Source organism: Kineococcus terrestris (assembly GCF_041020755.1).
Classification (GTDB): domain Bacteria; phylum Actinomycetota; class Actinomycetes; order Actinomycetales; family Kineococcaceae; genus Kineococcus; species Kineococcus terrestris.
This window is the reverse complement of record NZ_JBEUEI010000009.1, coordinates 57,672-115,342: the sequence shown is the minus strand read 5'-3', so window position 1 is coordinate 115,342 and position 57,671 is coordinate 57,672. Positions and strand designations below refer to the sequence as shown.

Annotated in this window: 51 protein-coding genes, 1 tRNA gene, 1 pseudogene and 1 riboswitch (2 of these 54 cut by a window edge); of the genes and pseudogenes, 26 read left to right on the top strand and 27 right to left on the bottom strand. The window is 76.8% G+C overall.

Going from position 1 to position 57,671, the window contains the following annotated elements; genetic code table 11:
• The 7 genes from flgN to AB8M62_RS07795 form a co-directional block, all read left to right on the top strand.
• Positions 1-336, top strand: partial view of a flagellar export chaperone FlgN gene (gene flgN / locus AB8M62_RS07825; RefSeq protein ID WP_369069148.1) — the 3' portion only. 156 nt of this gene lie to the left of the window's left edge; 336 of the gene's 492 nt are visible here — the last part of the coding sequence; its start codon lies beyond the left edge, outside the window; it ends in the stop codon at positions 334-336.
• 14 nt (positions 337-350) lie between these two features.
• Complete coding sequence (gene flgK, locus AB8M62_RS07820) at positions 351-1,697, top strand: flagellar hook-associated protein FlgK (RefSeq protein WP_369069147.1); 1,347 nt, start codon at positions 351-353, stop codon at positions 1,695-1,697.
• A 28-nt stretch (positions 1,698-1,725) separates the two neighbouring features.
• Entirely contained in the window at positions 1,726-2,607 is an 882-nt protein-coding gene (flgL, locus tag AB8M62_RS07815) for a flagellar hook-associated protein FlgL (protein ID WP_369069146.1), read from the top strand.
• A 23-nt stretch (positions 2,608-2,630) separates the two neighbouring features.
• Complete coding sequence (gene fliW, locus AB8M62_RS07810) at positions 2,631-3,032, top strand: flagellar assembly protein FliW (RefSeq protein WP_369069145.1); 402 nt, start codon at positions 2,631-2,633, stop codon at positions 3,030-3,032.
• A gap of 136 nt (positions 3,033-3,168) precedes the next feature.
• On the top strand, positions 3,169-3,675 hold the full coding sequence (locus tag AB8M62_RS07805; RefSeq protein ID WP_369069144.1) for a YbhB/YbcL family Raf kinase inhibitor-like protein: 507 nt from the start codon (positions 3,169-3,171) through the stop codon (positions 3,673-3,675).
• Positions 3,672-4,211: a YbaK/EbsC family protein gene (locus tag AB8M62_RS07800; RefSeq protein ID WP_369054133.1), complete on the top strand. Its 540-nt coding sequence runs from the start codon at positions 3,672-3,674 to the stop codon at positions 4,209-4,211. The genes AB8M62_RS07805 and AB8M62_RS07800 overlap by 4 nt, the downstream gene beginning before the upstream one ends.
• Positions 4,212-4,217: 6 nt before the next feature.
• Complete coding sequence (locus tag AB8M62_RS07795; protein ID WP_369054132.1) at positions 4,218-4,595, top strand: SRPBCC family protein; 378 nt, start codon at positions 4,218-4,220, stop codon at positions 4,593-4,595.
• Positions 4,596-4,607: 12 nt separating this feature from the next.
• Here the strand turns inward: AB8M62_RS07795 and AB8M62_RS07790 are convergent, their stop codons facing one another.
• From AB8M62_RS07790 to AB8M62_RS07770, 5 genes are all read right to left on the bottom strand, one after another.
• Entirely contained in the window at positions 4,608-5,438 is an 831-nt protein-coding gene (locus tag AB8M62_RS07790) for a TrmH family RNA methyltransferase (protein ID WP_369069143.1), read from the bottom strand.
• Positions 5,439-5,463: 25 nt separating this feature from the next.
• Positions 5,464-7,065, bottom strand: a complete 1,602-nt coding sequence (locus tag AB8M62_RS07785; protein WP_369054129.1) for a putative bifunctional diguanylate cyclase/phosphodiesterase — start codon at positions 7,063-7,065, stop codon at positions 5,464-5,466.
• A 440-nt stretch (positions 7,066-7,505) separates the two neighbouring features.
• Positions 7,506-9,305 (bottom strand): selenocysteine-specific translation elongation factor, encoded by a 1,800-nt coding sequence (selB, locus tag AB8M62_RS07780; protein ID WP_369069142.1) that lies wholly within the window; start codon positions 9,303-9,305, stop codon positions 7,506-7,508.
• Between the two features lies 1 nt (position 9,306).
• Complete coding sequence (selA, locus tag AB8M62_RS07775) at positions 9,307-10,671, bottom strand: L-seryl-tRNA(Sec) selenium transferase (protein WP_369069140.1); 1,365 nt, start codon at positions 10,669-10,671, stop codon at positions 9,307-9,309.
• Positions 10,672-10,709: 38 nt separating this feature from the next.
• A tRNA-Sec gene (locus tag AB8M62_RS07770) sits at positions 10,710-10,805 on the bottom strand.
• 89 nt (positions 10,806-10,894) lie between these two features.
• On the opposite strand from AB8M62_RS07770, the gene selD reads away from it, so the two are divergent.
• The 3 genes from selD (at position 10,895) to AB8M62_RS07755 (ending at position 13,700) form a co-directional block, all read left to right on the top strand.
• Positions 10,895-11,935, top strand: coding sequence for a selenide, water dikinase SelD (gene selD / locus AB8M62_RS07765; RefSeq protein WP_369069139.1), 1,041 nt, complete (start codon positions 10,895-10,897; stop codon positions 11,933-11,935).
• Between the two features lie 132 nt (positions 11,936-12,067).
• Entirely contained in the window at positions 12,068-13,114 is a 1,047-nt protein-coding gene (locus AB8M62_RS07760) for a diguanylate cyclase (protein WP_369069138.1), read from the top strand.
• Positions 13,115-13,295: 181 nt separating this feature from the next.
• Complete coding sequence (locus AB8M62_RS07755) at positions 13,296-13,700, top strand: hypothetical protein (protein WP_369054121.1); 405 nt, start codon at positions 13,296-13,298, stop codon at positions 13,698-13,700.
• A 105-nt stretch (positions 13,701-13,805) separates the two neighbouring features.
• Here the strand turns inward: AB8M62_RS07755 and AB8M62_RS07750 are convergent, their stop codons facing one another.
• A complete protein-coding gene (locus tag AB8M62_RS07750; protein WP_369069137.1) occupies positions 13,806-15,803 on the bottom strand; it encodes a GGDEF domain-containing protein in 1,998 nt (665 codons plus the stop codon).
• Between the two features lie 300 nt (positions 15,804-16,103).
• Between AB8M62_RS07750 and AB8M62_RS07745 the strand changes: the two genes are divergently transcribed.
• The 7 genes from AB8M62_RS07745 to AB8M62_RS07715 all read left to right on the top strand — a co-directional run bounded on the left by AB8M62_RS07745 (position 16,104) and on the right by AB8M62_RS07715 (position 24,691).
• Positions 16,104-16,490, top strand: a complete 387-nt coding sequence (locus AB8M62_RS07745) for a response regulator (protein ID WP_369054118.1) — start codon at positions 16,104-16,106, stop codon at positions 16,488-16,490.
• Positions 16,487-19,465, top strand: coding sequence for a hybrid sensor histidine kinase/response regulator (locus AB8M62_RS07740; protein WP_369069136.1), 2,979 nt, complete (start codon positions 16,487-16,489; stop codon positions 19,463-19,465). The genes AB8M62_RS07745 and AB8M62_RS07740 overlap by 4 nt, the downstream gene beginning before the upstream one ends.
• Positions 19,462-21,672 carry a sensor histidine kinase gene (locus AB8M62_RS07735; protein WP_369069135.1) on the top strand — a complete coding sequence of 737 codons (2,211 nt, stop codon included), beginning with the start codon at positions 19,462-19,464 and terminating at the stop codon, positions 21,670-21,672. Before AB8M62_RS07740 ends, AB8M62_RS07735 begins: the two co-directional genes overlap by 4 nt.
• Positions 21,673-21,701: 29 nt before the next feature.
• Entirely contained in the window at positions 21,702-22,913 is a 1,212-nt protein-coding gene (locus AB8M62_RS07730) for a pyridoxal phosphate-dependent aminotransferase (RefSeq protein ID WP_369054114.1), read from the top strand.
• Between the two features lie 122 nt (positions 22,914-23,035).
• The gene (locus AB8M62_RS07725) at positions 23,036-23,656 is read left to right on the top strand and encodes a hypothetical protein (protein ID WP_369069134.1); all 621 of its coding nucleotides are present in this window, start codon (positions 23,036-23,038) and stop codon (positions 23,654-23,656) included.
• A 46-nt stretch (positions 23,657-23,702) separates the two neighbouring features.
• On the top strand, positions 23,703-24,182 hold the full coding sequence (locus tag AB8M62_RS07720; RefSeq protein ID WP_369069133.1) for a hypothetical protein: 480 nt from the start codon (positions 23,703-23,705) through the stop codon (positions 24,180-24,182).
• A complete protein-coding gene (locus tag AB8M62_RS07715) occupies positions 24,179-24,691 on the top strand; it encodes a signal peptidase I (RefSeq protein WP_369069132.1) in 513 nt (170 codons plus the stop codon). Before AB8M62_RS07720 ends, AB8M62_RS07715 begins: the two co-directional genes overlap by 4 nt.
• A gap of 16 nt (positions 24,692-24,707) precedes the next feature.
• Here the strand turns inward: AB8M62_RS07715 and AB8M62_RS07710 are convergent, their stop codons facing one another.
• The 4 genes and pseudogenes from AB8M62_RS07710 to fdh all read right to left on the bottom strand — a co-directional run.
• Positions 24,708-25,544 (bottom strand): formate/nitrite transporter family protein, encoded by an 837-nt coding sequence (locus AB8M62_RS07710; protein WP_369069131.1) that lies wholly within the window; start codon positions 25,542-25,544, stop codon positions 24,708-24,710.
• A gap of 39 nt (positions 25,545-25,583) precedes the next feature.
• Positions 25,584-26,642, bottom strand: coding sequence for an NrfD/PsrC family molybdoenzyme membrane anchor subunit (gene nrfD, locus AB8M62_RS07705; protein ID WP_369054107.1), 1,059 nt, complete (start codon positions 26,640-26,642; stop codon positions 25,584-25,586).
• Positions 26,639-27,724, bottom strand: a complete 1,086-nt coding sequence (locus AB8M62_RS07700; protein ID WP_369069130.1) for a 4Fe-4S dicluster domain-containing protein — start codon at positions 27,722-27,724, stop codon at positions 26,639-26,641. Before AB8M62_RS07700 ends, nrfD begins: the two co-directional genes overlap by 4 nt.
• A 269-nt stretch (positions 27,725-27,993) precedes the next feature.
• A pseudogene (gene fdh / locus AB8M62_RS07695) lies at positions 27,994-31,239 on the bottom strand (formate dehydrogenase); the annotation flags it as partial.
• A gap of 167 nt (positions 31,240-31,406) precedes the next feature.
• On the opposite strand from fdh, the gene AB8M62_RS07690 reads away from it, so the two are divergent.
• Positions 31,407-32,555 carry a DNA glycosylase AlkZ-like family protein gene (locus AB8M62_RS07690; protein ID WP_369069129.1) on the top strand — a complete coding sequence of 383 codons (1,149 nt, stop codon included), beginning with the start codon at positions 31,407-31,409 and terminating at the stop codon, positions 32,553-32,555.
• Between the two features lie 10 nt (positions 32,556-32,565).
• Here the strand turns inward: AB8M62_RS07690 and AB8M62_RS07685 are convergent, their stop codons facing one another.
• Together AB8M62_RS07685 and AB8M62_RS07680 are read right to left on the bottom strand one after the other, a co-directional pair.
• A complete protein-coding gene (locus AB8M62_RS07685; RefSeq protein ID WP_373694884.1) occupies positions 32,566-32,952 on the bottom strand; it encodes a PPOX class F420-dependent oxidoreductase in 387 nt (128 codons plus the stop codon).
• A gap of 49 nt (positions 32,953-33,001) precedes the next feature.
• Positions 33,002-34,507, bottom strand: coding sequence for a cryptochrome/photolyase family protein (locus AB8M62_RS07680; protein WP_369069160.1), 1,506 nt, complete (start codon positions 34,505-34,507; stop codon positions 33,002-33,004).
• Between the two features lie 224 nt (positions 34,508-34,731).
• Here AB8M62_RS07680 and AB8M62_RS07675 point away from each other — a divergent pair, with 224 nt between their 5' ends.
• A complete protein-coding gene (locus AB8M62_RS07675; protein WP_369069127.1) occupies positions 34,732-35,346 on the top strand; it encodes a hypothetical protein in 615 nt (204 codons plus the stop codon).
• Here AB8M62_RS07675 and AB8M62_RS07670 read toward each other — a convergent pair.
• The 3 genes from AB8M62_RS07670 to AB8M62_RS07660 are packed head-to-tail and all read right to left on the bottom strand — an operon-like array spanning position 35,304 to position 37,745.
• A complete protein-coding gene (locus tag AB8M62_RS07670; RefSeq protein WP_369069126.1) occupies positions 35,304-36,137 on the bottom strand; it encodes an MBL fold metallo-hydrolase in 834 nt (277 codons plus the stop codon). The genes AB8M62_RS07675 and AB8M62_RS07670 overlap by 43 nt on opposite strands.
• Positions 36,138-36,165: 28 nt before the next feature.
• A complete protein-coding gene (locus AB8M62_RS07665) occupies positions 36,166-37,248 on the bottom strand; it encodes an SPFH domain-containing protein (protein ID WP_369054099.1) in 1,083 nt (360 codons plus the stop codon).
• Complete coding sequence (locus AB8M62_RS07660; RefSeq protein WP_369054097.1) at positions 37,248-37,745, bottom strand: NfeD family protein; 498 nt, start codon at positions 37,743-37,745, stop codon at positions 37,248-37,250. Before AB8M62_RS07660 ends, AB8M62_RS07665 begins: the two co-directional genes overlap by 1 nt.
• Positions 37,746-37,934: 189 nt before the next feature.
• Here AB8M62_RS07660 and AB8M62_RS07655 point away from each other — a divergent pair, with 189 nt between their 5' ends.
• The 3 genes from AB8M62_RS07655 to AB8M62_RS07645 all read left to right on the top strand — a co-directional run bounded on the left by AB8M62_RS07655 (position 37,935) and on the right by AB8M62_RS07645 (position 43,623).
• Positions 37,935-39,755, top strand: coding sequence for a glycoside hydrolase family 15 protein (locus tag AB8M62_RS07655; protein ID WP_369069125.1), 1,821 nt, complete (start codon positions 37,935-37,937; stop codon positions 39,753-39,755).
• The gene (locus tag AB8M62_RS07650) at positions 39,752-41,122 is read left to right on the top strand and encodes a glucose-6-phosphate dehydrogenase (RefSeq protein ID WP_369069124.1); all 1,371 of its coding nucleotides are present in this window, start codon (positions 39,752-39,754) and stop codon (positions 41,120-41,122) included. Before AB8M62_RS07655 ends, AB8M62_RS07650 begins: the two co-directional genes overlap by 4 nt.
• Before the next feature lie 176 nt (positions 41,123-41,298).
• Positions 41,299-43,623, top strand: coding sequence for an endo-1,4-beta-xylanase (locus AB8M62_RS07645; protein ID WP_369069123.1), 2,325 nt, complete (start codon positions 41,299-41,301; stop codon positions 43,621-43,623).
• Positions 43,624-43,689: 66 nt separating this feature from the next.
• Here the strand turns inward: AB8M62_RS07645 and AB8M62_RS07640 are convergent, their stop codons facing one another.
• Genes AB8M62_RS07640 through gcvP form a run of 3 tightly spaced genes read right to left on the bottom strand, consistent with a single transcriptional unit; the run spans position 43,690 to position 47,433 of the window.
• Complete coding sequence (locus AB8M62_RS07640; protein ID WP_369054093.1) at positions 43,690-44,115, bottom strand: nitroreductase family deazaflavin-dependent oxidoreductase; 426 nt, start codon at positions 44,113-44,115, stop codon at positions 43,690-43,692.
• Positions 44,112-44,567 carry a hypothetical protein gene (locus AB8M62_RS07635; RefSeq protein WP_369069122.1) on the bottom strand — a complete coding sequence of 152 codons (456 nt, stop codon included), beginning with the start codon at positions 44,565-44,567 and terminating at the stop codon, positions 44,112-44,114. Before AB8M62_RS07635 ends, AB8M62_RS07640 begins: the two co-directional genes overlap by 4 nt.
• A gap of 4 nt (positions 44,568-44,571) precedes the next feature.
• A complete protein-coding gene (gene gcvP, locus AB8M62_RS07630) occupies positions 44,572-47,433 on the bottom strand; it encodes an aminomethyl-transferring glycine dehydrogenase (protein WP_369069159.1) in 2,862 nt (953 codons plus the stop codon).
• Between the two features lie 151 nt (positions 47,434-47,584).
• Positions 47,585-47,685, bottom strand: a riboswitch (glycine riboswitch).
• A gap of 97 nt (positions 47,686-47,782) precedes the next feature.
• Here gcvP and AB8M62_RS07625 point away from each other — a divergent pair.
• Together AB8M62_RS07625 and AB8M62_RS07620 are read left to right on the top strand one after the other, a co-directional pair.
• Positions 47,783-48,544 carry a ParA family protein gene (locus AB8M62_RS07625; RefSeq protein ID WP_369054091.1) on the top strand — a complete coding sequence of 254 codons (762 nt, stop codon included), beginning with the start codon at positions 47,783-47,785 and terminating at the stop codon, positions 48,542-48,544.
• A 144-nt stretch (positions 48,545-48,688) separates the two neighbouring features.
• Positions 48,689-49,348 (top strand): SMI1/KNR4 family protein, encoded by a 660-nt coding sequence (locus tag AB8M62_RS07620; protein WP_369069121.1) that lies wholly within the window; start codon positions 48,689-48,691, stop codon positions 49,346-49,348.
• A gap of 115 nt (positions 49,349-49,463) precedes the next feature.
• Here the strand turns inward: AB8M62_RS07620 and AB8M62_RS07615 are convergent, their stop codons facing one another.
• From AB8M62_RS07615 to clsA, 9 genes are all read right to left on the bottom strand, one after another.
• Positions 49,464-50,066, bottom strand: coding sequence for a MerR family transcriptional regulator (locus tag AB8M62_RS07615; RefSeq protein ID WP_369054087.1), 603 nt, complete (start codon positions 50,064-50,066; stop codon positions 49,464-49,466).
• Positions 50,067-50,142: 76 nt separating this feature from the next.
• Positions 50,143-50,622 (bottom strand): bifunctional nuclease family protein, encoded by a 480-nt coding sequence (locus AB8M62_RS07610; protein ID WP_369054086.1) that lies wholly within the window; start codon positions 50,620-50,622, stop codon positions 50,143-50,145.
• Between the two features lie 21 nt (positions 50,623-50,643).
• Positions 50,644-51,351, bottom strand: a complete 708-nt coding sequence (gene ftsR / locus AB8M62_RS07605) for a transcriptional regulator FtsR (RefSeq protein WP_369054172.1) — start codon at positions 51,349-51,351, stop codon at positions 50,644-50,646.
• 47 nt (positions 51,352-51,398) lie between these two features.
• On the bottom strand, positions 51,399-51,935 hold the full coding sequence (locus AB8M62_RS07600) for an FHA domain-containing protein (protein WP_369054084.1): 537 nt from the start codon (positions 51,933-51,935) through the stop codon (positions 51,399-51,401).
• A gap of 77 nt (positions 51,936-52,012) precedes the next feature.
• Positions 52,013-52,399, bottom strand: a complete 387-nt coding sequence (gene gcvH / locus AB8M62_RS07595) for a glycine cleavage system protein GcvH (protein ID WP_369054083.1) — start codon at positions 52,397-52,399, stop codon at positions 52,013-52,015.
• A 59-nt stretch (positions 52,400-52,458) separates the two neighbouring features.
• On the bottom strand, positions 52,459-53,211 hold the full coding sequence (locus tag AB8M62_RS07590) for a DUF881 domain-containing protein (protein WP_369054082.1): 753 nt from the start codon (positions 53,209-53,211) through the stop codon (positions 52,459-52,461).
• Positions 53,208-53,540 (bottom strand): small basic family protein, encoded by a 333-nt coding sequence (locus AB8M62_RS07585; RefSeq protein WP_369054081.1) that lies wholly within the window; start codon positions 53,538-53,540, stop codon positions 53,208-53,210. Before AB8M62_RS07585 ends, AB8M62_RS07590 begins: the two co-directional genes overlap by 4 nt.
• On the bottom strand, positions 53,537-54,307 hold the full coding sequence (locus AB8M62_RS07580) for a DUF881 domain-containing protein (protein WP_369054080.1): 771 nt from the start codon (positions 54,305-54,307) through the stop codon (positions 53,537-53,539). The genes AB8M62_RS07585 and AB8M62_RS07580 overlap by 4 nt, the downstream gene beginning before the upstream one ends.
• 62 nt (positions 54,308-54,369) lie before the next feature.
• Positions 54,370-54,933 carry a cardiolipin synthase ClsA gene (clsA, locus tag AB8M62_RS07575; RefSeq protein WP_369054079.1) on the bottom strand — a complete coding sequence of 188 codons (564 nt, stop codon included), beginning with the start codon at positions 54,931-54,933 and terminating at the stop codon, positions 54,370-54,372.
• A gap of 228 nt (positions 54,934-55,161) precedes the next feature.
• Here clsA and AB8M62_RS07570 point away from each other — a divergent pair, with 228 nt between their 5' ends.
• The gene (locus tag AB8M62_RS07570; protein WP_369054078.1) at positions 55,162-56,823 is read left to right on the top strand and encodes a carbamoyltransferase family protein; all 1,662 of its coding nucleotides are present in this window, start codon (positions 55,162-55,164) and stop codon (positions 56,821-56,823) included.
• Positions 56,820-57,671, top strand: partial view of an HAD-IIIA family hydrolase gene (locus AB8M62_RS07565; protein ID WP_369054076.1) — the 5' portion only. The gene runs 687 nt beyond the window's last position; only the first 852 of its 1,539 coding nucleotides appear in the window; the start codon lies at positions 56,820-56,822; its stop codon lies off the right edge, out of view. The genes AB8M62_RS07570 and AB8M62_RS07565 overlap by 4 nt, the downstream gene beginning before the upstream one ends.

Sequence of the window (57,671 nt, the reverse complement as noted above, 5' to 3'; positions counted from 1 at the left end):
ATCCGCTCCACGGAGGTCCTGCGCGCCACCGAGGTCGACGCCGTCGCCGCCGAGCTGGGCCTGGAGCCCGGCCCGAGCCTCAACGCCCTCGCCGAGGCCGCCCCCGAGCCGTGGGGGGAGCTGCTGCGCGGTCACCGCGACGCCTTCCTCACCCTCACCTCCGAGATCCAGGACCTCGCCGACGCCAACCGCGACCTGCTGACCTCCGGCGCCCGCGCCGTGCGCGAGGCCCTCCTGGGCCTGGACACCACGCTCGACACCTACACCGCCCGGGGCAAGAACCACGCCGCCTCCGCCGGCGGGTCCCGCGCCCACTTCGTCGACGAAGCCCTCTGAGACAGGACCCCACGATGAGCACCTTCTCCGGCATCAACCAGGCGTCCCGGGCCCTGACCGCGGCGCAGCGGGCGATGGAGGTCACCGGCCAGAACATCGCCAACGCCAACACCCCCGGGTACTCGCGCCAGCGCGTCGACCAGGTCTCCAGCGTCGTCGCCGACACCGGCCAGTGGGCCCGGCAGGACGTGCCCGGCGACGGCGTGCAGATCACCGGCATCAGCCGCGTCGCCGACGCCCTGGCCGCGGCCACCGCCCGCCAGGACTCCGCCACGGCCGCCGAGCAGAAGACCACCGCGAGCGTGTGGGCCGGGATCGAGAACGCCCTCGGCGACACCGGCGCCACCGGCCTGAGCAGGGACCTCGCCGACCTGTCCGCCGCCTGGAACGACCTCGCCAACGCGCAGGGCTCCCAGGCCGCCGACGCCGCCAAGGCCCTCGTGCTCTCCCGCAGCCGGGCCGTCGCCTCGACCCTGAACTCGATGGACTCGCAGCTGAGCGCGCAGTTCGACGGGCTCGTCGGGCAGGGCCGGGCGGTCGTCGACCAGGCCAACGAGGCCGCCCGCCGCGTCGCCGACCTCAACGCCGTCATCCTGCGCGCCTCCTCCAGCGGCTCGATCCCCAACGAGCTGCTCGACCAGCGCGACGGGTACGTCAACCAGCTCGCCGACCTCACCGGCGCGCGCGTCGTGCAGCGCGAGAACGGCCTCGTGGACGTGTACGTGGGCAACGGGGCGATCGTGTCGCGCGACTCCGTCGAGCCGCTGACGCTCGTCAAGACGCCGGCCAGCCTGTCGCTGGAGTCCGCGAAGACCACCGGGCGGCTGACGTTCACCGTCGCCGGCAGCGTCGTCGAGCCGCCCGCCGGGCAGCTCAAGGCGACGCTCGACGCGGTGAACAAGACGCTGCCGGACCAGGTCAACGCGCTCGACGGCTTCGCCGCGAAGCTCGCCGGCGACGTCAGGACCGCGCACGGCACGGACGTCTTCACCGGCACGACGGCGAAGTCGATGGCGGTCGACCCGGCCGTGGTCCTCAACGGCAGCACCGGCACCAGCGTCGACGGCGCCGTGGCCAAGGCCGTCGTCGGCGCTCTCGGCACCGCCACCACCACGTGGCGCGGCCTCACCACCGACATCGCCGCCAAGACCCAGTCCGCCGACAACCGCGCCACGCTCGCCCAGCAGGTGTCGCTGAAGTCCTCCGCCGCCCGCGAGGCGGTCTCCGGCGTGAGCATCGACGAGGAGATGACGAACCTCGTCTCCTACCAGCACGCCTACTCGGCCGCCGCGCGCGTCCTCACCGCCATCGACGAGGCCCTCGACCGCCTCATCAACCGCACCGGCGTCGTCGGACGCTGAGCCCGACCCCGCCCGAGGAGGAACCGACATGATCGGCCGCGTGACCCAGCGCTCCATCGCGCTGAACTCCCTGACCAACCTGCAGGCCAACCAGGCCCGCTCCAGCAAGCTGCAGGAGCAGCTGACGAGCGGGACCAAGCTCGCCAAGGGCTCCGACGACCCCGTCGCCGCGGCCGCCGCCCTGCGCTACCGCGACGAGCTGGCGGCCAACGCCCGCCACGCCCGGAACATCCAGGACGCCTCCGCGTGGCTGACCACGCAGGAGAACGCGCTGACGGACGCGACGAAGGCCGTGCAGCGGATCAACGCGCTGACCGTGCAGGCGGCGAACACCGGCTCGGTGGACGCGAACGGCGCCAAGGCGATCACCGCCGAGCTCAAGGAGCTGAAGGCGCAGCTGCTGGCGGCGGCCAACACGACCTACCAGGGGCGTCCGGTGTTCGCCGGGACCAAGGACGTCGCCGCGGCGTACACCGACGCCGGCGCCTACGACGGCGGCACCACCACGGTCTCGCGCACTGTCGCACCTGGGCTCGAACTGCAGGTGGGTGTGCTCGGCTCGACGGCCTTCGGCGGCGCGTCGAGCACCGTCTTCGACGAGATCCAGTCTCTGGTCGACACCATCGAGAGCGGTGGGAACGCCGGCACCCACCTGGGAACCGTGCAGTCGCGCCTGACCGCCATCACCACGAGCCTCGGCACCGTCGGCGCCCTGACCAACAAGCTCGAGGCCGCCCAGCAGGTCAACCAGACCCGCGCGGACACCCTGACCACCGCCCTGGACGACGTCGAGGGCGTCGACCTCGCCAAGACGCTGGTCGAGTTCAACCTGCAGAACACCGCCTACCAGGCGGCGCTGCAGGCCACCGCCAAGGTCATCCAGCCGACCCTCCTGGACTTCCTGCGGTGACCGCGGCTCCTACGATGGCGCCCGTGTCCGACGTCCCCGCCGCTGGCCCGCAGGTCGACTTCGTCGCGCCCCTCATGGGGCTCGCCGAGCACACCAGCTTCACGCTGGTGCCCCTCGACGAGGACGGCGTCCTGTACGCCCTGCGCAGCGTGCGGGACCCGCAGGTGCGCCTGCTCGTGGTGGCGCCGGGGCGCTTCTTCCCCGGCTACACCCCCGAGATCGACGACGAGACGGTCAGCGCGCTGGACCTGCGCGACGCGACCGAGGCCGCGGTGCTGTGCGTGGTGAACCCGGGCACCGACCCGGCCTCGGCCACCGCCAACCTGCTGGCGCCCGTGGTGATCAACCACCGGTCGATGCGGGCGGCGCAGACGGTCCTCGTGGGCACCGACCTGCCGCTGCGCGCGCCGCTCGTGGCCGCCTGAGCCCGTCGCCCCCGAGGACCCCCACCGCGCCGCGGTGGGGGTCCTCGCGCGTCCGGCGCGTCTCCGGGCGGCGCGTGTCGGGGCCCGGCCCTAGGGTCGGGACGAGATCGACCGCCGCCGTCCGGAGGAGTGCCGCGTGAACCTGGAGCGCCCCGTCGCCCCCGACCCCTACTCGCTGCTGCCGCAGGTGCCCGGCTTCGCGCTGGAGTCCACCGACGTGCGCGAGGGCGAGCCGATGGCGGAGGCGCAGGCCTCCGGCGCGGTGTCGCCGCAGCTGTCGTGGAGCGGCTTCCCCGAGGGGACGCGCTCGTTCCTCGTCAGCTGCTTCGACCCGGACGCGCCCACCCCCGCGGGTTTCTGGCACTGGACGGTCGTCGACGTGCCGGTGTCGGTGACCTCGCTGGAGGCCGGCGCGGAGGCGCCCGAGGGCGCGACGGTTCTGCGCAACGACGTCGGCGGCCGCGGCTACACCGGTGCCGCGCCGCCGGAGGGCGACCGCCCGCACCGCTACGTCTTCGCCGTGCACGCCCTGGACGTGGAGTCGCTGGGCCTGCCCGAGGACGCCACCCCGACCGTGGCGGCCTTCTCCTCCCTGCCGCACCTGCTGGCGCGCGCCACCCTCACCGGCACCTACCAGCGGTGAGCTCGGACCCGACCTCGATCAGCGGCGACCTCCCGCTGCTGGACGCCGCCGAGCACCCCGAGCTGCTGCCGCCCGCCGTCCACGCCGCGCTGCCGGCGGGGGCGCGGGTGTGCGCCATCGACCCGGAGGTGGCCGACACGGCCGCCCTCGTCGAGGCGCACGGGGTGTCGCTGGAGGCGTCGGGCAACTGCGTCGTCGTGGCCGGCAAGCGCGAGGGCGAGGAGCGGGTGGCGGCCTGCGTGGTGCTGGCCACCACCCGTGCCGACGTCAACAGCGCGGTGCGCAAGGCGCTGGGCGTGCGCAAGGCGTCGTTCCTGCCGGTGGAGCGCGCCACCGCCGAGACGGGCATGGAGTTCGGCGGCATCACCCCCGTCGGGCTGCCCGACGGCTGGCGGGTCCTGGTGGACACGGCGGTCGCGCAGGCGGAGTGGGTGCTCATCGGCTCCGGCGTGCGCGGCTCGAAGCTCGTGGTGCGCGGCGCCGACGTGGCCGCGCTGCCCGGCGCCGAGGTCGCCGACATCGCGATCGGCCGCTGAGGCGCCGTGCGGCTGGACGCGCGGGGCCCGCGGGCGGCCGGCGAGGTGTGGGAGGACTACGCCCGTCCCGCCCGCTGGCCCGCGTGGTCGCCGCAGATCACGGGCGTCGACGCGTCCGCCGGGCGCATCGCCGCCGGGGTGACCGGCACCGTGCACGGCCCGCTCGGGCTGCGGGTGCGCTTCGCGGTGCTCGCCGTCGACGAGGACGCGCGCACGTGGACGTGGCGGGTCACCGCGGGCCCGGTCAGGGCCGAGCTGGAGCACGGCGTGGTCGCCGTCCCCGGCGGGACGTCGACGTGGCTGCTGCTGCGCGCGCCGGCCGTGCTCGCGCTGGCCTACTCCCCCGCCGCCCTCCTCGCCCTGCGCCGGCTCGTCGGCGCGTGAGCCGGTGGCCGCTCAGCCGCGGGTGGCCCACAGCGCGACGGCGGAGGCGGCGGCCACGTTGAGGCTGTCGACCCGCGGCGCCATCGGGATGCGGACGGTGACGTCCGCGCCGGCCAGCGCCCGGCGGGTCAGGCCGTCGCCCTCGGTGCCCAGCAGCAGCGCCAGCCGTTCCGGGGCGTCGAACGCGTCCAAGGCCGTGCTGTCGTCGGCCAGCGCGAGCGCCGCGACGGTGAACCCGCTGTCCCGCAAGAGGTCCAGGTCGCCGGGCCAGCCGGTGGCGCGCGCCCACGGCAGGTGCAGGACGGTGCCCATCGACACGCGCACGCTGCGCCGGTAGAGCGGGTCGGCGCAGCGGGGGCTGACGACGACGCCGTCGACGCCGAACGCGGCCGCCGAGCGGAACACCGCTCCGACGTTGGTGTGGTCGACGACGTCCTCCAGGACGACCAGCCGGCGCGCTCCCGGCCCGAGCCCCGCGAGCAGGTCGGCCACGGAGCGCTCGGGCGGGCGGTGCACCGAGGCGATGGCGCCGCGGTGCAGGTCCACCCCCGTCAGGACGGTGAAGGCGGCGGCCGGGGCGAGGAACACCGGCACGTCGTGCTCGGCCAGGACGGCGTCGAGGACGTCGGCGAGCTCGTCGGCGCGCGCCGGGGACAGCAGGAAGGAGCGGGGCCGGTGCCCGGCGGCCAGCGCCCGGCGCACCACCTCGACGCCCTCGGCGAGGAACAGGCCCTCCGCCGGTTCGCGGCGGGCGCGCAGCTGGACGTCCTTGAGGCGGGTGTAGTCGGCCAGCAGGGCCGCGTAGCGGGGGTCGGCGAGGTCGTCGAGCGGGATCCGCGGCACGGGCGGCGACGCTACCCGGCGGGGGTCAGGCGCGGACGGGAGCGGGTCCGGTCCCCGCCGGCGCGACGTCGGGCGCGTCGAGGTCCAGCACACCGTGCAGGACGCCGTCCGGCCCCGGGTGCAGGGCGCGCTCGACGTCGACGACGGGGCTGGGGTAGCCCAGCAGGTAGCCCTGCGCGGAGTCGCAGCCCAGCCGGCGCAGCGTGCGCAGCTGCTCGGGGGACTCCACGCCCTCGGCGACGACGCCCACGCCCATCGACTTGGCCATCCCGACGATCCCGGCGACCACGGCCTCGTCCTGGCGGTGCCGCCCCAGCCCGGCGACGAAGTGCCGGTCCACCTTCACGTGGTCGATGGGCATGGTCTGCAGGTGCGCCAGCGAGGACACCCCGCGGCCGAAGTCGTCGATGCCGACCCGCACGCCCATCGTGCGCAGCGCGTGCAGGGTGGAGAACCCGGCGGCGGCGTCGGCCACGAGCAGCTCCTCGGTGACCTCCACCAGCAGCGCGTCCCCGGCCGGGCCGGACGGCTGCGCGCCGGCGACCACGTCCAGCAGCGCGTCCCCCGCCAGCTGCCGCGGCGACAGGTTGACGGAGATCGTCAGGCGGCAGTCCTCGCCCGCCTCGTCGGCCTCGGCGTACCAGGTCTCCAGCGTGCGCCAGGCCTCCTGGATGACCCAGGCGCCGATGTCGAGGATGAGGCCGCTGCGCTCGGCGACGGGCACGAACTGCTCCGGCACGAGCAGCCCGCGGCGCGGGTGCTGCCAGCGCAGCAGCGCCTCCACGCCCTGCACGTGCCCGTCGCGCAGGTCCACGATCGGCTGGTAGTGCAGACGCAGCTGCCCCTGCTCGACGGCCAGCGCGAGGTCCACCTCGGTCTGGGACACGTCGACGGCCTGGGCCTGCATGCGCTCGTCGAACAGCTCCGAGCGCGCCTTGCCGCCCTCCTTGGCCCGGTACAGGGCCGCGTCGGCGCGGCGCAGCAGCTTGGAGGCGTCGCCCTCGTCGCGGGCCAGCGCGATCCCCACGCTGGGGGTGACGTCCACGGTGCGGCCGGCGCCGAGCTGGACGGGGCGGTCGGCGATGGCCGCCACGACGCGCTCGGCGATGCGGCTGGCGTTCAGCTCGTCGCTGAGGTCCTCGCACAGGACGGCGAACTCGTCGCCGCCGAAGCGCGCGACGGTGTCCTCCGGGCGCACGGTGGCGCGCAGCCGGTGGGCGACCTCCAGCAGGACGGCGTCCCCGCCGCCGTGGCCGTGGGTGTCGTTGATGCCCTTGAAGTTGTCCAGGTCCAGGTACAGGACGGCGCAGCCGCGCTGACCGCGGCGGGCCAGGGCGTGCTGCAGGCGGTCGGTGAACAGCTGCCGGTTGCCCAGGTCGGTGAGCGGGTCGTGCAGGGCCTGGCGGCGCGCCTCCTCCAGCTCGCCGCGCTGGCGCACGCCGTCCTCGTCGACGCGGTCGGCCGCGCCCAGGGCCAGGTACAGCAGGAAGACGGAGGTCAGGACGCCGGCCAGGAGGGCGGCCAGCAGGGTCTCCAGCGCGGGCGGGCCGTCGAGCAGGCGCTGCACGAGGGCGATCACCCCGACGAGCACGAACGGGGAGGACAGCGCCCACGGGACGAGGCGCACGCGGACCTCGTCGCCCGGCGCGTGCCTGCGGGCCCAGGGCCAGCGGGCCATGTCGGGCTCGCCCCCTTCCTCGTCGTCGCACCGGTGCGACCGCGACTCGGGAGCCCCAGAAGTCACTGTGCGCCGATACGTGAGCGCTCATCGTCACCGAGTTGCCGTCACCTGTCCAGCCCAACCGGGCCGCGCCCACCGAACCACGCGACGCACGGTGCTGGCTCGCTGACACGCTGTGCGCTCACCCGGACGGGTGACCCACCGCCCGCCCCTCCCCTGCCGTGATCACGGATGCGTCTCCCCCTCACCCGTCCACGATCACCGCGGGGCGGCCGCAGCCCTCCCCCTCCTTCCGTGATCTCGCAGGGACTACCAGCAAGATCACGGCGGGGGCGGGGCGTCGGGTGGAGAGGTGGCCGCGGGCGTAGCGGGACCGAGCAGGAGGCTCAGCGGGGCGGGACGAGGGTGCGGCGGTCGTCGGCGCCGCGGACGGTGAGGCGGGCGGCGTCGAGGGCCCGCAGCAGCGGCAGCGCCACCCGGCGCGAGGTGCCGAGGGCGCGGCGGGCGTCGCCGGCGCCGAAGGGCTGCGGCAGGCGCGCCAGCTCCACCGCGGCGCGCTGCAGGGCGCCGGGGGCCAGGACGATCCCCTCCCCCACCCGCTCCAGCGCGCCGACGCGCACGGCGGCGGCCAGCTCCGCGCGACCCAGGCCCAGCTCGCGCAGCCGCTCGGCGTCCGGCGCGACCCACGGCTCGCGCGCCAGGTCGGCCAGGACGGCGTCCACAGCGCGCCGCACGGCCGGCGGCAGGTCCGCCGGACCCGCCCCGCCCGCCGGCACGACGCGCCCGGCGGCCAGCCGCAGCCCGGGCGCGCCGGCGACCAGCGCCTCCACGAGCGCGCGGTCGGGCAGCCGCAGCGCCTGCCGGGCCTCCTCCAGCGCGGGGCCCGGCTGCAGGGGGTGCTGCGCGGTGTGGGCGGCGACGACGGCGGGCAGCCGCCGGCCCAGCTGCTCCCACACGGCCGGGTCGGCGTGCCAGTCCCCCGCCACGGGCGCGCTCGCGACGGCGACGCCGGCGCGGCGCAGGTCCCCGGCGCGCGCCAGGCCGCGCCGGCGCAGCTCCTCGGCCTCGTCGGGCGCGTCGGGGGCCGGGGCCAGCCGGTCGGCGCGGCGGGCGGCGGCCCCGCGCCGGGCCAGCCGCGGCGGGGTGGCGTCCAGCACGGTGCCGGCGCCGAGGACCTCGTGGCGGGCCGGCTCGCGCAGCAGCAGCCGGTCCCCCACGTGCAGGGGCAGGGGCCGGCGCAGCCGCACCCGCACGAGCAGGTCGTCGCCGGCGGTGCCCAGCGGCCGCAGCCGCACCGGCACGGCCGCCGAGCCCAGGTGCGCGACCAGCTCGCCGGGCAGCTCGCCGGCGCGAGCGGCGGCACCGGCCAGCCGGACGTCCGCGACGGCGGTCAGGGTCCAGGAGTCCGGCGTCAGCAGCGCGTCGCCGCGACCGAGCGCCGAGCGCTCCACGTCGCGCAGGTTCAGCGCCACCCGCGCCACGCCCCGCGCGCGCTCGACGTCGCGGCCGGTGCTCTGCACCCCGCGCACCCGCACGGCGCGCACGCCGTCGGCCGTCGCGAGCTCCAGCGCGTCGCCGACGGCGACGGTCCCGGCGGGCAGGGTGCCGGTGACGACGGTCCCGGCGCCGCGCACGGTGAAGCTGCGGTCCACCCACAGCCGCACGGGCGCGGTCGCGTCCGGGGCCGGCACCCGCGCCAGCACCCCGGCCAGGGCGGTGCGCACGTCGTCCAGCCCGGCGCCGGTGACCGCGCTGCACGCCACGGCCGGCACCCGCCCCAGCGGGGTGGCGGCCAGGCGCTCCAGGGCGTCGGCGGTGACGGGACCGGGGTCGGCCAGGTCGGCGCGGGTGACCACGAGCAGCCCGTGGCGCACGCCGAGCGCCGCGACGGCGGCCAGGTGCTCCGCGGACTGGGGCATCCACCCGCCGTCGGCGGCCACCACGACGCACACCACCGGCACGGGTCCGACCCCGGCGAGCATGGTCGGCACGAACCGCTCGTGGCCGGGCACGTCGACGAAGGCGACGGTGCCCGCGCCGGGCAGCTCGGTCCAGGCGAACCCCAGGTCGAGGGTCAGGCCGCGGCGCTTCTCCTCGGCGAAGCGGTCGGGGTCGGTGCCGGTCAGGGCCCGCACGAGGCTGGACTTGCCGTGGTCGACGTGCCCGGCGGTGGCGACGACGTGCACGTCAGGCTCCCGCCGCGGCGAGGGCGGCGAGGACCGCGCCGGCCAGGTCGCCGTCGCGCGCGGGCGGCACGCAGCGCGGGTCCAGCAGCAGCCGGCCGCGCTCGACGCGCCCGGCGACGGCCGGCTCGCCGGTGCGCAGGACGACGGCCAGGTCCGCGGGCAGCGACAGCGCCGCGGAGGGCAGCTGCACCCCGGGCGCTCCTCCGCCGCCGACGACGGCCGGGGCCTCGACGACCGCCACGTCGGCGTCCGGGCGGGCCGCGCGCACCGCGTCGGCCAGGGCAGCGCAGCGCCGGTGCAGCTGCGCCGGGTCGGCGTGCAGCGCCGTCCACGTCGGCGTCAGCGGCGCGCGCAGCGTGGCCTCCAGCGCGGCCAGGGTCAGCTTGTCCACGCGCAGCGCCCGGGCCAGCGGGTGCCGGCGCAGCCGCTCGACGAGGTCGGCGCGGCCCAGCAGCAGGCCGGCCTGCGGGCCGCCGAGCAGCTTGTCGCCGCTGGAGGTGACGAGGTCGGCGCCGGCGCGCAGCGCGGTGGCCGCGTCCGGCTCGTCCGGCAGCAGCGGGTCCGGGCGCAGCAGCCCGGAGCCGGTGTCGACGACGACGGGCACGCCCAGCGAGGCCAGCTCGCCCGGCTCGACGCCGGCGGTGAAGCCGGTGACGACGAAGTTGGAGGGGTGGACCTTCAGGACCATGCCGGTGTCCGGGCCGACGGCGGCGGCGTAGTCGGCCAGCGCGGTGCGGTTGGTGGTGCCGACCTCGCGCAGCCGCGCGCCGGTGGAGACCAGCAGGTCGGGCAGGCGGAACCCGTCGCCGATCTCGACCATCTCGCCGCGGCTGACGACGACCTCGCGGCCGGCGGCGAGCGCGGTGGCGGCCAGGACGAGGGCGGCGGCGCCGTTGTTGACGACGTGCACGTCACCGGCGTCGGGGACGGCGGCGCGCAGGGCGGCCAGGGCGCCGCGGCCGCGGCGGGCCCGGCGGCCGGTGGCCAGGTCCATCTCCACGTCGGTGGCACCGGCCGCGGCGGCGACGGCCTCCACGGCGTCGGCGGACAGGGCGGCGCGGCCGAGGTTGGTGTGCAGGAGCGCGCCGGTGCAGTTGAGGACGGGCACGAGGCTGGACGGGGCGGCCAGGTCCGCGGTGACGGCGGCGGCGACGACCTCCACGGGGTCAGCGGCGCCGTCCAGGGCGAGGTCGCCGGCGCGGGCGCGGGCCAGGACGTCGCGCACCCCGTCGCGGACGGCGTCGCGGCCGCGGCGGCGCAGCAGCGGCGCCAGGCCGGGGTGGGCGAGCACGGCGTCGGTGCGGGGCAGCGAGCGCCGGGGGTCGGGGCGCCCGTCGGGTCGGCGCGTCGTCGGGCTGTCCGGCACGGGCGCACCCTACGTCGCGGCGCTGCGCGGCCAGGCGCTGGCGGAGGCGGATGGGAATCGAACCCACCTGACCGAGGTGCTCGGTCACGACGGTGTTGAAGACCGCGGGGGCCACCAGGCACCCGTACGCCTCCCCGTCAGCGTGCGGCCAGCCTAGGTCACCGGACCCGGCCGGGGGCGGCCCGCCGGGCGCGCGCGGGAGGCTCCGCCTAGCGTGACCGCCGTGACCACGGGTGCTGCGACGGGGACGGGCGCGGGGACGGGGACGGCGCGGCGGCTGACGCAGTACGCCCACGGCGGGGGCTGCGCGTGCAAGATCCCGCCCGGGGAGCTGGCCGAGGTCGTCGCGGGCCTGCGCGACGTCGACGGCGCCCCGGACGGCCTGGTCGTCGGGGTGGGCGACGACGCGGCCGTGGTGCGGGTGGACACCTCCGGCCCGCGGCCGCTGGCGGTGATCGCGACGGCGGACTTCTTCACCCCGGTCGTCGACGACCCGTACGTGTTCGGGCGCATCGCGGCGACCAACGCCCTGTCGGACGTGTACGCGATGGGCGGGCGGCCGCTGGTGGCGGTGAACCTGCTGGGCTGGCCGCGCGACGTGCTGCCGCTGGAGCTGGCGCGGGAGGTGCTGCGCGGCGGGCTGGACGCGGCGCGCGCGGCCGGCTGCCACGTCGGCGGCGGGCACAGCATCGACGACCCGGAGCCCAAGTACGGCATGGCCGTCACGGGGGTCGGGGACCCCGATCGCCTGCTGCGCAAGGACGCCGCGCGGCCGGGAACGCCGATCACGCTGACCAAGCCGATCGGGCTGGGCGTGCTGAACAACCGCCACAAGCGCACCGGGGAGCGGTTCGCGGAGGCGGAGGAGCTGATGACGACGCTGAACGCGGAGGCGTCGGCGGCGGCGCTGGCGGCCGGGGCGCGCTGCGCCACCGACGTGACGGGGTTCGGGCTGCTGGGGCACCTGCACGAGGTGGCCTCGGCCAGCGGGGTGACGGCGGTGCTGGACGCCGCGGCGGTGCCGGTGCTGGAGGCGGCGCGCACCTCGCTGGCGGAGGGGTTCGTGCCGGGCGGCAGCCGGCGCAACCTGGACTGGGTGCGCCCGCACCTGGACGTGCGGGGCGTCGGCGAGGACGAGCTGGTGCTGCTGGCCGACGCCCAGACCTCCGGGGGGCTGCTGGTGGCCGGGGAGCTGCCGGGGTACCCGGTCGTCGGGGAGTTCGTCGCGCGCGAGGGGTCGACGACGGTGCGGGTGCGCCGCTGATCACCGGATCTTCTACTTCTAGTAGTGTCCGACTACCCTGCGTGAGAAGGCGCGGTGCGGGGAGGTCGGGTGGAGACGGTCGTGGGTGATCGCGGAGCAGCGGTTCCACCGCCCCGGCACGCCCCGGCACCCTTGACCGGCACCGTCCCGGCACCGCCCGGGCTGCCCGGCGCCGGCCCCGCCGGCCCCGCCGGCCCCGCCGGCCCCGCCGGCCCCGCCGGCCCCGCGCCGGCGTCCGTCGGGGCCAGCGAGTCGGTGCTGGACCACCTGGCCGCCGTCGTGCCGCTGCGCCGCTGGACGATCACCCGCGACGACCGCGGCCGGCACCGCGTGGTCGCGACGCGCTCCACGCCCGGCGCGGCGTCCGGCGCCCGGACCGGGGAACCGTCGGAGGAGCTGCCCGGGGAGCTGCCCGGGGAGCTGCCCGACGGCGCGCCCGACACCGCTGCGCTGGCCCGCGGGACCGCCCGCGAACCGCGGCTCCTCGTGCGCGACGGCTTCACGGTGACCCCGCTGCTGGGCGAGGACGGCACCGTGCAGGGCGCGCTGTGGGGCCAGGACGAGCCCGCGCGGCTGCTGGCGGTGCGCGCGCACCTGCCGCTGCTGGGCCTGCTGGCGCGGCTGCTCGGCTCGCTGCTGCAGGGCGAGCGGCACGCCGCGCACCTGCAGCGCGTCGCGGCCCGGGCGCTGGAGCAGGCCGAGACCGACAGCCTGACGGGGCTGGCGAACCGCCGCGGCTGGGCGCGCACGGTCGCCGACCTGCGCGCGCACCGGCCGGACGGTCCCGGTGCGGCACCCGGCGGCTCGTGCGTCGTCGTGCTCGACCTGGACGACCTGAAGGTCGTCAACGACGGCCTCGGGCACCGGGCGGGCGACCGCCTGCTGCGGCGGGCCGCGGCCGTCCTGCGCGAGCACGTGCGCGAGGAGGACGTGGTGGCGCGCTTCGGCGGCGACGAGTTCGCGGTGCTGCTGGCGGGGGCCGACCAGCCGGCCGGCGAGGCCTTCGCGCGGCGGCTGCGCGACGGGCTGGCCGCCGCGGGCGTGTCCGCGTCCCTGGGGGTGAGCGAGTGGCTGCCCGGGCAGGAGCTCGACGCCGCGTGGCAGCGCGCCGACCAGGCGATGTACGACGACAAGCGCGAGCGCGCCCAGCGGCGGTCGCTGGACCTGCGCGGGCGCTGAGCGGGCCCTCCCGCTCGCGGCGCGTCACCGCGCGCGCCCCCTCGTGCCCCGCTCACCGACCGCGACCACCCGTTCGGGTCAGCGGGCGTGACGCTCAGGTACCTCGCCGGCGTGCCGATGGGACGCCCGACAGCGGCGCCCGTCGCTGCGCACCACCCGCGCACCGCCCGAGGGAGCTGAGATGAACGTCGACCGCCCCGTCCGCCCCGCCCGGGCCGGCACCCCCGACCGCCGCGCGTCCCTCCCGGCGGGCGGCGCCGACGTGCCCGTCGTGGTGCGCCGGCCCACGGCGCTGCTGCACCTGGCGCCCAGCGACCTGGCCTTCATCGCCGCGAGCACCGGCGAGCACGTCGACCCCGCGGCCGGTCAGGCCTCCACGCTGGCCTGGACGCTGGCCCACGACCGCGCCGACGGCACCCTGGCTCCCGGGCACCCGGTCACCCCCGCGTACCTGCAGCGGCTGGCGTCGGTGTTCGGCACGGCCTCCGGCGGTGTCGACGACCTGTTCACGGCCGCGCAGCTGCGCACCGCGCACGAGTACCTCGACGCCCACGGCGGCGCCGCGCGCACCGACTTCCGCGCCTGAGCCGCCCCCGCCCCGCCCACCACCTCATCCCCCGCTCCTCCGCGGTGATCACGCACGGGTGAACGCTCACCCCTCCACGATCACGGAGGGAGCGGGTGGGGGTCGTCAGGTGGTGACGGGCGCGGGGACCGGGGCGGGCTCGTCGGCGACGACGGTGACGTCGCGCCCGCGCTCCTTGCCCTCGTACAGCGCCAGGTCGCACAGGGCCAGGACCTCGGCCGCCGTCTGCCCGGGCCGCCACTGCGCCACCCCGGCCGTGCAGGTCTGCCCGCGGGGGACGACGGCGCGGATGCGGTCCGCCACGGCCCGCGCGCCGGCCGCGCTGCACCCGGGCAGCGCCAGGACGAACTCCTCCCCGCCCCAGCGGGCCAGGGTGTCCACCTCGCGCAGGCAGCCGGCGGCGGCGGTGGCGAACTCGCGCAGCAGGTCGTCGCCGGCCAGGTGGCCGAGGGTGTCGTTGTAGCGCTTGAAGTGGTCCAGGTCGAGCAGGACGAAGGACAGCGGCAGCCCCGAGCGGGCGGCGCGCGCGGTCTCGGAGGCGACGCTCTCGTCCCAGCGGCGGCGGTTGGCCAGTCCCGTCAGGGGGTCCCGCTCGGCGGCCAGGGCCAGGCGCAGCAGCAGGTCGGCGCGCTCGACGGCGTGCGCGGCCTCGGAGGCCAGGGTGGCGAGCGCGATCGGCACGTGCGCCGGCAGGGCGTCCACGCGCGCGCGCCAGACGCACACCAGCACCCCGGCCCGCTCCCCCAGGCTCGTGCGCACGGGCTGGAAGGCGGCCGAGGTCACCCCCAGGCCCTCGCGCAGGCGCGGTGAGGCGCCGTCGTGCGCGGCCAGGTCGGCGACGAACAGCGGGTCGCCGCCGCGGATGACGGCGGTGGTCACCGACTCCTCCTCCAGCCGCACGCTGACCGGCGGGAAACCGGCGCCGGCGACGGCCGCGCTGCTCAGCGCCCCGGACCCGTCGGGCTCGAGCAGGTAGGCGCCGTCGGCGCCGGTGACCTCGCGGGCGGCCGCGCAGATGGCCGCGCGCACGTCCTCGGCGGCGTTGAGCGAGCGCAGGGCCGCCGTGAGGGCGGCGGCGTGCTCGGCCTGCCGCAGCGCCCCGGCGGCCTGGGCCCGCACGCGGGCCAGGAGGGCGTCGCGCTCGTCGCGGACCAGGGCGAGCACGAGGCCGACGACGGCGGACACGCCGACGAACGCCTGCACGAGCAGGGCGGGCAGGACGGCCGCGGCGACCTCGTCCGGCGCGGCGGGGAACACCCCGGGGAACGGCCCGGCGAAGGGGCCGACGCCCTCCAGGGTGAGGACCACGGCGGCCGCGCCCGCCAGGAGGTTGTGGACGCTGAGCACGGAGGTGCTGAAGCGCAGCGCCGCCCACACCGTCAGCGGCAGCAGCAGGAACGCGACGGGCAGGCCCTCCAGGTGCGTGAACAGCCACCCGTGCAGCAGGACGCCCGTCGCCGCCAGGGCGGCCAGCTCCCCGGCCCGGGGCGGCCGGCGCGGCAGGCCGCGCTGCTGCAGCCGCAGCCCGAGGGGGACGACGAGCAGGACGCCGACGACCGCGCGCGCCGTCCACACGGCCAAGGACGTCCACGACCACCCGCCGGGCAGGGCGTCGGCCGCGGCCGCCGCGCCGAGGGCCGCGGCGCCCGCGGCGGCGGCGGCCAGGGCGGTCGCGGCGACGAGGGCGACGAGGTGGCGCACCCGGTCCAGGGGCGCCCCGGCCACCAGGCGCGGCGCCCAGCGGCCCAGCAGGGCGACCAGCAGGAGGGTCTGCCCCAGCAGCGCGGCGGTCAGCAGCGCGGCCGCGGGCACGTCGGCGCCGGTCAGCAGGTGCACCGGCAGCGAGACGACGGTCAGCGGGACGGCGAACGCGGCCGCCCGCAGGACGGCGCCGGACGCGGCGCGGCGGCCCGGAGGCGCGCGGTGGCCCCGCCCCGCACCGGCGCGGGTGCGGGCGCACCACAGCGCGGCCACCCCCGCGGCCGGGGACACGAGCGCGAAGCCGTGCCCCTCCAGCGCGGTCAGGCGCCCGGCGGCCAGGGCCAGCCCGAGGAGCACCGTCCACCGCAGCGCGCGGAGGGCGGTGGCGGTCGTCCTGCGCACGGCACCTCCTCCCGGCGGCCACGGGTCCGGGCCGCTCGCGGTCCCCGGCGGACGGTCCGCTGCCCGGGGCTCTGCACAGGTCGCTCGGTCACGCGCCGTCGCACCTTGAGCCGTCCGGGGACGGCGGGCACCCGCGCGGGCACCGTCCCGCTGGTCCGGACGGGTCGCTCCCGTCCCGCGCCGTGGCACGCGGTGGGCCGCCCGGGCTCAAGTCCTCCCCGAGCGCGCCGACCTCTGGAGAGCCCGGTGCGCACGTCCCGCCCGGGCCGAGGCGACCAGGGCGACGACGGAGGACCGGCCGTGGCGAAGGTGCTCGTGGTGGAGGACGACCAGGACATCCGCACGCTGCTGGAGGTGCGGCTGCGCGGTGCGGGGCACCGGGTGCTGGGTGCCGGCAGCGCCGACGAGGCGCACGCGGTGCTGGCCGAGCGCGGCGCGCCGGACGTCGTCGTCAGCGACGTGACGCTGCCGGGCACGAGCGGGCTGGACCTGGTGCGCGCCCTGCGCGCCGACGAGCGCTACGCCGCGGTGCCGGTGGTGTTCCTGTCCGGGCGCGTGCAGGAGGCCGACATCGCGGCCGGCCGCGCCCTGGGCGCCACCTACCTGACGAAGCCGGTGGTGCTCAGCGCCCTGGCCAAGGCGATCGAGCACGCCCTCGCGGTGCCCGCGGCGGGCGACGGCTGGTGAGCGGGGACTCGGCCGACCCCCGCGGCGCGAGCGGCGGCCGGGCGCGGCAGCCGGTCTCGCGGCTGCTGGCCACGGGCCTGGTGCTGGCGGTGGCGAGTCTGGTCCTGGCGGGCACGTCCTCGTACGTGCGCATCCAGGGCCTGCTGCTCGACCAGGACCGGGTCGAGCGCACCCACGCCGTCCTGGACGACGTGAGCAGCGTGCGGGTGCTGCTGCGCGACGCCGAGCGCGGCCAGCGCGGCTACCTCATCACCGGCCGCGAGTACTACCTGGAGCCCTACGAGGGTGCGCGCGGGCAGATCGCCGACGCCGTGGCCGGGCTGGTCGCCGAGACGGCCGGCACCCCGGCCGGCGACGCCGCCGGCGCGGAGCTGGCCGCGGCGGTGCGCGAGAAGCTCGTGGAGCTGGACAGCACGGTCGAGGTGCGCCGCGAGCGGGGCTTCGAGGCGGCGCGGGCCGTCGTCGCGACCGACGCCGGCCGGCGGGCGATGCGCCGCACCACCGCCGCCCTGGACGTCCTGGAGACCGAGCAGCGCGCGGTGCTGACCGCCCAGCGCGCCGCCGGCGCCGAGCGCGCGGCCGCGACCCACCGCCTCGTGCTGGCGGGCACGGCGCTGGCGCTGGTGCTGGTGGCCGGCGGCGCGGTGTGGGTGCGCCGCTCCCTCGTGCAGCCGGTGCAGGAGGTCGCGGCCGCGGCGCAGCGGCTCGCGGCCGGCGAGCCGCCGCGGGTGCGCGTGGAGCGCGGGCCGCGGGAGGTCGTGGAGGTGGCCCGCGCCATCGAGGGCGCGGTCGGCGTGCTGGTGCGCGCCCGCGACGAGGCCCTGGCCGCCGACGCGGCCAAGACGTCGTTCCTGGCGACGATGAGCCACGAGGTGCGCACCCCGATGAACGCCGTCATCGGGATGAGCGACCTGCTGCTGCAGACGCCCCTGGACGACCGCCAGCGCGAGCTGGCCGAGACGGTGCGCGACTCCGGCGACGCGCTGCTGTCCACCATCGACCAGGTGCTGGACTTCTCCCGGCTGCAGAGCGGGGACCTGCGCCTGGCCGAGGCGCCGTTCAGCGTGCGCCGGGTCGCCGAGTCCGCGGTGGCGCTGCTGGCGCACGAGGCCTCGGCCAAGGGCCTGGAGCTGACCGCGCACGTGGAGGCGCCGCCGGCGACGGTGCTCGGCGACGCGGACCGGCTGCGGCAGGTCGTGGTGAACCTGCTGGACAACGCGGTGGAGTTCACCTCCCGCGGGGAGGTCGCCCTGACCGTCGTGGCGACGCCGGCAGCGGACGCGCAGGACCTGGTGGACGTGCGGATCGCCGTGCGCGACACCGGGACCGGCATCGCCCCGCACGACGTGGCCAGGCTGCTGGAGCGCTTCGGGCAGCTGGACTCCTCCACGACCCGCAGCCACGGCGGCGTGGGCCTGGGCCTGGCGATCAGCTCCCGGCTGGTCGCGGCGATGGGCGGGCGCCTGGACGTGGACAGCGTCCCCGGCATCGGCTCGACGTTCTCCGTGGCGCTGCGCCTGCCGGCCGGGCCGCCGCTGGAGGCGGGGCGGACCGCCGCCCCCTCCACGCTGGCGGGCCGGCACGTCCTCGTCGTCGACGACAACGCCACGAACCGGCGCGTGCTGCGCCTGCAGCTGGAGGGCTGGGGCGCGCGCTGCACCGACGTCGCCTCCGGGGCGGACGCGCTGCGGCTGCTGTCCACGGTGGCGGACGTGGCGGACGTGCCGGCGGTCGCGGTGGTCGACATGCACATGCCGGGCATGGACGGCGAGCAGCTGGCCCGCGCGGTCGCGCAGCTGCCGGCGCACCGGCGCCCGGCGGTGACGGCGCTGCTGACCAGCGTGCACGTGCCGGCCGCGGCCGCCGGCGGTGTCTTCGACGTGGTGCTGCCCAAGCCGACCCGCAGCGAGGTGCTGCGCGCCGCGCTGGAGCAGGCGCTGGGCCGGGCCGAGGACCCCGCGCAGGGCACGGCGGGCCCGGCGGGCGGCGCCGGGCGGCCGGCCGCGGCGCCGGAGCCGGCCGGCCCGGCGGCGCCCGCGCGGGCCCTGCGGGTGCTGCTGGCGGAGGACAACGTCGTCAACCAGCGCGTCGCGCAGCTGCTGCTGGCCCGCTTCGGGCACGCGGTGCAGGTGGTCGCCGACGGCCGGGCGGCCGTGGAGGCGGTGCGCGAGCGCGAGTACGACGTCGTCCTCATGGACCTGCACATGCCGGGGATGGACGGGCTGGAGGCCACCCGGCGCATCCGCGCCGACCTGCCCGCCGACCGGCAGCCGCCCGTGGTGGCCCTGACGGCCAGCGTGCTCACCGGCGACCGGGACGCGTGCGCGGCCGCGGGCATGGACGAGCACCTCACCAAGCCGGTGCGCGCGCGCGAGCTGCAGGACGTGCTGCAGCGGGTCGTGCTGCAGCGGCTCGTGGGCTCGGTGCGCCGCGACGGCGAGCGGGCGCGTGCCGCGCACCGCCTGGACGGCGCGGCCCCCGCGGCGCTCGCCGGCGGCCCCGCCCCGTCGCCCGTCCCGTCGCCCGCCCCCTCGCCGGTCCCGACCGCGGACCCGACCGCGGACCCGACCGCGGCCCCGGCGCCGTGGCCGCCGCTGGAGGTGTCGGTGCGGGCCCGCCTGGAGGACCTGGGCGGGGTCGCGACGGCGCAGGACCGCGAGCTGTTCGCCGGGCTGCTGACCTCCTTCGCCGACCGCGCCCCCGCCGCGCTGGCGCAGCTGCGCGAGGCCGTGCTCGCGGGCGACCCCGCGGCCGTGGCGGTGCACGCGCACGCCCTGAAGGGCTCGGCGGCCAACCTCGGCGCCGAGGAGCTGGCGCAGGCGTGCGCGCAGCTGGAGGACACCGCGCGCGGCGGCGGCAGCGCCGGCGCGGGACAGCTGGACGAGCTGGACGACCTGACCGGCCGGGCGTGCGCCGCGGTGCGCGCCCTGGCGGGTGAGCTGCGCGCCGTCGACGCCCCGCGGGTGGCCCCGTGACCGGCCCCGCGACCAGCCCCGCGACCAGCCCCGTGACCAGCCCCGCGACCGGCCCCGCGACCGGGGTCCCGCCGCGCGCCGCCGGGCTGCCGGCCGCCGCCGCCTTCGCCGCGGTGTTCGCGGCGGCGGTGTGGCTGGGCCGCTCGACCGCCGTGGACGCCAGCGGCATCGGCCTGGTCCACCCGGGGGCCGGGATCGCCGCGCTGTGGTTCCTCGCCCGCCGCGGCGGGGCGCACCGCTGGGCGGACTGGAGCGCGCTGGCGGTGCTGAGCGGCGCGGTGACCGCGCTGACCGGCACCCCGCTCGCGCTGGCGGCCGCCCTGGCCGGCGCGAACGTCGTCCAGGTCGCGGTGCTGCTGCGCGCCGCGGCGGCCTGGTGCCCGCACGTGGGCCTCCGCCCGCCGGCGACCGTGGCCGACCTGGGCCTGCTGCTCGGGGCGGCGGGCGCGGCCTCGGCCGCCGGCGCTGTCGTGGGCACCGGCGCGGTGTGGGTCGCCACGGGCACCTGGTCGTGGGTGGGCGCCGCGGTGTGGGTGGCGCGCGGCGCGGTGGCGGTGCTGCTGGCGGTGTGCGCCGGACCGCGCCTGGCGGCCGCGGTGCGGGCGGCCCGCGCGCGCGGGGACCGGCCCGGGCGCCCGGCGCCCTGGCGCGTGGTGGAGCTGGTGGCCGTCGTGGTGGCCGGCGCGCTCGCGCACCTCCTCGTCTTCGGGGCGCTGGACTCCCTGCCGCTGGTGTTCGTGCCGGTCGGTCTCGTCGTCTGGGTGGCGCTGCGCTTCGACACCACGGCCCTGGTGCTGCTCGTGGTGGTCGCGGCCGTCGCCGCGGTGGGCCTGACCCTGGCCGGGCATGGCCCGTTCGCGCACGTGGCCGACCCCGGCGCCCGCGCCCTCGTCGTGCAGGCGTACGCGGGGCTGAGCGCCGTCATCGGCCTGGCGCTGGCGCTGGGGCGCGACGAGCGCGAGGAGCTGCTGCGCCAGGTGCGCGCGGCGGCCGCGGAGGCCGAGCGGCGCGGGGAGCTGGCCGAGGCCGTCCTCGCCAGCGCCGAGGTGGGCGTCGTCGTCGCCGACCCGGACGGGCACCTGGTGCAGTTCAACGGGGTCGCCCGCACCTGGCACGGCCTGGACGCCGACGCCGACCTGGACCCCGCCGAGCACGCCGGCGCCTACGACCTGTTCGCCGCCGACGGGCGCACCCCGCTGACCCCGTCGGCGGTCCCCCTGGCCCGCGTGTTCCGCGAGGAGTTCGTGCGCGGGGTGCAGATCGTCATCGCCCCGCGCGGGCGCCGGCCGGTGACGGTCGTGTGCTCGGGGCGGCTGATGCGCGCCGCCGACGGCACCGCGCTGGGCGCGGTCGTCGCCATGCAGGACGTCACCGCGGTGCGGGCCCGCGAGGCCGCGCTGGTGGAGGCGCACGCCGAGCTGGCCGAGCGCACCGAGGAGCTGCTGCGCTCCAACGGCGAGCTGGAGCACTTCGCCGGTGTCGCCGGCCACGACCTGGGGTCCCCGCTGACCGTGGTGTCGGGGTACGTGCAGATGATCGGCGAGGTGCACGGCGAGGCGCTGGGCGAGGAGGGCCGCGGCTGGGTGGCCGCGGCGCTGCGCGGGGTGGACCGGATGAGCGCGCTCATCGACGCCCTGCTGCGCCACTCGCGGGCCGGGGCCGTGGTGTGCGAGCGGCGGCCCACCGACACCGGCGAGGTCCTCGCGCAGGCGTGCGACGACCTGGCCGCGCAGGTGGCCGCGGCCGGTGCCGCGGTGCGCGCGCCCGCTCCCCTGCCGGTCGTGCACGCCGACCCGGTGCTGCTGCGCCAGCTGCTGCAGAACCTCGTGGGCAACGCGGTCAAGTACCGCGACCCGGCGCGCGCGTGCGTGGTGGAGGTGACCGCCGCCCGCACGGGCGAGGGCTGGGAGTTCCGCGTCGCCGACAACGGCCGCGGCATCCCCGAGGCCGACCGCGAGCGGGTGTTCGAGATGTTCGCGCAGGTGGGGACGCCGGACGGGGCCGGGCAGAGCGGGCCCGGCGGTCACGGCATCGGGCTGGCGACCTGCCAGCGGATCGTGCGCCGCCACGGCGGGCGGGTGCGCGCCGAGGAGAGCCCCGGCGGGGGCACCACGGTGGTGTTCACGCTGCCGCAGCGCGCCGCGGAGGCCCCCGAGGGTGTCGCGGCCGCCGCGGCGCGGCGCGCCGGGGCCCTCCCGGTCGGCTGAGCCGGGCTCCGGGGTGCAGGATCGGCAGGGTGCAGATCCTCCAGTCGACCAAGCTCGCCGGTGTCCTCTACGACGTCCGGGGCCCCGCGCTGACCCGCGCCCAGGAGCTGGAGCAGGCCGGGCAGCGGGTCCTGAAGCTGAACATCGGCAACCCCGCCCCGTTCGGCTTCGAGGCGCCGCCGGAGCTGCTGGAGGACATGGTCGCCAACCTGCCGCAGGCGCAGGGCTACAGCGACAGCAAGGGGCTGCTGTCGGCGCGGCGGGCCGTCATGCAGTACAGCCAGCAGAAGGACCTCGCGGGTGTGGACGTCGAGGACGTCTACCTCGGCAACGGCGTCAGCGAGCTGATCGTCATGGCGATGCAGGCGCTGCTGGACGACGGCGACGAGGTCCTGGTGCCCGCGCCGGACTACCCGCTGTGGACGGCGGCGGTCAGCCTGGCCGGGGGGAAGGCCGTGCACTACCGCTGCGACGAGTCCGACGGGTGGGCCCCGGACACCGAGCACCTGGCCTCGCTGGTCACCGAGCGCACCAAGGCCGTCGTCGTCATCAACCCCAACAACCCCACGGGCGCGGTGTACGAGCGCCCGGTGCTGGAGCGGATCGCCGAGGTGGCCCGCCGGCACGGGCTGCTCCTGCTCAGCGACGAGATCTACGACAAGATCCTCTACGACGGGGCGACGCACGTCTCGACGGCGGCCGTGGCCCCCGACGTGCTGTGCCTGACGTTCAACGGCCTGTCCAAGGCGTACCGGGTGGCGGGGTTCCGCTCGGGGTGGATGGTCGTGTCCGGTCCCAAGCACCACGCGGCCAGCTTCATCGAGGGCCTGGACCTGCTGGCGAACATGCGCCTGTGCGCGAACGTGCCCGCCCAGCACGTCGTGCAGGCCGCCCTGGGCGGGCACCAGTCGATCACCGACCTCGTGCTGCCCGGCGGGCGGCTGGCCGAGCAGTCGCGGCGCACGTGGGAGCTGCTCAACGAGATCCCCGGCGTCAGCTGCGTCAGGCCGCGCGGCGCCCTGTACTGCTTCCCGCGCCTGGACCCGGAGGTCCACCGCGTGCACAGCGACTACCAGCTGGTGCTGGACCTGCTGGAGCAGGAGCACGTGCTCGTCGTGCAGGGCACCGGGTTCAACTGGCCGCACCCGGACCACTTCCGCATCGTCACGCTGCCGCACGTGGAGACGCTGGAGACGGCGGTGGGGCGCATCGCCTCGTTCCTGGAGCGCCGCAGGAGCTGAGGCGGCCGGCCCCTTCGGGGGTCACGCGTCCGGGTCAAGGCGGGGCACCGCCGGTCGATCAACTAGTTGACCGCGCCGGTCCGCGCTAGGGGCCGGTCCCACCCCGACCGGCAGGTGACCCCGTGACCACGACCGACCTCCACGCACCCGCGTGCCCCGCCGCGCGCGCCCGGCGCCGGCGGCGCCTGCTGACCGCCCTGCTCGCCGTGGGCGGCACGACCCTCGTCGGCACCGGCGCCCTGGCCAGCTGGAACGTCAGCAAGGACGCCGCGCCCTCGTCGGTGACGGCCGCCACCGCGGCGGTGGAGGTGCTGCCCGCCAACGGCATGCCGCTGACGGCGAGCATCGCCAACCTCGTGCCCGGGGACTTCTTCTACCGCTACGTCGACGTGCGCAACGACGGCTCCACCGCCGCGGCCTTCACGGGTCTGGTGAGCGCGACGGGTGCCCTCGCGCCGTGGCTGGACGTCGAGGTCGCCAGCTGCCCGAGCGCCTGGAGCACCGGCCAGCTCGGCTGCGCCGGTGCGGCCGGCACCCCCGTCGGCGCACCGGGGAGCATCACGGCGGCCGGCCGCGCCGTGGACCACGGGACGATCGCGCCGGGCGCGGGCGCCGTCCAGCGGCTGCGGTACAAGTTCACCTTCAACGGTGCCGCGCCCTCGGGCGTCCAGGCCGAGTCGTCGACCCTGTCGATCCGCGTGACGAGCACGCTCGTCGGTGGGCGCGACCGCACGAACGGCTGACGGCGTGCGCCGGGTGGGAGTGCTCCTGAGCGCTCCGGTGGTGGTCGTGCTCACCGGGCTCCCCGCCCACGGGGCGTGGCAGGGGGCGGCCACGACCACCTCGACGGTGTCCAGCGCCCGCCTGAGCGCGGAGTTCGCCGCGAGGCCCGGCGTCTCCGCGGACCGCGCGACGTGGAGCACCTCGACGCTCGCCGGCGTCCTGAGCGCGGAGCACCTGGCGGTGACGAACACCTCGAGCGTCCCGACGACCCTCGTCCTGACGCTGCGCTCGTCGTCCCTGGTCTCGCTCGGGGGGCAGCTCGAGGCGTGCTCCACGGCGTGGACCACCACCGCGGTGTCCGCGACGTGCGGGGGGTCCGTGCTGCCCCTGACGAGCGCCGCGGCGGGGCAGGCGTGGACCACGCCGGCGATGGCTCCGGGCACCGGCGCGCACCTGAGGCTGCGGTGGACCGCGACGGCCGTCACGACGCTCACCCTGTCGGCCGCCGCCGCGGCGCCCCCCGGTCGCGACCGGACCACCTCGTGAGCGCCCGGGCGCGGACGGGCTGGGCGGTGCTCGTGCTGCCGGCCCTGCTCGTGCTCGCCGCCCACCTCCTCGGCGCGCGGGTCGTCCCCGTGCTCACCGGGTCGATGACCCCGGCCTTCCCGCGGGGCAGCCTCGTGGTGACGACACCGCTGGCGGGTCCGGACGTGCGCGTGGGGGACGTCGTCGCGTTCCGCCCGCCGGCCCCCTACGACACGGGCGGCCGGCCGGTCCTGCACCGCGTCACCGCCGTCTCCGAGCCGGACGGGGGGCGGGACGGCGGGCGGGCCGTGACCACCCGCGGGGACGCGAACGCGACGGCGGACCCGTGGACGGTGGCCCTCGACGACGCGGACCTGGCGCGGGCGCGCTGGGCGCTGCCGCTGCTGGGGTGGGTGCTGGCGGGCGGGACCGCGACCGCGGCGCTGGGCGTGGGCGGTCTCCTGCTCCTGGTGGAGGCCCGCCAGGTGGCGGCGGCGCGCCACGACCCGCCGTGCACCTGCGGCGACTGAGGACCCGCCGGGCCGCTCAGGCCCCGGCCTGCGGAGCCTCGCGCTCGCGGCCGCGCAGGTGCAGGAACCAGTAGGCCAGGCCGACGAAAACCCCGCCGCCCACCAGGTTGCCCAGCAGCGCGAACAGCCAGTTCAGCAGGATGTCGCCCCACCCGAAACCGGGGACGCCGGCGAACCACGCGGCGGGCAGGAAGAACATGTTGGCCACGACGTGGTCGAACCCGAGGGCCACGAACGCGGTGATGGGGAAGAACACCGCCAGCACCTTGCCGGCCACGTCCTCGGCGGCCAGCGACATCCACACCGCCAGGCAGACCAGCCAGTTGCAGCCCACGGCGCGCAGGAACACCTCGTGGTGCTCCTCCCCCACGGCCTTCGTCGTGGCCAGCCCGGCCAGCCGCTCGTGGTTGGCGGCGGCCGTGGTGCCCTCGGCCGCGTCGGGCCCGCCGACCACCCCCGTCGCGACGGCCAGGACGTAGGCCACGAACAGCGCGCCGAGCAGGTTGGCCACCAGCAGCACGGCGATGTTGGCGGCGAGCTTGCCGACGGTGGTGCGCCCCTGCAGCACCGCCATCGGCACCAGCGCCATGTTCCCGGTGACCAGCTCGGCACCCGCGACGAGCACGAGGACCAGGCCGAGGGTGAACACGGCCCCGTTGAGCAGCGTGACGATCCCGCCCCACAGCGCGGGGTCCAGGCCCGCGGTGGTGTCCACGGCGATGAGCCCGGCGAAGGCGATGTAGGCGCCGGCGAGGAACCCGCCGACGAGCATCTTCGGCAGCGGCAGCGACGCCTTCTTCGCACCCGCCGCGACGGCCGCGACCGCGACGTCGTCGGGACCCTTGTAGGCCACGGTCACTCCTCCCCGCCGGTCCGGACCGGCGGCCGCACCTCAGCCGGCGCGGGCGGCCAGCCGCTCGCGCTGCGGGACGACGACGTACTTGGGGTCCAGCGTGGAGGCGACCCCCGCCTCGAACACCGCCACGCGCGTCAGCAGCGAGCCGGCCATGAGGCTCACCCCGGACAGCGCGGCCACGACGCGCGAGCGCCGGCCCAGCACCGCGCCGGCCGCCCCCGCGACGGTCAGCGCGCGGGCGGCCCTGAGGAACCGGGCGGGTCGGCCGGTGTGGAAGGGCTCGCTGACGATGCCGTGCGCGGACTCCATCCGGTGCGCGGCCACCAGTTCCGCGGTCGCGCCGAGGGCGGCCAGCCGGGCCGCGGTGGCCGTCTGCGCGGGCGGTGCGAGCACCAGGGCGGCGCCGGAACCGGCGGCCAGGGCGCTGCCGCCGAAGACGAACGGCAGCTCGCGGTACGGCTCGTGCCAGCTGGGCACGGCGGTGTCCGCGAACAGCACGGCGGTGTACGTGGCCAGCAGCGGCGCGGTGAGCGCGGCACCGGCCCCGGCGGCGCTGCCCCCGGCGCGCACCAGGCGGCGCAGCGCCCCGGCCGCGCCCTCGCGGGGCAGCAGGTCCGCGGCCTCGGAGACGGCCGCGACCCCGCACAGCGGCCCGAAGGCCGACAGGATCCACGTGCCCACGGACATCGGCGAAGTGATCTTCGCCATCCGCAGCATGTTGTAGAAGCGGTCCGGGCGGCCGAGGTCGACGATGAGGAAGTACGCGCTGGCGCCGACCGCGCCCAGCGAGGTGATCCGCAGCCCGCGCCGGGCCGCGGTGTGCCCGCGCGCGTCGGCGACGGCCGCCAGCATCGAGCACCCGGAGGCCAGGCCGCCGGTGAACAGGTAGTAGGCGATCTCGTGCGTCCACGTCGGCGGCTTGAGGACGGCGCGGCCGTAGTAGGAGCCGAACTCCGCCTCGGGCACGACGGCGTTGACGTCGCCGCGCTTGCCCTTGCGCCCGCCGCCGCGGTGGCCGATGCCGGCCTCCCACATCCGGGCCGCGTAGCCGCCCGTGGGCTCGGTCGCCGTGGCGGACCGCTGCTGCGCGCTCACCGGCGGCCCGCCGCGGCGGCCGCGACCCCCAGGACCATCGCCCCGGCCGCGACGAGCATGTGCTTGTACATCGAGGGCAGGTCGCGGGTGGTGACCACCGGGTCCGGCGGCAGCCCGTACACCTCCGGCTCGTCGAGCAGGAGGAAGAACGCGCCGTCGCCGCCCACGCCGTCGTCGGGGTCCTCCCCGTACAGGCGCGCCTCGGTGACCCCGACGTCGTGCAGCTGCTTCCGGCGCTTCTCGGCGCGCTCGCGCAGCTCGTCGAGGTCGCCGTACTGGATGGACTCCGTCGGGCACGCCTTCGCGCACGCGGGCGTCTCGTCGTCCTTGAGCCGGTCGTAGCACAGGGTGCACTTCCAGGCCCGGCCGTCGCCCTCGCGCTTGTCGATCACGCCGTAGGGGCACGCCGAGACGCAGTACCCGCAGCCGTTGCAGACGTCGTCCTGCACCACGACGGTGGAGAACTCGGTGCGGAACAGCGCGCCCGTGGGGCACACGTCCAGGCAGGCGGCGTGCGTGCAGTGCTTGCAGACGTTGGACATCATCAGCCAGCGCACGTCCTGGCGGCCCTCGCGGTCGGGCACCGGCGCGGGCGCCGTCATGCCGGGCATCCCCAGGAACTGCGCACCGCGGCTGCCGGAGGTGTCCGCCCCGCGGGCCGCCTCGACCGCCCGGTCGGCCAGCGGCTGCCCGCCCTCGACGCCCGAGCCCAGCCGGGAGGCCTCCTCGAAGACGTCGACACCGGCGGACACGACGTCCTGCTGCAGGCCCGTGGAGGTGCGCCCCGTCGGCGTGCCCGCGAAGGGGGCGCTCTTGTTCCCGATCGGGCGCGACTGCTCGACGAACGCCACCGCGCGCCAGGAGTCCGCGCCCAGGCCGCCGGTGTTGTCGTAGCTCATCCCCAGCAGGTCGATGCCGTCCTCGGGGACGGCGTTCCACTCCTTGCAGGCGACCTCGCAGGCCTTGCAGCCGATGCAGACGGAGGTGTCGGTGAAGAACCCCTTGCGCGGCGGCGGGTCGGCGTACCCGGCATCGCCGGCGACGTCGTCGAGCCGCCCGTACAGGCTGGTGCGCGAGACCACTACCGCTCCTCCTCCTCGCCGGTGGCGGCCGCGGGCCCCTCACCGGGACTGCCGTCCACGTCGTCGCCGGTGCCGCCGGGGCCGGCGCCGGGGCGCAGCAGGCGCACCGGGGCGCCGTGCTGCTCCGGCTCGCCGGGCCGCGAGCGCACCTCGTGCCGGACGGAGACGACCTCCTCCAGGTGCTCGGTGCGCTCCCCCGTGCCCACCGCGACGGCGCCGGTGGTGGCCTGCTCGACGCGGCTGCGCCCGCCCGGCTCCACCAGCTCCTTCGTCACCGCGACGCTGCCCGTGGCCATCGTGACCCCGGCGCGGCGCCGGTAGGCGTCGACGAGGTCGAGGTTCGCGCGCCCCTGCGGGCGCCGGCCCGGGCGCACGTCGCACGTGCCGGCCTTGAACTCCTGGATGTGCACGTTGGGGTCCAGCGTCAGGTGGGCGATGTCGTTGACGACGTCGCCGGTGGTCAGCCCGCCCGGTCCCCAGTGGTACGGCAGCCACACCTGGTGCACGAGGCGGTCCTGCACCTTCAGCGGCGTCAGCCGGTCGGTGACCAGCACGCGCGCCTCGACCGCGGCGCGCGCGGTGACCACGTGCGCCCAGCCCAGGTGCTCCAGACCGCGCTCGGCGGCCAGCTCCGGGGAGACCTCCATGAACAGCGCCGGCTGCAGCTCCGCCAGGTACGGCAGGAAGCGGCTCATCCCGCCGGCGGTGTGGTGCTCGGTCAGGCGCGAGGTGAACCACACGTACGGGTAGACCTCGCTGCCGCTCTCCGGCGGGCTGGGGTGCACCTCGTTGAGGTGGTTGGTGTACACCTCGCGCGCCGGGTTCTGCTGCTGCGTGTAGAGGCTGTTGCGGAACGGCGACTCGGCCGGCTCGTAGTGCGTGGGCAGCGGACCGTCCACGACGCCCTTGGGCGCGTACAGCCAGCCCTTGCCGTCGGACTGCATGATGAACGGGTCGTCGCCGGCGATGGCCTCCACGCCGGTGGCGCCCTCCGGCGGCCGGTACGACGGCGGTTTGGTGACCTCGAAGTCGGGCACGTCGTCGCCGGTCCAGCGCTGCTGCACCTCGTCCCACCACACGAGCTTCTTGCGCTCGCTCCACGGCTTGCCGTCCGGGTCGGCCGAGGCGCGGTTGTAGAGCACGCGCCGGTTCATCGGCCACGCCCAGCCCCACTCGTGCGCGTGCAGGGACTGCTCGCGCCCGGGCTTGCGGCGCGCGGCCTGGTTGACCCCGCCCGCGTAGACGCCGGAGTAGATCCAGCAGCCGCCGGAGGTGGTGCCGTCGGGCTTCATCTGCGCGAACCCGTCGAGCAGCTCCCCCGAGGTGAGGTCGTAGCCGTTGATCTCGCGCAGCACGGCCTCGGCGTCGGGCTCGTCGCGCTCGCCGTGCAGGGGGTAGTCCCAGGCGACGTCGAGCAGCAGCCGGTCGCGCGGATCGGTGGAGCCGGCCAGGCGCTCCCTCATCATCCGGCCCAGGTGGTAGAAGAACCACAGCTCGCTGCGGGCGTCGTCCGGGGACTCCACGGCCTTCTCCCGCCACTGCAGCAGCCGCTGCGTCTGGGTGAAGGTGCCCTCCTTCTCCACGTGCGTGGCGGCGGGCAGGAAGAAGACCTCGGTGCGGCACTCCTCGGGGACGATCTCCCCCGTGGCGATCTCCGGGGAGTCCTTCCAGAACGTCGCGCTCTCGATCATCACGAGGTCGCGGACGACGACCCAGTCGAGGTTCGCCATGCCCAGGCGCTGCGCGCGCCCGTTGGCCGAGCCGACGGCCGGGTTCTGGCCCAGCAGGAAGTACCCGAAGATCTTCCCGCCGGCGATCATGTCCATGACCTGCCCGTAGGTGCCGTGGTCGGCGTTGATGCGGGGCAGCTCGTCGAACAGGTAGTCGTTGTCCGCGGTGGCGGCGTCGCCGAAGTACGCCTTGAGCAGGCTGACGGCGTAGGACTCCGCGTTGCCCCAGAAGCCCTTCTGGCCCTCGCCGCGGATCTCCCCGACGTAGGTGGCCAGGTCGGTGTGCTTCTCCGCGTGCGGCATCGGCAGGTAGCCGGGCAGCAGGTTGTACAGGGTCGGGATGTCGGTGGAGCCCTGGATGCTGGCGTGCCCGCGCAGGGCGAGGATCCCGCCGCCGGGGCGGCCCATGTTGCCCAGCAGCAGCTGCAGGATGGCGCCGGTGCGGATGTACTGCACACCCGTGCCGCGCTGGGTCCAGCCCACGCTGTAGACCAGGGCGCCCGTCTTCTCCCGGCCCGAGTTGGAGATCCACGCCTCGGCGACCTCGTCGAACAGGTCGGTGGGGATGCCGCAGACCTCCTCGACCATCTCCGGGGTGTAGCGGGAGAAGTGCCGCTTGAGGACCTGCCAGACCGTGCGGGGGTGCTGCAGGGTCTCGTCCCGCTGGATGGAGCGGTGCTCGACCGCGGCACCGCCGGAACCCAGCTGCTGGGAGGACTCGCTCTCGCTGTCGCGCTCGGTCTCCTCCTCCTCGTCGCCGGAGCCCTCCGAGCCGGCGTACTGCCAGGACTTCGTGTCGTAGGCGCGGGTCTCCACGTCGAAGCCGGAGAACAGGCCGTCGAGGTCCTCGGTGTCCTGGAAGTCCTCGCTGACGATCCACGAGGCGTTCGTGTACGCCAGGACGTACTCGCGGAAGTCCCGCTCCTGCGTCAGGACGCGGTTGACGATGGCGCCCAGGAACACGATGTCGGTGCCCGAGCGGATCGGGACGTACGTGTCCGCGACGGCGCTGGTGCGCGTGAACCGCGGGTCCACGTGGATGACCTTCGCCCCCCGCGCCTTGGCCTCCATGACCCACTGGAAGCCGACGGGGTGGCACTCGGCCATGTTCGATCCCTCGATGACGATGACGTCCGAGTTGATCAGGTCCTGCTGGTCACCGGTGGCCCCACCGCGACCGAACGAGGCACCCAGACCGGGCACCGTGGCGGAGTGTCAAATGCGCGCCTGGTTCTCCACCTGGATGGCGCCCATGGCGGTGAACAGCTTCTTGATGAGGTAGTTCTCCTCGTTGTCCAGCGTGGCGCCACCCAGGCTGGCGATCCCCATCGTGCGGTTGAGCCGGCGGCCCTGCTCGTCGGTGTCCTGCCAGCCGCGGCGGCGGGCGTCCAGGACGCGGTCGACGATCATCTCCATCGCCGTGTCGAGGTCGAGGTCGCTCCACTCGGTGGCGTACGGGGCGCGGTACTTGACCGTCGTCACGCGCGCGTCGCCGTTGACGAGCTGCTCGCTGGCCGAGCCCTTCGGGCACAGGCGCCCGCGCGAGTGCGGGCTGTCCGGGTCGCCCTCGATCTGGACGACCTTCTCGTCCTTGACGTAGACGCGCTGGCCGCAGCCGACGGCGCAGTACGGGCACACGGACTTGGCGACGCGGTCGGCCGAGGCGGTGCGCGGCTGCAGGGAGCGCGATCGCGCCGACTGCGTGGCCGCCCCGCGGCCCAGGGGGTCGTCCCCGGTGATCTGCCGGTACACCGGCCAGCCCTCGAGGAAGGTCTTGAGCCCCACGCGCACCCCCCGTCGTCACAACCGGCGGCACCTGCGCCCCCGTCGGGCCGACCCTAACCCCGGCCCCCGCGCGACGCGATGCGACCCGCGCGGGACCCGCCCGGGAACCCGCCCGGGAACCCGCCCCGGACCTGGACCGGGGCGCGCCGCGGTGCTGCACTGCGGTGGTGGGCACCACCGGCTCCCCCGCCCCGGTCGTGGACCGGGGCGCGGTCCTCGCGCACCGCTGGCGGGCGCAGGAGCTGCACCGCCCGGCGACGGGCCGGGCCGGCAGCGCCTGCGCCGTGACCGCCCTCGGGGTGGCGGACGTGCCGGCGCCGGCGGCCGCGAGCGCGCTGGCGGTCCGCGGGGCCGCCGTGGACGGGGGGCTGGCGCTCGTCTGGGGCGCGCGCGGCGCGCCGGCCCTGCACCGGCGCGGGGACCTGGCGCGGCTGGCCGCCGCGACGTGGCCGCTGGACGACGCCGACGCGGCCGCGCGGGTGCCGGCCCAGGTCGCCGGTGCGGCGGCCCTGGGCGTGGGCGCGTTCACCCGCGTCGCGCTCGCGGTGCGCGAGGTGCTGGCCGAGGGCGGGCCGGCGGCCGCGCCCGGCGGGGACGGCCTGGACAAGGCGGCGCTGTCGGCCGGGGTGACGCGGCGGGTGCCGGCGGCGCTCAGCCACGACTGCGCGCCGTGCGGGGCGCGGCACGTGTCCGGCGCGCTCCTGCAGGCGGCCGGGCTGGCCGGCGGGGCGGAGCTCGTGCGCACCGGGCGGGGCACCCGCTTCCGCCTGCTGGCGGAGGTCACCGGCCCCCCGGAGCGGGCCTCGGGCACGGAGGAGCTGGTCCGCCGGTACCTGGCGCTGCTGGGACCCGCGCCGGTCGCCGACGTGGCCGCCTACCTGGGCGCGAGCGCGCGGGCGCTGCGCGCGGTGTGGCCCGCGGACGCGGTGGAGCTGCGGGTGCGCGGCGGTGACGGGCGGGAGCGGGTGGCGTTCGCCGCCGGTGCCCTCCCGGACGGCGCGCCGTCCCCGCGCGGCGTGCGGCTGCTGCCGCCGGGCGACCCGTGGCTGCAGGCGCGCGACCGGGACCTCACCGTCCCCGGCCGCGAGCGGCAGCGGCAGCTGTGGCGGCCCGTCGGGGCGCCCGGTGCCGTCCTCGTCGACGGCGAGGTCGCGGGGACGTGGCGCGCCAGCGCCCGCGGCCGCCGCCTCCTCGCGCGGCTGGCGCCCTGGGACGGCGAGCCGCCGCTGGACGAGCGCGTGCGGGCCGGCGCGGAGGCCGAGCTGCCGCTGCTGGCCGCAGCCCGCGGGCTCGAGCGGGCCGCGCTGGAGGGGTGAGCGGGCGGGCTCAGCCGGCGCCGCCGGTCACCCGCAGCTCCAGGAACGCCTCCTGCGGGGCGGGCGCGCGCCGCAGCCGCCGCAGCAGCCCCTCGCCCAGCCGCAGGGCGTGGAACTGCAGCCGGTACCGGTCGGCCAGCCCCTGCAGCACCGCGGGGCCCACGTCCGCCGGCAGCAGGTGGGCGCGGCCCTCGACGTCCGGGCCGGTGCGCTGCCCGCGCGCCCGGCAGGGCGCCAGCAGGACCCGCGGTTCGCGGCGCAGCCGCTTCACCTTGCCGCTGGCGGCGCCGGTGAGCACGAGCAGCCGGTCGCCGTCCACGACCGTCCACACGGGGGTGGCCACGGGCGTGCCGTCGCGGCGGAAGGTCGTCAGCAGGACGTAGCGGGCGGCGGCCAGCCGGTCGAAGTCCGCGTCGCCCGGACCGCGGGAGGCCCGTTCCCCCGGCTCAGGGTGGTCCGTCGCCACGTCGCGCCTCCTGCTCCAGCACCCCGTCCAGGTCGGCCAGCCGGTCCAGGCCGCGAAGGGCCTGGGACATCCGCCGGTTGCCCTCCAGCAGTGGCCGCCGGGTGGCCAGGAAGTTCCAGTACCCCGCGGTGTACGGGCAGGCGTCCTCCCCGACGCGGACCTTCGGGTCGTAGCGGCAGCCGCGGCAGAAGTCGCTCATCCGGTCCACGTAGGCGCCGCCGGCCGTGTACGGCTTGGTGGCCAGCACGCCGCCGTCGGCGTGCTGGCTCATGCCGACGACGTTGGTGGTCATCACCCAGTCGTAGCCGTCGACGAAGTTGCGCCAGAACCAGTCGGCCAGCTCGTCGGGCCGGTACCCGCGCTGCAGGCCCCAGCCGCCCAGCACCATCAGCCGCGGCACGTGGTGGACCCAGCCCTCCTCGCGGACCCCGCGCAGGACGTGCGACAGGCACGCGGCGTCCACGGCGTCGGCGTCCAGGTCGGCGAACCAGCGCGGCAGCGGCGTGGTCGCGCCCAGCGCGTTGGAGCGCTTGTAGTCCTCCCCCAGGTACCAGTGCAGGTGCCACGTCCACGAGCGCCAGCCGACCACCTGGCGCACGAACCCCTCCACCGAGGCCAGCCGCACGCCGTGGGCGCGGCCGTGCTCCTCGGCGCGGCGGGCGACCTCCAGCGGATCGAGCAGGCCGAGGTTCTGCGGCGCGGACAGCAGCGAGTGCGCCATCCACGGGTCGCCGCGCAGCATCGCGTCCTCGTAGGTGCCGAACTGCTCCAGCCGGTGCTCCAGGAAGTGCCGCAGCACCCGCAGCGCCTCCCGGCGCGTCACCGCGAAGCGGCGGGGGCCGTCCTCGCCGGTGAACTCCACGTCCCCGTCGCGCTCCCAGCGGTCCAGGTCCTCGCGCACCTGCGCGTCCACGTCGTCCTCGGCCGGGTACCAGGGCTCGGCCACGTCGAGGCGCTCGGCCCGCTTCGGCGGGCCGAAGCGGTTGTCGTGGTCGTAGTTCCACGAGCCGCCCACCGGCCCGCCGCCCGCGTCCAGGAGCAGCCCGTGGTGGCGGCGCACGTCGCGGTAGAAGTCCTCCATCAGCAGCCGCCGACGGCCGCGGCCGTCGGCCCACCGGCGGAACTGCGGCTCGGAGACGACGAACCCCCGCGAGCGCAGCACCTGCGCGCCCAGGCGCCGCACGAACCGGCGGGCCGGGTAGGAGGTGGGATCGCACACGCTGAGGTCGCCGGCGGCGAGGCCCGCCTCGGCCAGGCCCTGCGCGTACGTGGGGGCCTGCACGTAGACCGCCTGCTCGCCCAGCTCGCGGGCGCGGTGGCGCAGCGCGGACAGGATCAGGTGCGCCTTGCGGCGGTGGAAGCGGCCGCGGCGGAAGACGTCGGTGGACTCCAGCAGCAGGACCGGCTGGCGCGGGCCGTCGAGGAAGTGCGGGCCCAGCTGGTCGGCGAACAGCCACCGGCGGGTCCCCGGCGCCCGCTCGGGCAGGTCACCGTCCTCGACGGGGTCGACCTGCGCGTCGACCTCCGCGTCGACCTCGACGTCCACCGGACCGGGCGTGCGCTCCACCACGGCCACCACTGTGGCCGAACCCCCCGCCGCGGGCACCCCGGGCCGGCCGCGGGGGTTCGCCCCGGCCGCGGCGGGGTACCCCTGCGTCGAGGACAGCACCACCAGGCACGGACCCGCGGGTCCCCGCCGGAGAGGACGACGTGCCCACCCACGAGCCCGCCCACCAGACCGCCCACCAGCCCGCGCACGAGGCGCCCGGCCGCTGGGAGCCGACCCCTCCGGCCCGGCACGACCGCGAGCTGCTGGCGATCTACCTCAACGACCACCTCGCCGGGTCGGCCGCCGGCCTGTCGCGCTTCCGCGCGGCCGCCCGCGCGCACCGCGGCACCCCCGCCGGGGACGTGCTCGCGGAGCTGGCGACGGAGATCGCCGAGGACCGCCGCACCCTGCGCCGCCTCATGCGCGAGCTCGGCGTCGAGCGCCAGCGCCTGCGCCAGGTGGCGGCCCGGATCGCCGAGAAGCTGTCCCGCCTCAAGCTCAACGGCCGCGTGGTGCGCCGCTCACCGCTGGGGTCGGTGTTCGACCTGGAGGTCCTGCTCATGGGGGTGGAGGGCAAGGCGGCCGGCTGGCGGTCCCTGCAGGTGCTGGCCCCCCGCGACGAGCGGCTCGACGGGGCGCTGCTGGAGCAGCTGGTGCAGCGCGCCGACAGCCAGCTGGAGCGGATCGAGGAGCTGCGCCGCACCGCCGTGGCCGAGGCCCTGGGCGGCCGGCGTCACGAGCGCGAGAACGTCGCCGTCTCCCCGCGCGCCACGTAGCGCACGACGTCGGCGAGGCCGCGCCGCTGCGTCTCCGCGCGGAAGTCGGCCAGCGGCGAGCGGAACACCGGGTAGTCGTCGTGGTGGACCGGGACGGCCGCGCGGGGCGCGACGAGCTCCAGCACGTCCGCGCCCTGCACGGCGTCCATGGTCACGACGATCCCGCCGGGCAGCGTCGTGCCGCCCAGGTGCAGCACGGCGACGTCCACCTCCGGGTAGCGGCGGGGCAGCTCGCGCAGCTCGGGCACCGCCAGGGTGTCGCCGGTGACGTAGACCGTCAGCCGGTGGCGGCCGCCGCCCGCGGCCGGGCCCGAGAACTCCAGCACGCTGCCCATGACGGGCGGCAGCAGGCGCCCCAGCGCGCGGGGGGCGTGCCGGCCCGGGGCGGCGGTCACGCGCACCTCGTCGGTCCCGGAGCGCAGGACGCGGTCGTCCCAGGTGCGCAGGCCCGTCACGTCGCGGAAGCCGTGCAGCCCGGCGAGGCGGCGCTGCGCGTGCGGGGTGGTCACCACCGGCACCGAGCGGTCCAGGCCGCGGCGGGCGACCCGGTCGAAGTGGTCGCCGTGCAGGTGCGACAGGACGATCCCGTCGAGTGGCGGCAGCTCGTCCACCCGCAGCGCGGGGTCGGTCAGGCGGCGGCTGACCAGCCCGCGGCCCAGCCAGGCGCGCTGGCCGCGGTGCAGGAAGTTCGGGTCGGTCAGCAGCGTCAGGCTCCCCCACCGCAGGAGCACGGTGGCGGTGCCGACGAACGTCAGCTCGAGGGTCCCGGGTGCGGGCGGGGTGGTGACCACAGCGGTCACCTACCCCGCCCGCGGCGGCTCACGCGCCGGGCGCCTGCCCGGTGCTGCGGGTCGCGTGGTCCGCCTCGCGGGTGGCACCGGCGGCCTCGGCGCGGGCCCGCTGCAGGGCCTCGGCCGGGTCCTCCAGGGTCGGCTCCTCCAGGTCGCTGACCGGGACCTGGCCCTCCGCGCGGCGCGGTCGCGCGGAGGTGGCGCCGTTCCCGCCGGCCCCGTCCGCCCGGCCGTCGCCCGCGCCGCCGTGGGCGCTGAACATGCTCCCGAAGCCCTTGAGGGCGTCGTTGAGCTCGCTGGGCACGATCCACACCTTGTTGGCGTCGCCGCGGGCGATCTGCGGCAGCGTCTGCAGGTACTGGTAGGCCAGCAGCTTCGGGTCCGGGTCGCCGCGGTGGATGGCGTCGAAGACCTGCGTGATGGCGCGCGCCTCGCCCTGCGAGCGCAGGATCGCGGCCTGCGCCTGGCCCTCGGCGCGCAGGATCTGCGACTGCTTCTCGCCCTCGGCGGTGAGGATCTGCGACTGCTTGAGGCCCTCGGCGTTGAGGATCGCGGCGCGGCGGTCGCGCTCGGCGCGCATCTGCTTCTCCATCGAGTCCTGCACGCTGGCCGGCGGGTCGATCGCCTTGAGCTCGACGCGGTTGACGCGGATGCCCCAGCGGCCGGTGGCGTCGTCGAGGACGCCGCGCAGCTGGCCGTTGATCTGGTCGCGGCTGGTCAGCGTCTGCTCCAGGTCCAGCGAGCCGACCACGTTGCGCAGCGTGGTGACCGTCAGCTGCTCGATGCCCTGGATGAAGTTGGCGATCTCGTAGGTCGCCGCCTTCGGGTCGGTGGGCTGGTAGTAGATGACGGTGTCGATGCTGACGACGAGGTTGTCGGAGGTGATGACCGTCTGCGGCGGGAACGAGACGACCTGCTCGCGCAGGTCGACGGTGGCGCGCACCTTGTCGATGAACGGGATGAGGATGTGCAGCCCGGCGTCGAGCGTGCGCGAGAAGCGGCCCAGGCGCTCGACGATGACGGCCGTCGCCTGGGGGACGATCCGGATCGTCCGGGCGACGACCACCGCCACGAACAGGACGACCAGGACCAGGACGATCAGCGTGACCATCAGCGGTTCTCCTCCGGGGAGTTCGGGGCGGGCTCGGGCGGCGGGGTGACGGGACCCACCACGGCGGTGGCCCCGTCGATGGCGACGACGACGACGTCCTCGCCGGCGGGGATCAGCTGGCCGGCGGTGGCGGTGCGCGCCGACCACGTCTCGCCGACGAGCTTGACGAGCCCGCCGCGGACGCTGACGGGCTCGAGCGTCACGGCGGCACGCCCGACGAGCGCGGGGGTGTTGGTGGTGCCGGTCGGGGGCATCCGCAACCGGCGCAGCAGCAGCGGGCGCACGGTCAGCGCCAGGGTCCCGGCGACCAGCGCGGCGACGAGGACCTGACCGACGTAGCCGAGCCCGAGCGCCGAGCTGAGCGAGCCGGCCAGGGCACCGCCGGCGAGCATCATGAAGACCAGGTCGAGGCTGGTCACCTCCAGCACGCCGAGCACGAGGGCCGCGGCGATCCACAGCAGCCAGGTCTGCTCGGCCAGGCTCTCCACCCACTCCACGCCGACCACCTCCCGCCCAGAGCGTAGGCACGCGCGGCGGCGCCCGCACGCCCCCGCGCCGGTGCCCCGCCGCGGGGAACCCGGCGGGCTCCCCGGTCGTTGGGACAGGGGCTGCTCGCTCCGGAACACGTTGCGGGGCAACCGCTCCCGCCGTGCGGGCGGCGGACGCGACTGGTAGCACTGGCGCTCGTGACGACCCCGCCGCCCCGCGACTACCCCGCCATCGAGGACCACGCCCTCATCGGCGACGGCACGACCGCCGCCCTCGTGGCGACGGACGCCACCGTCGACTGGCTGTGCCTGCCGCGCTTCGACGGGCCCGGCTTCTTCGTCTCCCTGCTGGACGCCGAGCGCGGCGGCCGCTGGCTGCTGCAGCCGGAGGGCCTGGTGTCCGTGCGGCAGGAGTACCTGCCGCGCACGGCCGTCGTGCGCACCGAGCTGCGCGCGCGCCACGAGGGCCGCGACGGCGTCGTGGAGGTGCTGGACGCCCTGCCGCTGGCGGGACCGCCGCGCGTGGGCGGCCCCACCGGCACCGGCGAGCTGGTGCGGCTCGTGCGCGTGCTGGACGGGGAGGTCGAGCTGCGCAGCTCCCTGCGCGCGCGCGGCGGCGTGGAGGTGTCGGCCGGCGCGGACGAGCTCGCCCTGCGCTGGCCGCACGGCGGGCGCGACCTGACCCTGTCGACGACCCGGCCGGTGCCGGGACTGGAGCGGCTGGAGGGCCGCGTGCGCCTGCGCGCCGGCGAGGCCGTCGGCCTCGTGCTGCGCTGGGCCGACGGGCCCACGGCGCTGCGCACCGTCGACGACGTCGCCGCGGCGCTGGAGCGCACGGCGGAGCGCTGGCGGGAGTGGACGCGGCAGGTGGCCCACGAGGGCCCGTACACCGAGGACGTCGTGCGCAGCGCCATCACCCTCAAGCTGTGCGACCACCACGAGAACGGCGCCCTGGTGGCCGCGCCGACCTCCTCGCTGCCGGAGGGGATCGGCGGCGAGCGCAACTGGGACTACCGCTTCACGTGGGTGCGCGACGCCGCGTACAGCGTCTACGCGCTGCGCCGGATCGGCCTGGAGCAGGAGTCGGGCGCCTTCCTGCGCTGGGTGCTGTCCGCCTTCCGCGGCCAGGACCGGCCCAAGGTGCTCTACACGCTGGACGGCACCGCGCCCGCGGACGAGTTCACCGACCCCCACCTGCGCGGCTACCGCGGCTCGGCGCCGGTGCGCTGGGGCAACGCGGCGGCCGACCAGGTCCAGCACGACGTGTACGGCGAGGTGCTCGACTGCGCCTGGCAGTGGGCCCACCACGGCGGCGAGGTCGACGAGGAGCTGTGGGGGCGGCTGCGGGGCCTGGCGGTGACGGCCGAGGAGAACTGGCGCACCCCCGACCACGGCATCTGGGAGATCCGCGACGCAGGCCGGCCGTTCACCTACTCGGTGGCGATGTGCCAGGTGGCCGCCGACCGCACCGCCCGGTTGGCCCGGCTGACCGGCCGCGACGCCGACGCGGAGCGGTTCGGGACCCTGGCCGCCACCGTGCGCGAGACGCTGCTGCGCGAGGCCGTCGGCGAGCGCGGCCACTTCACCGAGCACCTCGGCGAGGGCGAGGACACCCTGGACGCCAGCCTGCTCGCGCTGCCGCTGCGCCGCGTCGTGGAGGCCTCCGACCCGCGCATGGTGCGCACCGTGGAGGCCGTCGTGGACCGGCTCGGCGCCGGCGACGGCCTGGTCTACCGCTACCTGCCGCACGAGAGCCCCGACGGCCTGGCCGGGGACGAGGGCGCCTTCCTGCTGTGCTCGTTCTGGTGGGCCGACAACCTCGTGCACTCCGGCCGCCTCGACGACGGCGTCCAGCTGTTCGAGTCCCTGCTGGCGCGCACCAACCACGTCGGGCTGCTGCCCGAACAGGTCGACGCCGGCACGGGCGCCTTCCTCGGCAACTTCCCGCAGGCCTTCTCCCACATCGGCCTGGTCAGCACCGCCGTCAACATCGCCCGCCACACCGGAGGTGCCGCGTGACCGCCCAGTTCGTCCTCCTCGGGGCCACCGGGGACCTGACCCGCCGCTACCTGCTCCCGGCGCTCGCGCAGATCGCCGACGACGTGGCCGGCGGCGTGCGCGTCGTCGGCGTCGCCCAGGACGACCTGGACACCGCGGGTTTCCGCGAGCGGCTGGCGGAACCGGTCCCCGGCCGCCTGCCCCAGGGCGCGCCGGCGTCCCTGACCGCGACCGCGGAGTACCTGCGCGGGGACGTCACCGACCCGGCCGACCTGTCGCGGGCGCTGGAGCTGGCCACCGCCGGCAGGGGCGCGGACGCCGGGGACGACCCGGTCGTGGTGTACCTGGCGCTGCCGCACGTGCTGTTCGAGCCCGTCGTCGAGGCGCTGGCCGAGGTCGAGCTGCCGGCCGCGACGCGCGTCGTGGTGGAGAAGCCGTTCGGCCAGGACGGCGAGGGCGCGCGGCGCCTGAACGCCGCGCTGGCGCGCGTGGTCCCCGAGGAGCGCACGTTCCGCGTGGACCACTTCCTGGCCAAGCAGACCGTGCTCAACGTGCTCGGCCTGCGCTTCGCCAACCGGTTCTTCGAGGCGGTGTGGAACTCCACCCACGTCGCCGGGGTCGACATCGTCTTCGACGAGTCCGTCGACGCGCAGGCGCGGGCGAACTACTACGACCGCTCCGGGGCGCTGCGCGACATGGTGCAGAACCACCTGCTGCAGCTGCTGACGTACGTAGCGATGGAACCGCCGCAGTCGATGCGCCCCGCGGAGCTGAGCGCCCGCAAGGTCGACGTGCTGCGCGCGGTGCGCCCGCTGGACGACGAGGCCGTGCGCACGTCCACCGTCCGGGCGCGCTACACGGCCGGGACGGTGGACGGCGAGCACGTCGACGCCTACGTCGACGCCCCCGGCGTCGACCCCGCGCGCGGCACCGAGACCTACGCCGAGGTCGTGCTGCACGTGGACACCTGGCGCTGGTCGGGGGTGCCGTTCCGGCTGCGCACCGGCAAGGCGCTGGGCGCCGACCGCCGCGAGGTCGTCGTCCGCTTCCGCGACGTGCCGCACGCCGTCTTCGCCGGGCCCCGACCGCCGGCCAACGAGCTGCGCCTGCAGCTGGACCCCGACCGGCTGTCGCTGCGGGTGCAGCTCAACGGCAGCGGCGACCCGTTCGACCTGGAGAGCGCCGAGCTGGACACCGAGCTGGCCCGGCAGGACCCGGGCCCCTACGGGCAGCTCCTGCTGGCCGTGGTGGCCGGCGACACCCGCCTGTCCGCGCACGCGGCGGAGGCGGAGGAGGGCTGGCGCATCGTCGAGCCCGTCCTGGCGGCGTGGGAGCGCGGCGAGGTGCCGCTGCGCGAGTACCCCGCCGGGAGCGACGGCCCCGCCTGACGGGCCCCCTACCGGCACCTGCGGCGCCCCCCGCACCGCCCGGTCCCACCCGGTGAGTGCGGGGGGCTTGCCGTCCCCCGGCGGGGGGTGTTCTACTGCCGCTGCCTTCCGGAAGCATTCCGGAAGGCGGATCGAGCAACGACGCCACCTGATCCACCCCGAGGGGACGACGAACCGTGACACGACTCCTGCGCACGGGCGGCACCTGCGCCCTGGCCGCCCTCACCGGACTGACCGGCCTGGCCCTGACCGCCCCGCTCGCGCTCGCCGCGCCCCTGCCGACCGGGGCCACCAGCGTCGCGAGCACCACCAGCACCACCGCCGAGGCGCCAGCGCTCCTCAGCGCGACCTTCGACACGGGGCTGCAGGGCTGGGGCCCGCGCGGCGCCGGCGTGAGCGTCCAGCAGGTCGCCGGCGCCGGCCGGGAGGGCAGCGGCGCGCTGTCCGTCACCGGCCGCACCCAGAACTGGCACGGCCCGAGCCTCGACGTCACCGGCGCCCTGACCGTCGGCGACACCGTCCAGGTCTCCGCCTGGGCGCGCCTGGCACCCGGGCAGCAGCCCACCGGCCTCACCGTGACGCTGCAGAGCGACCGCAACGGCAGCAGCTCCTACGCGAACATCGCCACGGGCCAGGTCACCGCCGACGGCTGGACCCAGCTGCGCGGTTCCTACACCCTCGCCACCCGGCTCGACCGCGCGGAGCTGTACGTCGAGGGGCCCGTCGGGGTGTCGTTCCTGCTCGACGACTTCGCGCTCACCGGGGCCGTCCAGACCCCCCTGCAGGACGTGCCGGCCCTCAAGGACGTCCTCGGCTCGGCCGGGTTCGAGCACGTCGGCGTGGCCGTCGACCAGCGCGAGACCGTCGGCCGGGCCTCGCAGATGGTGCAGAAGCACTTCAACGCCATCACCCCCGAGAACGACGGCAAGCCCGAGGTCGTGCAGCCGAGGGAGGGCACCTTCGACTTCAGCCGCCTGGACACCCTGCTCGACTTCGCCGACCGCACCGGCACGAAGGTGTACGGGCACGTCTTCGTCTGGCACTCGCAGACCCCCGCCTGGGTGTTCCAGCGCCCCGACGGCACGCCGCTGACGAACTCCCCGGCGGACCAGGCGATCCTCAAGGCCCGCATGGAGGCCCACATCAAGGGCATCGCGGACCACATGGAGAAGCGCTACCCCGACGGGAACTACCCGATCTGGGCGTGGGACGTCGTCAACGAGGTCGTCAACGACGGCGACAACGCCAACCCGCACGACATGCGCGACAGCCGCTGGTTCCAGGTGCTCGGCGAGGAGTTCGTCGACCAGGCGTTCCGCCTGGCGGACCAGTACTTCCCCGACGCGAAGCTGTTCATCAACGACTACAACTCCGAGATGCCCGAGAAGCGCGCCGACTACGTCGAGCTCGTCGGCGCCCTGCTGGACCGCGGCGTGCCGATCGACGGCGTCGGGCACCAGGTGCACGTCGACTTCGCCCGCCCCGTGCAGTGGCTGGACGACTCCCTCACGGCCTTCGAGCGGCTGAGCCGGGACAAGGGCAAGCCCCTGCTGCAGGTCATCACCGAGCTGGACGTCAGCACCTCCACCGAGATGCTGTCCGCCGACGTCGGCAGCACCGGGGCGCCGCGGCGCGCCACGGACGACGACGTGGCCGCCGGCGTGGAGAACGGCTACTACTACCGCGACCTGTTCGCGGTGCTGCGCAAGCACTCCGGCTCGATCGAGTCGGTGACGTTCTGGGGCATCAGCAACGCGCGCACCTGGCTGCGCACGTGGCCCCTGCCCCGGCCGTGGGAGCAGCCGCTGCCCTTCGACGACGACCTGAACGCCACCCCCGCCTACTGGGGCATCGTCGACCCGTCGAAGCTGCCGGCGCGGCCGGCCGACTTCCTCGGCCCGCGCATCGCGCAGCGCTCGACCGTGTCGGCCACCGCCACCAGCCCCGCCGGCGCCCGCGTCGACTACGCGCTGCCCGTGGCCGGCGACACCCGCGAGGGGGCGCTGCGCCCGACGTGCTCGCCGGCACCGGCCGACCTGTTCCCCGTCGGCACGACGACCGTCACGTGCACGCTGAAGGACAGCGCCGGCAACTCCGCGACCCCCACGACGTTCGACGTCGTCGTCGCCCCGGGCACCTCGCGCACCCAGCCGTACCTGGAGGTCCGCGACGGTGCCGTCGTCCGCGCCAACGCGAACCAGACCGTGCAGCTCGCCCTCCAGTTCGGCAACCGCGGCGAGGGCACGCTGGTCGGCAAGAGCATCGCGCTGACCTGCACCCCGGCCGGCGGCGGCGCGCCGTTCGCGCTGGAGCTCGCCCCCGGCGCGCTGCAGCAGGCCACCAACCGCGACTACCCGCGCGGGCAGAACGGCAACCTGGTGCTGCGGGCGCGGCCCACCGCGCCGGGCACCCACGCGTTCACGTGCACCCTGACGGTGCGCGACGACGCGGGGTTCCAGGTGACGTCCAGCGCCGACGTGACGATCGACGTGCGCCGCTGACCCACCCGTCGACGACGAGAGGCCCGGCCGGGGAACGCCCCGGCCGGGCCTCTCGTCGTGCGGGTCTCAGCCCTCCACGCGCTCCAGCACGACCACGGGGATCTGCCGGGACGTCTTGCGCTGGTAGTCCTCGTAGTCGGGCCACACCTCGACCATCTCCGTCCACATCACCGGCTTCTCGTCCGGCGTGGCCACCCGCGCGCGGGCGCGGAACCGCTCGCCCTTCACCTGCACCTCGACCTCGGGGTCGGCCTCGAGGTTGAGGAACCACGCGGGGGGCGCCTCGGCGCCGCCCTTGGAGGCGACGACGAGGTACGCGCCCTCGTGCTCGCGGAAGATCAGGGCGTGCGAGCGCTGCTCGCCGGACTTCCGGCCCTTCGTGAAGAGGATCAGGATGGTCGTGCCGTTGCGCCAGACGTACCCGTCCTCGCCGTCCGTCTCGAGGTAGCGCTGGACGTGCGGGTCGCCGTGCAGGTCGATCGCGGAGGTCATGGCGCGACACTACCCACGGCCACCGCGCCCGCCAGCGCGAGGAGCGCGCCGGCGCAGCGCACCCGGTCCGCGCGCAGCAGCGCCGCCACCAGCTGCGGCCGCGGGCCCTCGCGCCCCAGCCGCACGTGCAGGCGGGCGGCCACCAGCGCCGTGGTCCCGCCCGCCAGCGCGGTGCCGGCGCCCGCCACCGCCAGCGCGGGCGTCGGCCCGGTGGACGGCAGGACGGCGAGCAGCACCCACCCCCACACCGCGAGCAGCGCCAGGTACAGCGGCGCCACGAGGACGGTGGTCCGCCGCGAGTGCGCGGTGTGCGCCACCGCCCAGGCCGCCCGGTCCGCCACGGCCGAGCGCGCGAGGTCGGCCAGCGCCGGGTAGACCACCACGGTCACCACGGCCTGGAACCCCGCGTGCAGGGCGCTCACGACGAGCAGGGCGGCCAGGGGCGCGTCCACGCGCTCAGCCCTCGGCGAGCTCCTCCAGCGGCGGGCAGGAGCAGACGAGGTTGCGGTCGCCCGCGGCACCGTCGATGCGCCGCACCGGCGGCCAGTACTTCGCCCGCGGGTCGGTGCCGCCGGGGTAGACGGCCTCGGCGCGCGTGTACGGGTGGTCCCACTCCCCCACCAGCGAGGCCGCCGTGTGCGGGGCCTGGCGCAGCGGGGACTCCGCGACCGGCCAGCGGCCGCGCTCGACGTCGCGGACCTCGGCGGCGATGGCGAGCACCGCGTCGCAGAACCGGTCGATCTCCGCCAGGTCCTCGCTCTCGGTGGGCTCGACCATGAGCGTGCCGGCCACCGGGAACGACATCGTCGGCGCGTGGAAGCCGTAGTCGACGAGCCGCTTGGCGACGTCCTCGACGGTCACGCCCGTCGCCTTCGTCGTCGGGCGCAGGTCCAGGACGCACTCGTGGGCCACGAGCCCGCGCGGGCCCCGGTACAGCACCGGGAACGCCTCCTGCAGCCGCGCGGCCACGTAGTTGGCGGACAGGACGGCCTGCACCGTCGCCTCCCGCAGGCCCTCGGGGCCCATGAGGCGCAGGTACGCCCAGGAGATCGGCAGGATCCCCGCCGAGCCGTTCGGCGCCGAGGCCACCGCGCGCGGCAGGTGCTCGGCCAGGTGCGCGCGCACCGCGACCGGCCCGACGCCCGGGCCGCCGCCGCCGTGCGGGATGCAGAACGTCTTGTGCAGGTTCAGGTGCGACACGTCCGCGCCGAAGCGGCCCGGGCGCGCCAGCCCGACGAGGGCGTTGAGGTTCGCCCCGTCCACGTACACCTGCCCGCCCGCGTCGTGCACGAGCGCGCACACCTCGCGCACGGCCTCCTCGTACACGCCGTGCGTCGAGGGGTAGGTGATCATCAGCGCGGCCAGGTCGTCGGCGTGCTCGGCGGTCTTGGCGCGCAGGTCGTCCAGGTCCACGTCGCCGTTGCCGTCGCAGGCCACGACGACGACCTTCAGCCCGGCCATCACGGCGCTGGCCGCGTTGGTGCCGTGCGCGGAGCTGGGGATCAGGCACACCCGGCGGTGGTCCTCGCCGCGGGCGCGGTGGTAGCCGCGGATCGCCAGCAGCCCGGCGAACTCGCCCTGGGAGCCGGCGTTGGGCTGCACGGACACCGCGTCGTAGCCGGTGACCTCCGCGAGCATCCGCTCCAGGTCCTCCACCAGCGCGGTGGTGCCGGCCAGCTGGTCGGCCGGGGCGAAGGGGTGCAGGTCGGCGAACTCCGGCCAGGAGACCGGCTCCAGCTCGGTGGTCGCGTTCAGCTTCATCGTGCACGAGCCCAGCGGGATCATGCCGCGGTCCAGCGCGTAGTCGGCGTCGGACAGCCGGCGCAGGTAGCGCAGCACCGCCGTCTCCGAGCGGTGCGCGGAGAACACCGGGTGGGTCAGGAACGGCGAGGTGCGGCGCAGCGCGTCCGGCAGAGCGTCGGCGGGCGCGTCGGCGGGCGCGCCGGCGGGCGCGCCGGGGGCCTCGGCGGGGCCGCCCGCGTCGATGCCGAACCCGGCCAGGGCGGCCGCCACGTGCTCGTCGGTGGTCGTCTCGTCGCACGTCAGGCCGACGTGGTCGGCGTCGGCGCGGCGCAGGTTCACCCCCGCCGCCAGGGCGCGGGCCACCACCTCGTCGGCGCGCCCGGGCACCCGGGCCAGGACGGTGTCGAAGAAGGCGTCGTGCACGACCTCCACGCCGGCGGCGCGCAGCCGCGCGGCCAGCCCGGCCGCGCGGGCGGCGACCTGCGCGGCGATCGTGCGCAGCCCCTCCGGGCCGTGCCAGACGGCGTAGCAGCCGGCCATCACGGCCAGCAGGACCTGCGCGGTGCAGATGTTGCTCGTCGCGCGGTCGCGGCGGATGTGCTGCTCGCGGGTCTGCAGCGCCAGCCGGTAGGCGGGGGCGCCGTCGGCGTCCACCGACACGCCCACCAGGCGGCCGGGCAGCGAGCGCTCCAGCCCGCGGCGCACCGCCATGTACGCCGCGTGCGGGCCGCCGGCGAACATGGGCACCCCGAAGCGCTGGCTGGAGCCGACGGCCACGTCGGCGCCCGCCTCACCGGGGGAGGTCAGCAGCGCCAGGCCCAGCAGGTCGGCCGCGACCACCGCGAGCGCCCCGCGGGCGTGGGCGGCCTCGACGACGGGCCGCAGGTCGCGCACCGCGCCCGAGGTGCCCGGGTACTGCGCCAGGACCCCGAAGACGGGACGCTCGCCCAGCGCGGCCAGCGGGTCGCCGCCGGCGCCGTCCTCGCCGTCCAGGTGGACGACGGCCAGCTCCAGGCCCAGCGGCTCGGCGCGGGTGCGCAGCACGTCCAGCGTCTGCGGCAGCACGTCCGCGTCCACGGCGAACACCGCGTCCGCGGGGGCCTTCGAGGTGCGCCGGGCCAGCGTCATCGCCTCGGCGGCGGCGGTGCCCTCGTCCAGCAGGGAGGCGTTGGCCACGTCCAGACCGGTCAGGTCGGCCACGGCCGTCTGGAAGTTCAGCAGGGCCTCCAGCCGGCCCTGGGAGATCTCCGGCTGGTACGGCGTGTACGCGGTGTACCAGGCGGGGTTCTCCAGGACGTTGCGGCGCACCACCGCCGGGGTGCGGGTGCCGTGGTAGCCCAGCCCGATCATCGAGGGCACGACGCGGTTGCGGCCCGCCAGCTCGCGCAGGGCGGCGGTCACGGCCGCCTCGTCCAGGGCCGGCGGCAGGTCCAGGGCCTCGTCGCGGATGTCCGCGGGCACGGCGCGCTCGACGAGCTCGTCGGTGGAGGCCAGGCCCAGCACCTGCAGCATGCGGGCGCGCTCGGCGGCGTCGGGGCCGGTGTGGCGGGCGCTGAAGGGCACCGGCGGCAGCACGGGGGCGGGCCGCGCGGCGGCGGCGGTGGCCGCAGCGGTCGTCGGCGCGGTGGTGGACGGGGCGGGCGGCGTGGCGGTGGTCACGGGGCTCTCCGGAGGTCGCGGGCGGGAGGACCTCCCCGTCTGTCGGGCGCACGCCCTCCAGAGCGGCCTGCTCCGCGCGGTCCTTCGGCCTGAGAGGTTCCGGGGAAGTTGCCCCTTCGGCGCCCCGGTCGCCGCGGTGGGCGCCGGGGTCTCTCCCGCGCGGGGTGAGACGGCCGGTGCCCAGCCTAGCGACCGCCGGGCGACACGCGCGCCCCCGCGGCCGTCCCGGGCCCGGCGCGCCGCCGCAGGCGCTAGGGTCCGCCCGGTGATCACCCTCGCCGTCTGCAGCGCCAAGGGCGGCGTCGGCAAGACCTCCGCCGTGCTGGGCCTGGCCGCCGCGGCCGTGCGCCGCGACGTCAGCACCCTCGTGGTGGACCTGGACCCGCAGGCCGACGCCACCACCGGCCTGGACGTGCGCGCCAGCCGCGCCCACGACGTCGCCGACGTCCTCGACCGCCCCAAGCGGCGCATCGCCGAGGCCGCCGTGGCCCCCAGCGGCTGGGTGGCCGACCACCCCGGCCTGCTCGACGTCCTCACCGGCTCCGACGAGTCCGCGCGCCACGACACCCCCGAGCCGGACCCGGAGACCCTCGGCCAGCTGCGCCGGGCGCTGCGCAAGGTCGACGACCACGCCCTCGCCCTGCTGGACTGCCCGCCCTCCCTCAACGGCCTGACCCGCTCGGCGTGGGCGGCCTCCGACACCGTCCTCGTCGTCTCCGACGCCAGCCGGTTCTCCGTGGCCGCCGTCGACCGCACGCTGCGCGAGGTGCGCCGGCTGCGCTCGGGCCCGCGGCCGGTGGGCGTCCTGGTCAACCGCTACCAGCCGCGCTCGGTCGAGCAGCGCTTCCGCCTGGAGGAGCTGCGGACCCTGGTCGGCGACCTGCTGCTGCCGCCGGTGCCCGACCGCGTCGCCGTCCCGCAGTCGCAGGGCGCCGGCGTGCCGCTGTCCGCGCTGCGCGGGGCCGGGGCCCGCGGTCTCCTGGAGCAGTTCGACGCGGTCCTGGACCGCGTCCTGACCCCCCGCTGACACTCCTCGCCGGGCCTCGCCGGGCCCCGCCGCCGCGCGCCGCGGACGGGTTGGCGAAGATCGCCGCGGACGACGATGATGAGGACCGGAACCGCCCGAGGAGGTCGTGTGCACTCGTCCGCCACCGGCGGAAGGCGGCGCGTCGTGCGCCCCTCCCGCAGCGTCCCGGCGCTCGTGGAACCCTCACCGGCTCCCCCGGCGGTCGACCCCGTGGACCCCGTCGACCCGGTCGACCCCGCCGACGCGCGGGTGGGGGCGCTGCTGGACCGGCTGCGCGCCCAGTGGACGCGGGTGGGAGCCGACATCGCCGGGCGGCTGCGCCCCGGCGTCACCGAGGCCGAGCTGGACGCCGTCACCGAGCGCACCGGCCTGCGCGTGCCCGCCGGCGCGCGCGCCTGGTGGCGGCGCGTGGACGGCGTGGAGGCCGTGCGCACCCGCTACCGCTCCTCCTCGCCCACCGTCGGCCCCGGCGGCTGGGTGCCGCTGCGCCTGGCCGACGCGCTGGAGCGCTCCGCGGGCACCGGTGTCGGGCCCGGCACGCCGCCGGGCCTGCTGCCGCTGTTCGCCCGCGACGAGGAGCTCGTGGCCGTCCGCCTGGGCGGGACGGCCACCGTGGTCGAGCACCTGGCGCTGGTGGAGGCCCGCGACGGCTACCAGCACGGCTGGCGCGTCGACCTGGAGGTCCTGCTGGGCACGTGGGCCGACTCGCTGCTGGCGGCCGTGGTGTGGCTGCCGGAGAGCCACGACTGGGTCGTCGACCCCTTCGCGGTGCAGGCGATGCCGCTGCGCCACCTCCTCGACTGACCCGACCGCGGACGGGACCGCTCGGAACGACTCCTGGCGCGTCTCCACCCCTCCTCGCCCGAGGAGGGGTGGAGACCGCGCCAGGAGTCGTGGGGACGGGTCGGGAGGGGGTGGGTCAGCCGGCCTCGCGGGCGCGGCGGCGGGCGGACAGCTCGTCGGCCAGGACCATCGCGGCCGTGCCCGGCTCCACGCGCTCGGCGGGGCGCTCGCTGGGCAGGGAGGCCAGCTCGCCCTCCACCTCGCGCCACACGCGCCCCACGGCGATGCCGAAGACGCCCTGACCGCCCTGCACGAGGTCGATGACCTCGTCGGCGGAGGTGCACTCGTACACGCTGGCGCCGTCGCTCATGAGCGTGATCTGCGCCAGGTCCTCCACACCGCGCTCGCGCAGGTGGACCACCGCGGTGCGGATCTGGTGCAGGGACACCCCGGTGTCCAGCAGCCGCTTGACGACCTTGAGCACGAGGATGTCGCGGAAGCCGTACAGCCGCTGCGAGCCGGAGCCGGTGGCCCCGCGCACGCTGGGCTCCACGAGGCCGGTGCGGGCCCAGTAGTCCAGCTGCCGGTAGGTGATGCCGGCCGCCTTGCACGCGGTCTGCCCGCGGTAGCCGACCTCCTCGTCGAGGTCCGGCAGGTCCTCCGCGAACAGCAGACCCTGGGCGCGGACGGGTGGCACCCTGCCCGACGACCCCGCGAACGCATCGCCGCCACTGCTCACGCCGGCCTCCTCGTCATGTCTGCGTACCGACCGTAGAGCGGCACCCCCGGAGCGTCAACGAGGCGCGCGGCGCGTCTCAGCGCTCACCCTGGTCGGACTCGAAGTCCTCGGGACTGATCTGGTCCAGGAACTCGCGGAACTTCTCCACCTCGTCCTCGTCCTCGTCGGGCACCGGGACGCCCCCCGAGTCCAGGACCTCCTCGGCCCCCACGATGGGGCAGCCGACCCGCAGGGCCAGCGCGATCGCGTCGCTGCTGCGGCTGCTCACGCTCAGGCCGCCGTCGAAGACCAGCTCGGCGAAGTACACGTTGTCGCGCATCGCGACGATGCGCACCTCGGTCAGGCTGCGGCCGAGGGCCTCGATGACGTCCTTGAGCAGGTCGTGGGTCAGCGGGCGGGGCGGGACCACGCCCTGCTGGGCGAAGGCGATGGCGCTCGCCTCCGGGGCGCCGATCCAGATCGGCAGGTAGCGGTCGCCGTCCCGCTCGCGCAGCAGCACGATCGGGTTGTTGGAAGGCATCTCGACCCGGACGCCGATGACATCGAGCGCGCGCACTCCCGCACCGTACCCCGCTCGTCAGCCGGTGATGCGCCCGAGCGCGCCCGCGACGAGCGCGGCGTGCAGGCGCAGGCAGGCGGCGGAGATCTCCCGGGCCACCTGCTCCGGCCGCGGGCCCGTGCCGGCGTCGGCGCGGCGGCGCTGCAGGGGCGCCGCGACCTGCTCGGCCAGCCCCACCTCGCGGTCCGCGGCCGACTTGAAGACCCGCAGGTGACGGGCCTCGATGCCGTACGAGGCCAGCTGGGCGGCCGCCCGCAGCACCTCCAGCGCCTCCCCGTCGTACCAGGGGCCGCCCGGCACGGGGGCGAGCACCCCGAACTGCTCCAGGGCCTCCAGCAGCTCCGGCTCCACGCCCGAGTCGCGCAGCAGCTCCGCGCGCGTCAGCCGCAACCGGGCCGCGCGGCCGTCGAAGCGGTCCGGGCCCGGGGTGCCCGGCACCCCGGTGTCCTCGGGCGCCACCGGGTGCGCGCTGGGCGAGGCGGGCGGCTCCAGCCCGCGGTCCAGGGCGTCCAGGTTCTCCCGGATGACCCGCAGCGGCAGGTAGTGGTCGCGCTGGGCGGTCAGCACGTAGCGCAGCCGCTCCACGTCGCGGGTGGAGAACTTGCGGTACCCCGAGCGGGTGCGCTGCGGCTCGACCAGCCCCTGCTCCTCCAGGAAGCGGATCTTGGAGATGGTCACGTCGGGGTAGTCGGAGGACAGCAGCGCCATGACCTCCCCGATGGTCATGCGGGGCAGGTCCGGGTCCACCGCCTCCGCGCGCGAGAGGGCCGCGCTCACGCGGGCCCCTGCTCCCCCGCGGGCGCGGCCGCGTGGGGGCTGGCGTGGTAGACCATCCGGTACTTGCCGACCTGCACCTCGTCGCCCGTGCGCAGCACGGCGTCGTCGATGCGCTCGCGGTTGACGTACGTGCCGTTCAGGCTGCCGACGTCGCGCACCCGGAAGCCCGGGCCCGTGCGCGCGTCGGGGGCGCGCACGAACTCCGCGTGCTTGCGCGAGACCGTCACGTCGTCCAGGAAGATGTCGCTGGACTCGTGCCGCCCGGCGGTGGTGCGGTCGGCGTCCAGCAGGAAGCGCGAGCCGCTGCTGGGCCCGCGGCGCACGATGAGCAGCGCCGAGCCCACCGGCAGCGCCTCGATCGCGGCGGCGTCGTCGGCGGACAGGCCCCCCTCGGCCGGCGCCTCGTGCACCTCGGGGACGACGAGGCCCGAGAAGGACATCGTCGAATCGGTGGGACGCTCCTCCGCCGGGTCCGGGACCCGCTGCGGACGCCCGTCCCCCGCGGGCTCACCGCTGGTCTGGCCCGTGGACATCGCACCACCTCTCGACGCGCTGATGGAGCACTGACCGCAGCCGCACGATCACGCTCGCCACCCTAGCCGGGCGGGCGTCAACCCGTGTGCGCCCGGTAGCCCTCCGCGTCGAGCAGGCCCTCCAGGGCCGAGGGGTCGTCCGCGCGCAGGGTGAACATCCAGCCCTCGCCGTACGGGTCGGCGTTGACGAGGTCCGGACGGGTCTCCAGACCGGGGTTGTGCGCCAGGACGGTGCCGGCCACCGGCGCCGTGATGTCGCTGACGCTCTTGGTGGACTCCACCTCCCCGCACGCCGCGCCCGCCGCGACCGTCTCGCCCTCGGCCGGCAGCGAGACGTAGACGACGTCCCCGAGGGCGTCCTGGGCGTGGTCGGTCACCCCGACCCGCAGGGTCCCGTCCTCCTCCACGCGCACCCACTCGTGCTCGGTGGTGTAGCGCAGCTCGGCGGGCACGTCGGACGCCATGCGGGTCCCTCCAGGGGTCGGGCGGAGCGGGGCGGCGGGGGCGCTCCCCCGCCCGCCGCTCAGCGGGCCGGGCGAGCGTACTGAGGCTCCGAGACGGCGTGCAAGGCGCTGATCACGACCTCGTCGCCGGTGCTCACGTCCAGCTCGGCGCCCAGCTGGCGCAGCGTCTCGCGCACCCCGCCGGGGATGTCCAGGGCCGTGGCCAGCGTGTCCGGCGCGCCCACCGCCCGCACCACGTACGGCGGCTGCTCCAGGGCGCCGCCGACCAGGACGCCGGCGCCCGCCCCGCCGGGGGCGTCGGCGAACGCCGTGCTCGCCACCACGCGCGTGGAGCCGACCTGCACGGCCTCGGCACCCGCGTCGCGCAGCTCCTGCACCGCCGACAGCAGCGTCGTGCCGGTCACCGCCCCCGCCGGGTCGGTGACCGTGGCCACGATCCCCGGCCCCGAGGCCGGCAGCGTCCCCGCCAGCAGCCCGTACGCCGTGGCCCGCTCCTGCGCCGCGCGCTCGGCCGCGCGCGCCGAGTCGCCGCCCTCGGTCAGCTCCCGCCGCGTCTGCTCCAGGGCGCGCACCTCCTCGGCGAGCCGGTCGGCGCGCCCCGTGGTGTCGTCGAGGATCCGCACGAGGTCCGCCTCGCGCAGGTCCTCCAGCCCCGCCACCTGCGTCTGGCGCACCTGCGCGACCACGCCGAAGCCCAGGACCGCGCACAGCAGCCCGGCCAGCAGCTGACCGCGGGTGGCGCGCGGGACCGCCGCGCGCCCCAGCGCCCGCCACGCCCCCGGAGCCGGCGCGGGGCGCCCGTCCCCGCTCACGCCTTCAGCAGATGCCGGCGGATCGCGGCGGCGTTGGAGAAGATCCGCACCCCCAGCACCACCACGACGCCCGTGGACAGCTGCGAGCCCACGCCCAGCTGGTCGCCCAGGTAGACGATGAGCGCGGCCACGACGGTGTTGGCGACGAAGGAGACGACGAAGACCCGGTCGTCGAAGATGCCGTCCAGGACGGCGCGCAGGCCGCCGAAGACGGCGTCCAGGGCCGCCACCACGGCGATCGGCAGGTACGGCTGCAGCCACAGCGGCACCTCCGGCTGCAGCAGCACGCCGGCGACGACGCCGACGAGGAGCCCGACCGCGGCGATCACGGCGCCGACGCTACCCGCAGGTCCAGGCGGCCCGCGGCCGGCAGCAGCAGCTCGTCCACCGCCTCCACCTCGGCGCCCAGCCCGTAGTTGTCGCGCAGCGCCTGCAGGTAGCGGCCGGCGACCGTCGTGGCCAGCCCGGTCTGCAGGTCGCCGCCGACCGCCTCCACCGCGTACGGCGGGGTCAGCGGCCGGTAGTCCACGAGGACGGCCTCGCCGGCCGCGCGGATCGACGACAGCGACGTCAGCCGCACCCCGTCCACGGCCACGGCCTCCGCCCCGGCCAGCCACAGGCCGTTGACGACGACCTGCAGGTCGCGGTCGACGACCCGCTCGCCCGTGCCGGTCGTCGCGTCCGGCGGGGCGTCGGACAGGACGACCCGCACCCCGGGGCCCGTGACGGCCACGGCGCCCGCGGCCACCGCCAGCTCGTCGGCGCGCGCGGCGGCCGCCGAGGCCGCGGCCCCGCCCAGCCGCTCCTGCAGGCGGGCGTTGCCCGCGCGCAGCTGCGCGGCCCGCCCGGCCAGCTCGTCGGCGCGCGCCGTGCCCGCCTCCACCCGCGCCAGCAGCTCCTGGCGGCCGCGGTCGGCGGCCGGGGCGCGCTCGTCGGCGCGCACGGCGGCCACCGCCAGGACGGCGCCCACCAGCGCCAGCGCCAGCAGCGTGGCGGCCCGGCCGGCCGCGGGGCGGGCAGCCCCGCCGCGCCGGCGGGCGGCCTCGGCGTACCCGGGGTCCAGGGGCCGCTGCACGAGCTCGGTGATCAGGCTCATGCTGGCGTCGGGCCGCCGGCCGGCACCCCCGCGGGGCCGGTCACCGGGGCGCTCGCCCCCGCTCACGCGCCCGCCCCCGCCGCGGGGCGGGCGGCCGCCGCCCGCCGCAGCCGCGCCACCTGCACCAGGTACAGGCCGCCGGCCCACCAGTACAGGCCCGCGCCCCACAGCGCGAAGGCCCAGCCGAGCGCACCGGCGAGCGCCGACAGCGCCGGCACCAGCTCGCCCAGCAGCAGCAGCGGGAAGGCGTACAGCAGGCAGAAGGTGCCCGCCTTGCCCAGGAAGTGCACCGGCAGCGGACCGTGCCCCAGCCGGGCCAGCACCGGCAGCGTCGCGGTCATGACGACGTCGCGGGCCACGAGCACCGCCACCAGCCACCACGGCACGAGGTCGCGCAGGGCCAGGCCGATGAGGGTGGCGAAGATGTAGAGCCGGTCGGCGAAGGGGTCCAGCAGCTGCCCCAGCGGGGTCACCTGGTCCCAGCGGCGGGCCAGCGCGCCGTCCAGGTAGTCGCTGACCCCGCTGACCACGAGCACCAGCAGCGCCCAGCCGTCCTCGCCGCGCACGACGAGCACCGCGAAGACGGGCACCAGCAGCAGGCGCAGGGCGCTCAGCGCGTTCGGCACCGTCCACACCCGGCCCACCGGCGTCCTCCCCGCTCGTGCCCGCGCCCCGGCCGGCGCCCCGGGCGCACCGGCCCGCTCCGACACGCCGGGGGCGCTCCGGCGGGCGACCGCCCCCCGGCTCTGGCAGCCTACGGCTCGACCGGGCCGTGATCGTCAGCGCGCCCGCGCTCCGTCCTTCCACGACGCTCCAGACCAGCGGGCGCCTCCAGTCCTACCGAAGGGCCGCTCATGCGAGTGCTCGGGATCAACGCCGTCTTCCACGACCCCGCGGCCGCGCTGGTCGTCGACGGGCGGACCGTCGCCGCCGCCGAGGAGGAGCGCTTCAGCCGCCGCAAGCACGGCAAGCGGCCCGTGCCGTACTCCACGTGGGAGCTGCCGGAGCTGGCCGTGAAGCACTGCCTGGCCATCGCCGGGCTGCGCCCCGAGGACGTCGACGTCGTCGGCTACTCCTACGACCCGCGCCTGGTGCTGCCGTCCTCCGAGCTGGACCTGGGCGACCCGGACGACGCCATCCGCACCCGCTACGCCGAGCGCGCCCCCGAGGCGGTCGAGACGGCCTTCGGCATCGACCGCGCCAAGGTGCGCTTCGTGCCGCACCACGTCGCGCACGCCGCCTCCGCCGCGCTGGCCTCCCCCGAGGCCGCGCGCGCCGGCTCCTCGGCGGTGCTGACGGTCGACGGCCGCGGCGAGCACGTGTCCTCCCTGGCCGGCCGCTACCGCGGCGGGTCCCTGGAGGTGCTGCACGAGCAGCGCCTGCCGGACTCCCTGGGCCTGCTGTACGAGACGTTGACCAGCCACCTGGGCTTCCTGCACTCCTCCGACGAGTACAAGGTCATGGCGCTGGCCAGCTACGGCAAGCCGCGCTTCGCCGACGAGCTGGAGGAGTTCGTCCACGCCACCGGCGACGGCGGGTTCGTCGCCCGCTCGCCCGACTGGTCGCGCTGGGCGCCGCGCCTGCTGGACGGCGAGCAGTGGGACCCGCGCACCGACACCGTCCACGCCGACCTGGCCGCCTCGGTGCAGGAGGTGCTCGAGCGCACCCTCGTCGACGTGGCGCGCTGGCTGCACGAGCGCACCGGCGAGCGGGTCCTGACGATGGCCGGCGGCACCGCGCTGAACTGCGTGGCCAACTCCCGGATCTGGCGCGAGTCGCCGTTCGAGGAGGTCTTCGTGCAGCCCGCCGCGGGCGACTCGGGCACGGCGCTGGGCGCTGCCCTGCAGCTGGCCGCCGACGCCGGCGAGACGCTGGAGCCGATGACGAGCGCGGCGCTGGGCCGCTCCTGGAGCGACGAGGAGCTGGCCGGCTGGCTGGACCGGGCGCGGGTGACCTACACGACGCCCGCGGACCTGGCCGGCGAGGTCGCCGACGTCCTGGCCGCCGACGGCGTCGTGGCCTGGTTCGACGGCCGCGCCGAGTTCGGCCCGCGCGCCCTGGGCCACCGCTCGCTGATGGCGCACCCGGGGAAGAAGGAGAACCTCGAGCGCCTCAACGACGTCAAGGGCCGCGAGCAGTTCCGCCCCGTGGCGCCCATGGTGCTGTCCGAGCGCGCCCGCGACATCTTCTCCGGCGGGCCGTTCCCCAGCCCGTACATGCTCTTCGTGCACGACGTCGCGCAGGAGTGGAAGGACCGGATCCCGGCCGTCACGCACGTGGACGGCACCGCCCGCATCCAGACGATCGACGACGAGCGCACCCCGCGCGTGGCGGCCCTGCTGCGCGCCTTCGAGCAGCGCACCGGGCTGCCCGTGGTGGTCAACACCAGCCTGAACACCGCCGGCCGCCCCATGGTCGACGACCCGCGCGACGCGCTGGAGCTGTTCGGGTCCGCTCCCGTCGACGTCCTCGTGCTCGGCCCGCACCTGGTGCGCCGCAGCACGTTCACGCGGTGAGCCGCGAGAGCGCCTGGTCCGTCGTCGTCCCCACGGTGGGACGGCCGAGCCTGGACGTCCTGCTGCGGTCCCTGGCCGCGCAGGAGGGTCCGCGGCCCGAGCTCGTGGTCGTCGTCGACGACCGGCGCGGGAGCGCGCCGCTGGAGGTGGCCGAGGAGGTGCGCGCGGCGCTGCCGCTGCGGGTGGTCCGCTCCGGCGGGCGCGGGCCCGCCGCGGCCCGCAACGCCGGCTGGCGGCGCACCCGCACCGCGTGGGTCGCCTTCGTCGACGACGACGTGCTGCTGCCCGCGGGGTGGTCGCGGGCGCTGCAGGACGACCTGGACGCCGCCGGGCCCCGCACGGGCGCCGTGCAGGGGCAGATCGAGGTGCCGCTGCCCGCCGGCCGGCGGCCCACCGACTGGGAGCGCGGCACCGCCGGCCTGGCGGACGCCGCGTGGATCACCGCCGACATGGCCTACCGGCGCGCCGCGCTGGAGGCCGTCGCCGGCTTCGACGAGCGCTTCCCGCGCGCCTTCCGCGAGGACGCCGACCTGGCGCTGCGCGTCCTGGACGCCGGGTGGGAGCTGGTGCGCGGCGAGCACGGGGCCGTGCACCCCGTCCGCCCCGCCGACGACCTGGCCAGCCTGCGCCAGCAGCGCGGCAACGCCGACGACGTCCTCATGGACGCCCTGCACGGGCCCGGGTGGCGCGAGCGCGCGCGGGCACCGCTGGGCCGGCTGCCCCAGCACGCGGCCACGACGGCCGCGGCCCTCGCCGCGGCCGGTCTGCTGGCCGCCCGGCGCCCGCGCGCCGCCGCCGCGGCCGGGACCGCCTGGCTGGCGCTGACGGGCGAGTTCGCCTGGCGGCGG

What these genes read in the sequence shown, in the direction of transcription:
- AB8M62_RS07600 (WP_369054084.1), bottom strand. Translation starts at nt 51,935, where the DNA reads ATGTCCACGGGCCAGACCAGCGGTGAGCCCGCGGGGGACGGGCGTCCG.
- flgK (WP_369069147.1), top strand. Translation starts at nt 351, where the DNA reads ATGAGCACCTTCTCCGGCATCAACCAGGCGTCCCGGGCCCTGACCGCG.
- AB8M62_RS07640 (WP_369054093.1), bottom strand. Translation starts at nt 44,115, where the DNA reads ATGACCTCCGCGATCGACCTGCACGGCGACCCGCACGTCCAGCGCTAC.
- AB8M62_RS07755 (WP_369054121.1), top strand. Translation starts at nt 13,296, where the DNA reads ATGAACGTCGACCGCCCCGTCCGCCCCGCCCGGGCCGGCACCCCCGAC.
- ftsR (WP_369054172.1), bottom strand. Translation starts at nt 51,351, where the DNA reads ATGACCATCGGGGAGGTCATGGCGCTGCTGTCCTCCGACTACCCCGAC.
- gcvH (WP_369054083.1), bottom strand. Translation starts at nt 52,399, where the DNA reads ATGGCGTCCGACGTGCCCGCCGAGCTGCGCTACACCACCGAGCACGAG.
- AB8M62_RS07580 (WP_369054080.1), bottom strand. Translation starts at nt 54,307, where the DNA reads ATGAGCCTGATCACCGAGCTCGTGCAGCGGCCCCTGGACCCCGGGTAC.
- flgL (WP_369069146.1), top strand. Translation starts at nt 1,726, where the DNA reads ATGATCGGCCGCGTGACCCAGCGCTCCATCGCGCTGAACTCCCTGACC.
- AB8M62_RS07665 (WP_369054099.1), bottom strand. Translation starts at nt 37,248, where the DNA reads ATGGTCACGCTGATCGTCCTGGTCCTGGTCGTCCTGTTCGTGGCGGTG.
- AB8M62_RS07570 (WP_369054078.1), top strand. Translation starts at nt 55,162, where the DNA reads ATGCGAGTGCTCGGGATCAACGCCGTCTTCCACGACCCCGCGGCCGCG.